Annotated in this window: 44 protein-coding genes and 1 pseudogene (2 of these 45 cut by a window edge); 14 read left to right on the top strand and 31 right to left on the bottom strand. The window is 68.7% G+C overall.

Annotated elements, in window-relative coordinates; translation table 11 throughout:
• Positions 1–1,146: the end of a S8 family serine peptidase gene (locus tag ACFWZ1_RS16200; protein WP_439667192.1), read on the top strand. The gene continues 1,350 nt to the left of window position 1, outside the view; only the last 1,146 of its 2,496 coding nucleotides appear in the window; the start codon falls outside the window, past its left edge; its stop codon occupies positions 1,144–1,146.
• Between the two features lie 91 nt (positions 1,147–1,237).
• Here ACFWZ1_RS16200 and ACFWZ1_RS16205 read toward each other — a convergent pair whose 3' ends face one another.
• From ACFWZ1_RS16205 to ACFWZ1_RS16215, 3 genes are read right to left on the bottom strand one after another with little or no spacing between them, the layout of a single operon-like run.
• Positions 1,238–2,002 carry a hypothetical protein gene (locus ACFWZ1_RS16205; RefSeq protein WP_439667193.1) on the bottom strand — a complete coding sequence of 255 codons (765 nt, stop codon included), beginning with the start codon at positions 2,000–2,002 and terminating at the stop codon, positions 1,238–1,240.
• Between the two features lie 37 nt (positions 2,003–2,039).
• Positions 2,040–2,672: a thymidine kinase gene (locus ACFWZ1_RS16210; protein WP_439667194.1), complete on the bottom strand. Its 633-nt coding sequence runs from the start codon at positions 2,670–2,672 to the stop codon at positions 2,040–2,042.
• A 49-nt stretch (positions 2,673–2,721) separates the two neighbouring features.
• A complete protein-coding gene (locus ACFWZ1_RS16215) occupies positions 2,722–4,020 on the bottom strand; it encodes an NAD(P)/FAD-dependent oxidoreductase (RefSeq protein ID WP_439667195.1) in 1,299 nt (432 codons plus the stop codon).
• A 111-nt stretch (positions 4,021–4,131) separates the two neighbouring features.
• Here ACFWZ1_RS16215 and ACFWZ1_RS16220 point away from each other — a divergent pair, with 111 nt between their 5' ends.
• Entirely contained in the window at positions 4,132–6,111 is a 1,980-nt protein-coding gene (locus ACFWZ1_RS16220; protein ID WP_439667196.1) for a UvrD-helicase domain-containing protein, read from the top strand.
• Between the two features lie 23 nt (positions 6,112–6,134).
• A complete protein-coding gene (locus tag ACFWZ1_RS16225) occupies positions 6,135–7,709 on the top strand; it encodes a sulfotransferase (protein ID WP_439667197.1) in 1,575 nt (524 codons plus the stop codon).
• 31 nt (positions 7,710–7,740) lie between these two features.
• Here the strand turns inward: ACFWZ1_RS16225 and ACFWZ1_RS16230 are convergent, their stop codons facing one another.
• The gene (locus tag ACFWZ1_RS16230; RefSeq protein ID WP_439667198.1) at positions 7,741–10,596 is read right to left on the bottom strand and encodes a TonB-dependent receptor domain-containing protein; all 2,856 of its coding nucleotides are present in this window, start codon (positions 10,594–10,596) and stop codon (positions 7,741–7,743) included.
• A gap of 142 nt (positions 10,597–10,738) precedes the next feature.
• On the bottom strand, positions 10,739–11,773 hold the full coding sequence (locus ACFWZ1_RS16235) for an AI-2E family transporter (protein ID WP_439667199.1): 1,035 nt from the start codon (positions 11,771–11,773) through the stop codon (positions 10,739–10,741).
• A 103-nt stretch (positions 11,774–11,876) separates the two neighbouring features.
• Here ACFWZ1_RS16235 and ACFWZ1_RS16240 point away from each other — a divergent pair, with 103 nt between their 5' ends.
• From ACFWZ1_RS16240 to ACFWZ1_RS16265, 6 genes are all read left to right on the top strand, one after another.
• On the top strand, positions 11,877–12,740 hold the full coding sequence (locus ACFWZ1_RS16240) for a 5'-nucleotidase, lipoprotein e(P4) family (RefSeq protein WP_439667200.1): 864 nt from the start codon (positions 11,877–11,879) through the stop codon (positions 12,738–12,740).
• A 270-nt stretch (positions 12,741–13,010) separates the two neighbouring features.
• The gene (locus ACFWZ1_RS16245) at positions 13,011–13,919 is read left to right on the top strand and encodes a hypothetical protein (protein ID WP_439667201.1); all 909 of its coding nucleotides are present in this window, start codon (positions 13,011–13,013) and stop codon (positions 13,917–13,919) included.
• A 34-nt stretch (positions 13,920–13,953) separates the two neighbouring features.
• Positions 13,954–16,566: a glycerol-3-phosphate 1-O-acyltransferase PlsB gene (plsB, locus tag ACFWZ1_RS16250; RefSeq protein ID WP_231322045.1), complete on the top strand. Its 2,613-nt coding sequence runs from the start codon at positions 13,954–13,956 to the stop codon at positions 16,564–16,566.
• 108 nt (positions 16,567–16,674) lie between these two features.
• Positions 16,675–17,991, top strand: coding sequence for an amidohydrolase family protein (locus ACFWZ1_RS16255; protein ID WP_439667202.1), 1,317 nt, complete (start codon positions 16,675–16,677; stop codon positions 17,989–17,991).
• A 493-nt stretch (positions 17,992–18,484) separates the two neighbouring features.
• Entirely contained in the window at positions 18,485–20,341 is a 1,857-nt protein-coding gene (locus tag ACFWZ1_RS16260) for a M1 family metallopeptidase (RefSeq protein ID WP_439667203.1), read from the top strand.
• A gap of 135 nt (positions 20,342–20,476) precedes the next feature.
• Positions 20,477–21,421 (top strand): alpha/beta fold hydrolase, encoded by a 945-nt coding sequence (locus ACFWZ1_RS16265; protein WP_439667295.1) that lies wholly within the window; start codon positions 20,477–20,479, stop codon positions 21,419–21,421.
• Positions 21,422–21,477: 56 nt separating this feature from the next.
• Here the strand turns inward: ACFWZ1_RS16265 and ACFWZ1_RS16270 are convergent, their stop codons facing one another.
• The 17 genes and pseudogenes from ACFWZ1_RS16270 to ACFWZ1_RS16350 all read right to left on the bottom strand — a co-directional run bounded on the left by ACFWZ1_RS16270 (position 21,478) and on the right by ACFWZ1_RS16350 (position 43,135).
• Positions 21,478–22,164: an ArsR/SmtB family transcription factor gene (locus ACFWZ1_RS16270; protein WP_439667204.1), complete on the bottom strand. Its 687-nt coding sequence runs from the start codon at positions 22,162–22,164 to the stop codon at positions 21,478–21,480.
• Positions 22,165–22,364: 200 nt separating this feature from the next.
• Entirely contained in the window at positions 22,365–24,920 is a 2,556-nt protein-coding gene (gene hrpB, locus ACFWZ1_RS16275) for an ATP-dependent helicase HrpB (protein WP_439667205.1), read from the bottom strand.
• Between the two features lie 149 nt (positions 24,921–25,069).
• Positions 25,070–27,679 carry a type II secretion system secretin GspD gene (gene gspD / locus ACFWZ1_RS16280; RefSeq protein ID WP_439667206.1) on the bottom strand — a complete coding sequence of 870 codons (2,610 nt, stop codon included), beginning with the start codon at positions 27,677–27,679 and terminating at the stop codon, positions 25,070–25,072.
• A gap of 3 nt (positions 27,680–27,682) precedes the next feature.
• Complete coding sequence (locus tag ACFWZ1_RS16285) at positions 27,683–28,525, bottom strand: hypothetical protein (protein ID WP_439667207.1); 843 nt, start codon at positions 28,523–28,525, stop codon at positions 27,683–27,685.
• The gene (gene gspM / locus ACFWZ1_RS16290; RefSeq protein ID WP_231322060.1) at positions 28,522–29,184 is read right to left on the bottom strand and encodes a type II secretion system protein GspM; all 663 of its coding nucleotides are present in this window, start codon (positions 29,182–29,184) and stop codon (positions 28,522–28,524) included. The genes ACFWZ1_RS16285 and gspM overlap by 4 nt, the downstream gene beginning before the upstream one ends.
• The gene (locus ACFWZ1_RS16295) at positions 29,181–30,341 is read right to left on the bottom strand and encodes a PilN domain-containing protein (RefSeq protein WP_231322062.1); all 1,161 of its coding nucleotides are present in this window, start codon (positions 30,339–30,341) and stop codon (positions 29,181–29,183) included. The genes gspM and ACFWZ1_RS16295 overlap by 4 nt, the downstream gene beginning before the upstream one ends.
• On the bottom strand, positions 30,338–31,186 hold the full coding sequence (locus ACFWZ1_RS16300; protein WP_439667208.1) for a general secretion pathway protein GspK: 849 nt from the start codon (positions 31,184–31,186) through the stop codon (positions 30,338–30,340). Before ACFWZ1_RS16300 ends, ACFWZ1_RS16295 begins: the two co-directional genes overlap by 4 nt.
• Positions 31,183–31,908, bottom strand: a complete 726-nt coding sequence (locus ACFWZ1_RS16305; RefSeq protein WP_439667209.1) for a type II secretion system protein GspJ — start codon at positions 31,906–31,908, stop codon at positions 31,183–31,185. Before ACFWZ1_RS16305 ends, ACFWZ1_RS16300 begins: the two co-directional genes overlap by 4 nt.
• Before the next feature lie 47 nt (positions 31,909–31,955).
• Positions 31,956–32,432 carry a type IV pilus modification PilV family protein gene (locus ACFWZ1_RS16310; RefSeq protein ID WP_439667210.1) on the bottom strand — a complete coding sequence of 159 codons (477 nt, stop codon included), beginning with the start codon at positions 32,430–32,432 and terminating at the stop codon, positions 31,956–31,958.
• Positions 32,429–32,905 (bottom strand): pilus assembly FimT family protein, encoded by a 477-nt coding sequence (locus ACFWZ1_RS16315; protein WP_439667211.1) that lies wholly within the window; start codon positions 32,903–32,905, stop codon positions 32,429–32,431. Before ACFWZ1_RS16315 ends, ACFWZ1_RS16310 begins: the two co-directional genes overlap by 4 nt.
• Before the next feature lie 65 nt (positions 32,906–32,970).
• The gene (gene gspG, locus ACFWZ1_RS16320; protein ID WP_439667296.1) at positions 32,971–33,378 is read right to left on the bottom strand and encodes a type II secretion system major pseudopilin GspG; all 408 of its coding nucleotides are present in this window, start codon (positions 33,376–33,378) and stop codon (positions 32,971–32,973) included.
• A gap of 37 nt (positions 33,379–33,415) precedes the next feature.
• Positions 33,416–34,633: a type II secretion system inner membrane protein GspF gene (gene gspF / locus ACFWZ1_RS16325; RefSeq protein WP_439667212.1), complete on the bottom strand. Its 1,218-nt coding sequence runs from the start codon at positions 34,631–34,633 to the stop codon at positions 33,416–33,418.
• 221 nt (positions 34,634–34,854) lie between these two features.
• Positions 34,855–36,585 carry a type II secretion system ATPase GspE gene (gene gspE / locus ACFWZ1_RS16330; RefSeq protein WP_231322072.1) on the bottom strand — a complete coding sequence of 577 codons (1,731 nt, stop codon included), beginning with the start codon at positions 36,583–36,585 and terminating at the stop codon, positions 34,855–34,857.
• 208 nt (positions 36,586–36,793) lie between these two features.
• Complete coding sequence (locus ACFWZ1_RS16335; RefSeq protein ID WP_439667297.1) at positions 36,794–38,839, bottom strand: YadA family autotransporter adhesin; 2,046 nt, start codon at positions 38,837–38,839, stop codon at positions 36,794–36,796.
• A 36-nt stretch (positions 38,840–38,875) separates the two neighbouring features.
• Positions 38,876–39,247 (bottom strand): annotated as a pseudogene (locus ACFWZ1_RS16340) (ESPR domain-containing protein); the annotation flags it as partial.
• Between the two features lie 80 nt (positions 39,248–39,327).
• Positions 39,328–40,905, bottom strand: coding sequence for a M4 family metallopeptidase (locus tag ACFWZ1_RS16345; protein ID WP_439667213.1), 1,578 nt, complete (start codon positions 40,903–40,905; stop codon positions 39,328–39,330).
• Positions 40,906–41,179: 274 nt separating this feature from the next.
• Positions 41,180–43,135: a S8 family peptidase gene (locus ACFWZ1_RS16350; RefSeq protein ID WP_439667214.1), complete on the bottom strand. Its 1,956-nt coding sequence runs from the start codon at positions 43,133–43,135 to the stop codon at positions 41,180–41,182.
• A 275-nt stretch (positions 43,136–43,410) separates the two neighbouring features.
• Here ACFWZ1_RS16350 and ACFWZ1_RS16355 point away from each other — a divergent pair, with 275 nt between their 5' ends.
• Positions 43,411–44,196 carry a TatD family hydrolase gene (locus tag ACFWZ1_RS16355; RefSeq protein ID WP_439667215.1) on the top strand — a complete coding sequence of 262 codons (786 nt, stop codon included), beginning with the start codon at positions 43,411–43,413 and terminating at the stop codon, positions 44,194–44,196.
• 35 nt (positions 44,197–44,231) lie between these two features.
• Here ACFWZ1_RS16355 and ACFWZ1_RS16360 read toward each other — a convergent pair whose 3' ends face one another.
• The 6 genes from ACFWZ1_RS16360 to ACFWZ1_RS16385 form a co-directional block, all read right to left on the bottom strand.
• Positions 44,232–44,978, bottom strand: a complete 747-nt coding sequence (locus ACFWZ1_RS16360) for a class I SAM-dependent methyltransferase (protein WP_439667216.1) — start codon at positions 44,976–44,978, stop codon at positions 44,232–44,234.
• A 70-nt stretch (positions 44,979–45,048) separates the two neighbouring features.
• Positions 45,049–45,582 carry a pseudouridine synthase gene (locus tag ACFWZ1_RS16365; protein ID WP_439667217.1) on the bottom strand — a complete coding sequence of 178 codons (534 nt, stop codon included), beginning with the start codon at positions 45,580–45,582 and terminating at the stop codon, positions 45,049–45,051.
• A 3-nt stretch (positions 45,583–45,585) separates the two neighbouring features.
• Positions 45,586–46,464, bottom strand: coding sequence for a class I SAM-dependent methyltransferase (locus ACFWZ1_RS16370; RefSeq protein WP_425600807.1), 879 nt, complete (start codon positions 46,462–46,464; stop codon positions 45,586–45,588).
• 35 nt (positions 46,465–46,499) lie between these two features.
• The gene (locus ACFWZ1_RS16375) at positions 46,500–47,162 is read right to left on the bottom strand and encodes an NYN domain-containing protein (protein ID WP_231322086.1); all 663 of its coding nucleotides are present in this window, start codon (positions 47,160–47,162) and stop codon (positions 46,500–46,502) included.
• Between the two features lie 192 nt (positions 47,163–47,354).
• Positions 47,355–48,467: an S-(hydroxymethyl)glutathione dehydrogenase/class III alcohol dehydrogenase gene (locus ACFWZ1_RS16380; RefSeq protein WP_439667218.1), complete on the bottom strand. Its 1,113-nt coding sequence runs from the start codon at positions 48,465–48,467 to the stop codon at positions 47,355–47,357.
• A gap of 103 nt (positions 48,468–48,570) precedes the next feature.
• On the bottom strand, positions 48,571–49,485 hold the full coding sequence (locus tag ACFWZ1_RS16385; RefSeq protein WP_231322090.1) for a LysR substrate-binding domain-containing protein: 915 nt from the start codon (positions 49,483–49,485) through the stop codon (positions 48,571–48,573).
• Between the two features lie 136 nt (positions 49,486–49,621).
• Here ACFWZ1_RS16385 and ACFWZ1_RS16390 point away from each other — a divergent pair, with 136 nt between their 5' ends.
• Together ACFWZ1_RS16390 and ACFWZ1_RS16395 are read left to right on the top strand one after the other, a co-directional pair.
• A complete protein-coding gene (locus ACFWZ1_RS16390; RefSeq protein WP_231322092.1) occupies positions 49,622–49,795 on the top strand; it encodes a hypothetical protein in 174 nt (57 codons plus the stop codon).
• A 151-nt stretch (positions 49,796–49,946) separates the two neighbouring features.
• Positions 49,947–50,897, top strand: coding sequence for an aldo/keto reductase (locus ACFWZ1_RS16395; protein WP_439667219.1), 951 nt, complete (start codon positions 49,947–49,949; stop codon positions 50,895–50,897).
• Positions 50,898–50,989: 92 nt separating this feature from the next.
• On the opposite strand, the gene ACFWZ1_RS16400 is transcribed toward ACFWZ1_RS16395, so the two are convergent.
• The 3 genes from ACFWZ1_RS16400 to ACFWZ1_RS16410 form a co-directional block, all read right to left on the bottom strand.
• Entirely contained in the window at positions 50,990–53,224 is a 2,235-nt protein-coding gene (locus ACFWZ1_RS16400) for an NADP-dependent isocitrate dehydrogenase (RefSeq protein ID WP_439667220.1), read from the bottom strand.
• A 228-nt stretch (positions 53,225–53,452) separates the two neighbouring features.
• On the bottom strand, positions 53,453–53,857 hold the full coding sequence (locus ACFWZ1_RS16405) for a DUF4156 domain-containing protein (RefSeq protein ID WP_231322099.1): 405 nt from the start codon (positions 53,855–53,857) through the stop codon (positions 53,453–53,455).
• Positions 53,858–54,006: 149 nt separating this feature from the next.
• Positions 54,007–56,865 (bottom strand): M16 family metallopeptidase, encoded by a 2,859-nt coding sequence (locus tag ACFWZ1_RS16410; RefSeq protein WP_439667221.1) that lies wholly within the window; start codon positions 56,863–56,865, stop codon positions 54,007–54,009.
• 248 nt (positions 56,866–57,113) lie between these two features.
• On the opposite strand from ACFWZ1_RS16410, the gene ACFWZ1_RS16415 reads away from it, so the two are divergent.
• Both ACFWZ1_RS16415 and ACFWZ1_RS16420 read left to right on the top strand, forming a co-directional pair.
• The gene (locus ACFWZ1_RS16415) at positions 57,114–57,320 is read left to right on the top strand and encodes a hypothetical protein (protein WP_231322101.1); all 207 of its coding nucleotides are present in this window, start codon (positions 57,114–57,116) and stop codon (positions 57,318–57,320) included.
• A 58-nt stretch (positions 57,321–57,378) separates the two neighbouring features.
• A protein-coding gene (locus ACFWZ1_RS16420) for a tRNA (cytidine(34)-2'-O)-methyltransferase (protein ID WP_439667222.1) crosses the window boundary here: on the top strand, positions 57,379–57,671 show its 5' portion. 172 nt of this gene lie beyond the right edge of the window; only the first 293 of its 465 coding nucleotides appear in the window; it begins with the start codon at positions 57,379–57,381; its stop codon lies off the right edge, out of view.

Below are 57,671 nucleotides of genomic sequence, written 5' to 3' on the forward strand. Positions count from 1 at the left end.
TGGGAGGCCGGCGCGGGCCACGTCAATGCCTACACGGCGGTGGCCGAGGCGGCCGGCATACGCGCTGGCTTCGGCGGCACCGTGAACGCGCTGCACAGCTTCAACAGCAACGCTCTGGTCGTGCCGGGCGCCCCGCCGATTCCGTTCTCGGTCGATTTCGCGCCGGTGGGCCCGGTCGGCGAGCAAAGTTTCACGGTGGGGCCGGAAGTCGCCTTCGTCAGCGCCCGCGCCACCATCGGCACCAATACCCTGGCGCTGGTGCTGATCGACCCCGACGGCGAGGAGTACGGCTCGGCGATCGCCTTGCCGGTGCTCGGCGACACCGTCACCACCGGCGCGCCGGGCAAGCCGGGCGTGTGGAGGGTGACCGTGCGCGGCATCGGCTCGGTGTCCGGAACCGGCCTCGATCCGCTGAAGGTGACGAACGGATACGGTGCGCCCGGCACGGTCACTGGCGAGGTGAGCTTCCTCAACAGCGGCGGTTACACCGGCCTGGGCGACATTGCCGCCCATCCGGCGCGCGAGGCGATCGAGTTTGCCGTCGCCCACCGCCTGGTCGATGGCCTGGCCGATGGCCTCTACCATCCCGACGATCCGCTCAAGCGCCGTGACCTGGCCCGGTATCTGGTGATGGGCGCGAGCGTGCGCCAGTACCTGCCGTTCGACGGCCAGCCGAGCTTCACCGACCTGGACACCGGCGCCAGCGCCTATCCGTTCGCCGAATCGGCGATCGCCCCCGGCGGCGCATTGCGCGACACCGGGCAGCGCCAGGACGGCGTGATGAACCTGTGGGGCGGGCAGTTCCATCCGACCGACAGCGTGACGCGGCTGAGCCTCGCCTATTCGCTCGTGCAGAGCCTGGCACTGCAGGACGAGGCGCGCGCGTTCACCGGGCCGCTGACCGCGTTCTACGAAGGCCAGCGCATTCCTGTCGACGACGCCGGCACGATACCGGCCAACCTGCGCGGCTACGTGCAGCTGGCACTGGACCGGGGCGTCATCAACGCGCGCTTCAAGGTGACCCAGGGTCCGTACGACCTCCAGCCGACGATGCACGCGTACTTCGACCCGAACAAGGTCGTCACGCGCGCGGCCTACGCGGTGGCGGCCGGGCGCTACATGACGCTGTACCAGAGCGGGCAGTAACTGGCTCAGGTGACCGGCGGCCAGCGCGTCGCCGGTCACTCACCCAGCGCGTCGGACCATCGGCGACTGGCGGTCACGAGCACAAACCCGCTCACACGGGCCAGTCGAACGCGACGTGGGTGTTGTTGAAACGCGGGTCGTCCAGGCTGCCGCCCGGATGGGCCACCAGCTCGCCGGGCAGGCCTTCGACCTCCATCGGCTGGCCTTCGTCGAAGCGCGCGCCGAGTGCCTGCAATTCAACCAGCCGCTCGCACAGCACGCCTGCCTGGCCGGCGTGCGCATCGGGCACGCCGCGCAGGCACAGGTCAGGACGGCCGAACTTGCGCAGCCCTCGGGTGTGGATGACCGAGCGGCCGTGCTCCTCGTCGGCCTTGCGCAGGATCAGCACGTGGTTGCGCGGCGGTGCGCCGCCCGTGACCAGGTAGTGCCGGCGCCATGCCCCGGCGTCGAACAGGGTCAGGATCTGTGGATCGAGGATCGCGCTGCCGCCCACGTCCAGCAGGCCGGCGAGCACGCCCAGCGTGTCGCGCAGGTAGTCCAGGCTGTCGCGGTCGGAAAGCTCGCCTCGCACTACCAGCACGTCCGGCGCGGCGCGAGCCTGCTCGAAGGCGGCCGGCGCGTCGTCCTTCAATAGCTCCCCCAGCGCGCCCTTCAGCGGATAGCCCTCCCAGCCGCGCAGCGCGTTGTGGCCGAAGCGCTGCAGTGCCACGCCATCGGGCAGGCCCTGGCTCGCGTACCGCGCGGCCGGGATCGCCAGGTCCGCGGCGAAACGGCCGAAGACGTAGAAGTGCAGCACGATGGTCTCGTCGCTGGGCTGCCAGTACGGGCGTGGCCAGGCTTCCGGGGGTGCGGTCATGGGTGTCCTTGGGGAAGAGAACGCTGGCCCGGCGAAGTCAGGGCCTTTCGTCCAGCGGCAGCACGCTCTGCTGCAGTTCGATGCGGCCGCGACCCTCGGTGATGTGCTTGAACTCGGCGCGACTGACCGAGACATAGCGATCGTTGCCACCGATCTCAACCTGCGGGCCTTCGGTCACCGCGTGGCCCTGTTCGTCCACGCGCACCACCATGGTGGCTTTGCGGCCGGTGTGGCAGATCGTCTTGATCTCGTCCAGGTTGTCGGCCCAGGCCAGCAGGTAGCGGCTGCCCTCGAACAGCTCGCCGCGGAAATCGGTGCGCAGGCCGTAGGCCAGCACCGGGATGTTCAGCCGGTCGACCACGTCCGACAGCTGCCACACCTGCGCCTTGGAGAGGAACTGCGCTTCGTCGACGAACACGCAGTGCAGCGCGCCCCGTTCGTCGATGTCCTTTTCGACCAGCGCGAACAGGTCCTCGCCGGCGCTGAAGCGTCGCGCGTTGGCCTTCAGCCCGATACGCGAAGCGACCACGCCTTCGCCGTAGCGGTTGTCCAGCGCGGGCGTGAGGATCAGCGTGCGCATGCCGCGCTCGTGATAGTTGTACGCGCTCTGCAAGAGCGTGGTGGTCTTGCCGGCATTCATTGCCGAGTAATAGAAATAGAACTTGGCCATGATGTCGGCGACGCCGGACCGGTCAGCGGAAACGCGCCATTGTAGGCGACTATTCGGCGCGCGCCTGGGCCAGGCGGTGGCGATGTCCAGCCCACCACTGGCGCAGGTTGGCCAGCACGGATACGCCGTAGACGAGCTTGAATACGCGCAGCCTGAGCAGCACCGGCAGCGGATCGAACAGGTCGCCGGCCAGCATCGAGATCACGCCCTGCTCCAGCTGCCAGGTGTTGCGCGGCGAGGCGAACATGCGCCGCATCACCGGTTCGTTGAAGCGGTAGATGAAGAAGGCGAAGCGCGCCATGCCCTTGCGCAGGCGCTTTTCCAGCGCGCGCTGCAGTGCCGCTTCGCGCTTCGGCTCACGCAGCGCCCCGTCGACCACCTCGACGGCACGTTCGGCCGCGTCCATCGCCAGGAACACACCGGAGGAAAACACCGGATCGAGGAAGGCGAAGGCATCACCGACCAGCATCCAGCCCGGGCCGCTCATCGCCTTCGAATCGTAGGAATAGTTCCCGGCGGCGCGCACCTCGTCGATCGGCTCGGCGCCCTCCAGCCGCTGCCAGAGCTGGGCGTTCTGCCTGAGCGTGTCGAGCAGGAACTCGCGCGCGTCGCCGCGGCGGCGCTTCAGGTACTCCGGCCAGCACACGGCGCCCACGCTCATGCTGCCGTCGGGTAGCGGGATCATCCACATCCAGCCGTGCTCGAAGCGATAGATGCTGACGTTCCCGGCGTCCTCGCCGGGGCGCCGCGCCGCGTTGCTGAAGCGGGTGAACAGCGCGGCACTCTGGTGCTGGCGGTTCTTGCGCTTGAGCTTCTTCTTCGTCGACAGGAAGGCGTCGCGACCGCTGGCATCGAGCAGGTAGCGCGCCTCGATGGTGTAGCGCCCGCCCTCGTCGGTCTTCACTTCCAGGCGCGCCTGCCGCGGCCCGATCTGCTCGACCGCGACCACCTGCTGACCTTCGCGCGCATCGGCGCCGCACTCGCGCGCGTGGTCGTAGAGCATCTTGTCGAAGTCCTGCCGCCACACTTGGTAGCTGTGCGGCGGGCTCTTGCACAACGCGCGGCCGAAGGAGAAGACGTTGTAGCCGCGTTCGTTGTCCGTTTCGAAGTCCGCGCCGGCCTTGAACACGCCCATGGCGTGCACCTTGTCCAGCACACCCAGGCGCTCGAGGATCGGCAGGTTCATCGGCAGCAGCGACTCGCCGATGTGGAAGCGCGGGTGGCGCTCCTTCTCCAGCGCGATGACCTTGTACCCGCGCCGCGCCAGCAGCGCCGCGGCGGTGCTGCCCGCCGGCCCGCCGCCGATGATTGCCACGTCGCACGACTCGATTGGCTTGTGCTGCTCCATCCGCGCTCCCCCGGGCGACTTTGCGATAGCCGCCTGATTATGGCCGATGCGCCCCGGCGCGCCAGAGGGGCTCTGCTACCATCGGCCTCCGCCCGCACCGCCGCCCGCTCCATGCTCAATCCACAACAACTGGCCGCCGTCGAACACTGCGACAGCCCGCTGCTCGTGCTCGCCGGCGCCGGCTCCGGCAAGACCTCCGTGATTACCCAGAAGATCGCCCACCTGGTCCAGCGGCGGAAGCTCTCGGCCAACCGGATCGCGGCGATCACGTTCACCAACAAGGCCGCGCGCGAGATGCGCGAGCGCGTGGGCAAGCTGGTCAGCAGCGAGGATGCCGCGGCGCTGACCGTGTGCACCTTCCACGCGCTGGGCCTGAAGTTCCTGCAGATCGAACACGCGCGCGCGGGCCTGCGTCGCGGCTTTTCGGTGCTCGATGCCGACGACAGCGAAGGCATCGTCAAGGAGCTGGCGCCCAAGGGCGTCAAACCGGATGTGCTGTTCGGCATTCGCAATCTGCTGAGCCGCGCCAAGAACGCGGGCCTCTCGCCGGAAGAAGCGTTGGCCGCCGCGCGCGCGCCTCGCGAACTGGAAGCGGCGACGATCTACCAGATGTACCAGCAGCGCCTGGCCGCCTTCAACGCGGTCGACTTCGACGACCTGATCCGCCTGCCACTGCGCATTCTCGAATCCGATACCGAATGCCGCGACGCCTGGCGCGAGCGCCTGCGCTACCTGCTGGTGGACGAATACCAGGACACCAACGACGCGCAGTACCGGTTGCTCAAAAGCCTCACCGGCGAGCGCGGCGGCATCACCTGCGTGGGCGACGACGACCAGTCGATCTACGCCTGGCGCGGCGCCAACCCGGAGAACATCGACCAGCTCGGCCGCGACTGGCCGAACCTGCGCGTGATCAAGCTGGAGCAGAACTACCGCTGCGGCAAGCGCATCCTGCGCGCGGCCAACCAGCTGATCGCCAACAACCCGCACCTGCACGAGAAGAAGCTCTGGAGCGAGCACCCGGAAGGCGCGCCGATCCGCGTGCTCGAGTGCAAGGAGGCCGAGCACGAGGCGGAGAAAGTGGCCGCCATCGCCACCACGCTCGCCGAGAAGCACAAGGCGCGCTGGCACGACATCGCCATCCTGTATCGGGGCAACTTCCAGGCGCGCCCGCTGGAGAAGGCGCTGCGCCTGGCGCGGATTCCCTATCACCTGACCGGCGCGCTGTCCTTCCTCGACCGTGCCGAGGTGAAGGACCTGCTCTGCTACCTGCGCCTGCTGACCAACCCCAGCGACGACGCGGCGTTCCTGCGGGTGGTCAACGTGCCCAAACGCGAAGTCGGCGCGACCACGCTGGAGAAGCTCGGCCAGCTGGCGCAGTCGAAGCACTGTTCGCTGCTCGAGGCCACTCGCAGCGACGCGGTGCTGCGCCAGCTCACCCCGCGTCCGGCAGCGGCACTGGCCGGTTTTTCCGAGCTGCTCGACGAACTGCGCAGCGCCTCGCTGCACGAAAGCGCTGCCGACCTGGTCGAGCGCATCCTCAAGCGCACCGGCTACGCCGCGCACATCGCCGCCAGCACGCCCGATGCGAGCTTGCGCGATCGCCGCATGGCCAACCTGCAGGAATTGGCCGACTGGTTCCGCGCCATGGCCAAGGGCAACACCGCCGGTGACCTGGCCGCGCAGCTGGCCATGCTCAGCCACGCCGACCGCGACGAACCCGGCAACGCGGTGCGCATGATGACGCTGCACGCGGCCAAGGGCCTTGAGTTCCGCTTCGTCTTCATCGTCGGTTGCGAGGACGGCACGCTGCCGCACGAGGGTGCCATCGACGAGGGGCGCATCGACGAGGAGCGGCGCCTGATGTACGTGGGCATCACCCGCGCCAAGGAACTACTCACCCTGTCCTGGTCGGCCCGCACCAAACGCTACGGCGAGATCCACAACAACCAGCCCAGCCGCTTCCTGCACGAACTGCCGCAGGCGGACCTGCACTGGCAGGGCAAGGATCCGGAAGCGGACAAGGAAATCGTGCGCGAGACCGCCGAGTCGCACATGGCGAAGATCGCCGCGATGCTGGCGGGCGGCTAGCCGGCCGCCGCGCCCGCTTCGCCATGGACTCGAACAGTCCCGCCGGGCAGGCCAGCGCCGCGTTCAACCGGCGCGACTGGGTGCGGGCCCGCGAGTTCGCATGGCAGGCCCTGGCGCAGCAACCGCAGGCGGGCATGCATTACGTCGCGGGGATCGCCTGCCTGGAGCTTGGCCAGCGGCCGCAGGCCGTCGCACATTTGCGCCAGGCGGTCGCCATGGCACCGGAACGGGCGGACTTCGGCGCGCAGCTGGCCAGGGCGTTGTCGCTGGCACGGCTGGGACGCGAAGCCCTCGAGGCCGCCGACCGCACGCTCGCGCTCGCCCCGGGCGATCCGCTGACCCTGGACACGCTGGGCGTGGTCTACACCCAGGCCGGCGCCTACGCGAAAGCGGCCGCCGTCTTCCGCCGGGCTGCCGAACGGCAGCCAGGGCGGGCGCATTTCCAGTTCAACCTGTCGACCGCGCTGGTCTACCTCGGCGACATCGACGGAGCCGAACAGGCGCTGGAAGCGTGCCTTGCACGGGAACCCGGACACTGGCGGGCGCATCTGACGCTGGCGCAGCTGCGCAAGCAGACACCCGCGGCCAACCACCTGTCCCGGCTGGAGGCATTGCGCCCGCGCGCAGACGCCGACCCGATCGGCCGCATGTCGATCAACCTGGCGCTCGCCAAGGAGCACGAAGACCTGGGCCAGTTCGCCGAGGCGTTCGCCTGCCTGGTCCGCGGCAAGGCGGCGGGCCGGGCGCTCAAGCCCTACACGATCGAACGCGACGCCGCCCTGTTCGATGCCCTGATGCAGGCCTTCCCGGCCCCCGACGCCGTGGCATCCACCGGTTGCTCCAGCGGGGAGCCGCTCTTCGTCATCGGCATGCCGCGCTCGGGCACGACGCTGGTCGAGCGCATCCTCTCGTGCCATCCGGACGTCCATTCGGCGGGCGAGCTGCCCAACTTCGGCATGGTGCTCAAGCAGCTTTCGGGAAGCCGCACCCCGGTGCTGCTGGATCCGGAAACCGTCGCACGGGGCCGGCACGTCGACCCGTGCCAGCTCGGCGAAGCCTATCTGGCCAGTACGCGGCCGGGCACCTCGGGCAAGCCGCGCTTCGTCGACAAGCTGCCGCACAACTTCCTCTACGCCGGCTTCATCGCCCGCGCGCTGCCGAACGCCCGCATCGTCTGCCTGCGCCGCCATCCGCTGGACACCTGCCTGAGCAATTTCCGGCAATTGTTTTCCATGGCCTCGCCAAACTTCGACTACTCCTTCGACCTGCTCGACATCGGCCGCTACTACGTGCTGTTCGACCGGCTGATCGCGCACTGGGACCGGGTATTGCCCGGCCGGATCCTGCAGGTGGACTACGAGCGGCTGGTCGACCGGCAGGAGCCGACCTCGCGCCGGCTGCTCGAGTTCTGCGGGCTGCCCTGGCACGAGGACTGCCTGCGCTTCGAACGCAACGCACAGCCGGTCGCCACGGCAAGCGCCGTCCAGGTCCGCTCGCCGATCTACCGCGGTGCGCTGGGTCGCTGGCGGCACTACGAGGCCGAACTGGGCCCCTTGCGGGACCTGCTCGGGCGCGCCGGGATCGCCCTTGCGGACTGACCGGCGCGCACGCTCCCCCGGAACCCGCGCCTCAGAATTTGTAGTTCGCCTCCACGTACATGGCGCGCCCGTACACGTTGTAGTTGCTCTCGTTGTATGGCGAGCTGGTGGTACCCGGATAGCTGCGGTCCAGCGGCGGCATCTTGTTGAACACGTTGTTGACCAGCACCGAAAGAGCCAGGTTCTCCACCGGGTTGTAGGTCACGCTGGCGTTGTACAGGATCCAGGGCCGCAACCGGCCGGTGCCCTCGGCGCTGTAGTTGTCGTTCTGCGTGGCCAGGTAATTGGGAGTGCTGCCGTAGCGGTTGAAGTACACCGTCGCGCTCCACTGCTCGTTCGGGGTCCAGGTGAGCGAGCCGTTGACCTTGGTCTTGAAGTCGGTGCTGTAGAACGGATGCCGCAAGAGCTCGCGCGACGGATCGGTCGGATAGGCCTGGTATTCGTGCTTGAGCACGTCGCTGTAGGAGACCTGCGCCGACAGGTCGCCGAAGCGGCCGATGCCGAACACGTAGCTGAAGTTCGCGGTGATCGCGTTGACCTGCTCGTTGGAGACATTGACCTTCGGCGTCGAGATCTCCTGGATCTGGCCGAGCAGGGCCGGATCGTTGGATGGACCGCGCACGATCTTGCTGAAGGCGTTCTGGCAGCTGGCCGAGTTCATGTCCAGCGTGCCGATGTCGCACAGGTATTCGATCTGCGACAGGTTGTCCGCGCTTTCGGTGTTGACCTCGTTGTTGATGTCCCAGTGCAGGTAGTCCACGCTCAGGGACATCCGGCTCATCGGTGCCCACACGAAGCCGTAGCTCCACACCTTGGCGGTGATCGGCTTGAGCGTTGTGCTGCCTGATTGCTGGCCGAAGAACTGCGTTCCGTCGTACGGCGCGGGGCAGTTGGCGATGTTCCCCGGGCCGTAGCCGAGCCGGTTGCAGTTGAGATAGTCGGGCACGAAGTCGTAGTAGCCGCTCAAGCCCTGGTACTGGTCCGCCAGCGTCGGCACCTTGAACGCGGTGCCGTAGCGCCCACGCAGCAGCAACGACTGGAACGGCCGGTACTCGAGGCCGAGGTTGTACGTCCCGTGATTGACGTTCTGGCCCTCGACCTTGTAGTTGTCGTAACGGCCTGACACGTCCAGCGTGAGCTGGCTCAACAGCGGCAGCCGGAACTCCGTGGTCGCCGCGTAGCGCGAACGGTGGCCCGCGCCCTGGACGTCCGTGGTACCCCAGACCTCGCCGTTGAGCAGCCGCGGGTCCGGCGTGTAGTTCCAGCCCTGGTTGCCGCCTTCGAGCACGATCGCGATGCCGGCGTCGCCGCCCGGCATCGAGAACAGCGAGGCGTTGGTCAACTGGCCGCGCAGCATGTTGTCCCAGGTCTTGGCGCGCGTGTCGGTATAGCCGGTGAGCGACGCGAACTCCGCCGGCGTCAGCGGGTTGTAGAACGCCGCGTAGTCGGGCTCGAAGATCGGGTAGAAGCCGAAGTACGGATCGACGCCCGGCAGCTGCGGACCCAGCACGCGGTCCTCGAAGAAAGCGTCCATCGGGCCGGCGAAGCGCTGGAAGTTGTGCGAGGTGAGCTTGTCGTCCGAATGGGTGAAGCCCAGGTCGTAATCCCAATAGGAGTCGCCGAAGGTGCCCTTGGCGCCCAGGGTCAGCATGTAGGAATGCTCGTACTGGTGATCGAGGATCGACTTGTAGCCGCCGGTCTCTTCCGGCGCGAACGCCCGCTGCAGGTCGACCAGGCCGGAAATGCCGTCGCCGTTGTCCAGCCGCGGGTCGTAGTACGCGCCGTAGTCCACGCCCGTGCCCCACCAGATGTAGTTGGAGCCGGCGGTGTAGCGCTGTTCCTCGTAGGTGTAGAGCAGGTCGCCGTACAGCTGCAGATTGTCGTTTACGTCGAACGTGGCGTGGGTATACAGGTTGGCCGTCTTGTCGTCGTTGGTGACGGTCTTGTACCCGGGGGTGTAGAAGCTGCCGCAGTAGGTGCGGCCGTCGGTGCGGGTGCGCAGCCCCTCGGTGCCGCCGAACAGCGCCGTGGTCCCGGCGCAGTTGTTCGGATCGAGGAAGTGGTAGTCGCCGGTGAACTGGTTGTAGACCAGGAAGTCACGCGAGGCGGTGGCCGGGTCGGTGCCCTGTGTGAAGTACTGGCGGGTCAGTCCGCGATCGAAACCCCAGATCGGCTGGGTGCTTTCGAACTGCCCGCCGATGATCATGTTGAACTTGCCCGCGGTGAAGCCGTCGGCAAAGCTCACCCGGCGGTCCGCGCCGCCGCCGCCGGTGTGCCAGCCGTAGCGGACGTCGATGGTCGGCCGGTCGATATTCTTCTTCAGGACGATGTTGACCACGCCGGCAATGGCGTCCGAGCCGTACAGCGACGACTGGCCACCCGGCAGCACGTCGATGTGGTCGACCATGTCCATCGGGATGCCGCTCAAATTGTTGAACGCGTCGCTGCCGTTGTAGAGGGCGGGGAAGTTGCCCATCGGGCGGCCGTCGATCAGGTACTTCACGAAGCCCACGGGCAGTCCGAACAGGCTGAGCGTCTGCGCGCCCTGGGTGAACGAGGCGGAGGTCTGCGATCCCTGCACGCTGCCGGTGGAGAACGAGGCCTGCTGCAGCGCCTCGGCCACCGTGGTGAAACCGCGCACCTTGAGGTCCTGGGCCGTGATGGTGGTGGTCGGCGTGGCCGTCTCGATCTCGGTCTGCGGGATCAGCGAGCCGGTGACCGTAATGGTCTGCAGCCGCTTCGCCTTGGTCTGGTCGCCCTGGTCCTGCGTCGCGGCGGTACCGGACGTGGTTTGGTCGTCCGGCGTAGTGGTGTCCTGCGCCCGGGCCTGGACCGCCACGACGCTCAATGCCGCCGCGAGGGCGACCACGATGGGTTTCTGGTACATGGGCTGGATCTCCCGCGCTGGTTCTCACGCGCCTCTGGCGCGCTCCCGGCGGGACCATGCGATTGCTTACGTCAATTTAACGTCGACTGGACGGGCGACAAATCGCCAAGCACTCAAGCGCCTGCGCGATCAAGCTCAGACGTTACAGCAGCCCTTCGCCTTCCAGCTCGCTCTTGAGGTAGGCGTAGTAGATCGGCGCGGCGACCAGGCCGGCCAGGCCGAAGGCCGCCTCCATCGCGAGCATGGCGATCAGCAGTTCCCACGCGCGCGAGCGGATCTGGGTACCGACGATGCGCGCGTTGAGGAAGTACTCCAGCTTGTGGATCAGGATCAGGAACACCAGCGCGGCGATGCCCACGCCGAGGGACACCGACAGCCCGGCGATGGTCACGGCGGTGTTGGAGATCAGGTTGCCGATCACCGGCAGCAGGCCGACCACGAAGGTCACCGCCACCAGCGTCTTGGCCAGCGGCACGTGGATGTCCATCAGCGGCAGCACGCCGATCAGGAAGATCGCGGTGAACATCGTGTTGATCAGCGAGACCTTGATCTGCGCGAACACGATGTTGTGGAACGCGTCGGCAAGGCGGTTGCAGCGCTGGCCCAGCGCCGCCGCCAGCGGGCCGGGCTGGTGGGTGGAACCGGCGCTGTGGCTGAGCGCCACGATGGCGCCCAGCACCAGGCCGATGATGATGTGCGCGAAGCCGCGCGCGGTGTCCTTGCCGGCCAGTTGCAGGCTGGCCGCGTGCTTGCGGGTCAGGTCGCCCGCCATCACGCGCAGCTCGTCCACGCTGTCCGGCAGCGACCCGACCAGTGCGGACGGGAGCTGTTCGCGCGCCTTCTCCACCAGCGGCATCAACTGTTTGTCCCACAGGTCCTGCGGGTTGCCGATCTCGCTGTGGAAGAAGCTGATCGCGCCCAGCGCCAGCAGGATCAGCAGCCCCACCACTACCGCACCGATCAGTGCCACCACCACCACCCGGGCACGGCGACCGGACAGGCGCCGCTCCAGCAGCGGGCTGATCGTCTGCACCAGCTCGTACACCAGCAGGCCCGCCAGCAGCGCCGAGAGCAGGTGCAGTCCGATCACCAGCAGCAATGCGATGCCGGCCAGCACGTAGCTCGCGATCCGGGTGGCGCGCGAGGGCTCGCGCTGCAGGGATGGGTTCGGGGCCATGCGCCGGGCACTCGGGGAGGGAAGCCCAGTCTCGCAGCAGGCCGGCCCGCCTTCCAGCCTGGCGTACACTGGCGGGCCGTTCGCGCACAAAAGGACCCACGCGATGACCTCGCGCCTCCCGGCCCTGGCCTCCCTGCTCCTGCTCGCCGGCTGCACGGCTGCGCCGCCGCCCCGGCCGCCGATGGCCGCGGCCATGCCGGCGGACGACAACCTCAATGCCACGGCCTGGGTGCAGAACGCGGTCGAACACGACCTGATCTACCTGCAGACCTACCGCGACGCCCAGCAGCGCCTGGGCGCCGCACTGGCGGACGCACAATGGGACGCGCTCACGCCGGCCGACCGCCTCCAGTCCCCGAGCGGCCTGCCGCCGGCGGTGGTACTGGACGTGGACGAGACGGTACTGGACAACTCGCCCTACCAGGCGCGCCTGATCCGTGCGCACGCCCCGTTCGACCAGGCCAGCTGGGATGCGTGGTGCCGCGAGGCGCGCGCCCGCGCGCTGCCGGGCGTGGTGGCGTTCACGCGCCATGCCGCGGCGCAGGGAATCAAGGTGATCCTCATCTCCAACCGCGACCAGGCGCTGGGCGAGGCCACGCTGGCCAACCTGCGCCGGGTCGGCGTGCCGGTGTCAGGGCCGGACGCTCTGCTCGGCCTGGGCACCAACGTGCCCGGCTGCACCCAGCACGGCTCGGACAAGGGCTGCCGGCGCCAGTGGGTCAGCCGCCACTACCGCGTACTGATGCAGTTCGGCGACCAGCTGGGCGATTTCCTGGACATCCCCCAAAACACGCCCGCCGGCCGCGTGGCAGCGGTCAAGCCATACCTGGACTGGATCGGCCGGCGCTGGTTCGTGCTGCCCAATCCCAGCTATGGAAGCTGGGAACCGGCGCTGTTCGGCAATGACTGGCAGCTGGCCATGCCGGAGCGGCGCCTGCGCAAGATCGAAAGCCTTCGTGTCAAGTAAAATCATAAACTTACGTCACAAAACAAAACCATTGCCTCAAGAGTCGGGTGCGCGTAAGCTCTGTTCCGCCAACACCTGCTGACCTCCTAATCGCAGGCGAGGCCATTTCCCTTCCGGCCTGGCCGGATTTGCCCCGTGAGGCTCCAGGCCCGCGGGGTTTTTCTTTTCCGGCCCGAACAGACATCCGCTTGCCGCCAGCTCGACGGGTCGCGTACGCCGGTGGGGCCATGCTTGCGCCACCCCACCCCCATGCTTCCCATGCCGAGGTCCATGCGCCCTTCCCTGTTCCGTCGCCTCCTGCCCTGCCTTGCCCTGTGCGCACTTGCCGCCTGCCAGTCGAGTGAGCACACGGCCACCTACGTTGCCAGCCAGTCGCCCGAGGCGGCCGTGCAGCAATCGATTGCACTGGTGCGCGCCGGCGATTTCGCCGGCTTCTGGCAACACGCTCTCCCGCCACATGACTACGCCATGCTGCGCGAGGACTGGGGCCAGGCCCGGGCCGGCGAGGCGCCGCTGACCGATGCCGAACGCGCGCGCATCGACACCGCCCTTGAGCAACTGGCCGCGCCGGATGCCGCGGCCACGCTCGACGGCCGTCTGCAGCCCTGGCTGGCCGACGCGCAGGCGCGGTACGGCGACCAGCTGCCGCTGCTGGTCGGCATCGGCCGCGCGCTGGCCGGCAAGGCGATCGAGGAAGACGCGCGCCTGTCCGACACCCAGAAGCGCCAGGCCGTGGCACTGGTCAATGCCCTCGGACCGTGGGCGCAGCAGGCACCCTGGTTCGACCCGGCCAGGGCACGCCAGGCGGTCGGCGTGGTGGTCGCCACCGCGCGCGAGCTGGACCTGCGCGATGCGCAGAGCCTGCGCGCGATGGATTTCGACCAGGCGATGCGCAGCTACGCCATCGGCTTCCACGGCCTCGAACGCATGCTGGCACTGTACGGATTGCCGCTGGACGAGGCACTGGCCTCCGCGCGCGTAGTGCCGCTGGAATACCACCCGCCCTACGCGCGCGTGCGCATCGAGTACCAGTTGGCGGGCACGCCGCTGTCGATGGAATCGACGCTGGTGCAGCAGAACGGCCGCTGGTACGACCAGGACCTGCTCGAAAGCGTGCGCCAGGCGCATCGGACGCTGGCCGCGCCGGCAGCCTCCGGCACGGTCGCGATGTCGCACTGAGCGGCGTTTACGACCCACCGGCTACAATCCGCCGATGCAGAACATGACCGCGGATTCTCCCGCCCGCAGCCGCGCGCCCTGGTGGTTCAGCCTCGCCGGCCAGTTGCTCGAACCCTGGGTGCGCATCCGGCGCGACCCGGCCGAACCGGCCAGCCTGCTCAAGGCCGGCGCGCCGGTGTGCTACGTGATCGAGCGCGACGGCTTTTCCGACGCATTGATCCTGGAACGCGCCTGCCGCGAGGCCGGCCTGCCCGCACCGATGCAGCCGCTGGCCGGCACCCGCCGTCGCCGCTCGGTGTTCGCACTGACGCGGCGCGACGGCTGGCTGTTCGGCCGCAGCCGCCAGCGCGCGCCCTACGAGACGCTCGACCAGCTGGTCCGCTCGCTGGAAGAACACCCCGGCCGCGACATCCAGATCGTGCCGGTGTCGATCTACGTCGGCCGCGCGCCGAGCCGCGATACCGGCTGGTTCCGCGTGCTTTTCTCCGAGAACTGGGTGATGGTCGGCCGCTTCCGCCGCCTGCTCGCGCTGCTGCTCAACGGCCGCGACACGGTGGTGCACTTCTCCGCGCCGGTATCGCTGCGCCAGGTGCTGGACGACGCCGGCGAGGCCAGGCCGGAGCACTTCGCACGCAAGATCGCGCGCGTGCTGCGCACGCACTTCCATCGCATCCGCGCGGCGGTCATCGGACCGGACCTCTCGCACAAGCGCACCGTCGCCGACGCCGTGCTCAACGCCGAACCGGTGCGCGCCGCCATCACCGCCACCGCGGCCAAGGAACGCATCTCCTACGCCAAGGCGTGGCGCCGCGCGCACAAGCTGGTGATGGAGATCGCCGCCGACTATTCGCACCCGGTGGTGCGCTCGGTGTCGTTCCTGCTGTCGAATTTCTGGAACAAGCTGTACGACGGCATCGCGATGCACCACTTCGACAAGGCACGCGCCGCCGCGCCGGGCTACGAGGTGGTCTACGTGCCCAGCCACCGCAGCCACGCCGACTACCTGCTGCTGTCCTACCAGCTGCACGTCTCCGGCGTGGTGGTGCCGCACATCGCCGCCGGCGTGAATCTCAACCTGCCCGTGATCGGCCCGATCCTGCGTCGTGGCGGCGCGTTCTTCCTGCGCCGCAGCTTCAAGGGCAACGCGCTGTACTCGGTGATCTTCAACGAGTACATGGCGCAGCTGATCGACCGCGGCGTGCCGATGGAGTACTTCATCGAAGGCGGCCGCTCGCGCACCGGACGCCTGCTGGCGCCGCGCGCGGGCCTGCTGGCGATGACCGTGCGCGCGTTCCTGCGCGCGCCGCGACGGCCGGTGCTGTTCCAGCCGGTGTACATCGGCTACGAGAAGCTGATGGAAGGCAAGAGCTACATCGGCGAGCTGTCCGGCAAGCCGAAGGAGAAGGAATCCCTGCTCGGCCTGCTCAAGGGGCTGAAGGTGCTGCGCCAGCGCTACGGCCACGTGGCGCTCAACTTCGGCGAACCGATCGAATTGAATCCGCTGCTCGATGCGGCAAGCGGTGACTGGCGCACCGCCAGCGGCGATCCGGACGCCAAGCCCGAGTGGCTCGGTCGCGTGGTGGATGGCCTGGCCGAACGCATCCAGGTCAACATCAACCGCGCCGCCGACGTCAATCCGATCAACCTGCTGGCGCTGGCCCTGCTGGCCACGCCCAAGCACGCGATGGCCGAGAACGACCTGCTCGCGCAGCTGGAGCTGACCCGCGCGCTGCTGGTGGAGTTGCCGTACTCCGACCGCGTCACGGTCACCCCGATGGATCCGCCCTCGATCATCGCCTACGGCGAGCAGATGGGCTGGATCCGCCGCGTGCGCCATCCCCTGGGCGACGTGCTGAAGGCCGACGACGAGCCGGCGGTGCTGCTGTCCTACTTCCGCAACAACGTGCTGCACCTGACCGCGACCGCGGCGTGGGTCTCCTGCTGTTTCTTGAACAACCGCCGCATGACGCGCGCCTCGATCCTGCGCCTGGGTCGCATCATCTACCCGTTCATCCAGGGCGAGCTGTTCCTGCCCTGGGACTCGGACGGCTTCGTGGCGCAGATGCAGGGCACGATCGATTTCTTCGTGCGTCGCGGCCTGCTGGAGTCCTCCGCCGACGGCCGCGTGCTCGAGCGCGGACCGGGCCAGGACGACGCGGCGTTCCAGTTGAAGACCATCGCGCGCAGCCTGATCCAGGCTTTCGAGCGCTACTACATCACGATCGCCGCGCTGGCCAAGAACGGGCCGCACACCACCAGCGCCGCGGAACTGGAAAACGCCTGCGCGCTTACCGCGCAGCGGCTGTCGCTGCTCAACGAACAGTCGGCGCCGGAGTTCTTCGACAAGGCGTTGTTCCGCGGCTTCATCCAGAAGCTGCGCGAGCAGAAGGTGCTGTGGACCGACCAGGGCGGCAAGCTCGACTACGACCGCGCGCTGGAGGACATGGTGCGCGACGCGCGGGTGATCCTGGCGCGCGAGGTGCGCCACTCGATCCTCAAGATCACCGGCGTGGATGGCGACATGGACGCCGCGCCGCCCAAGCCGGTCAGCCACGTGCCCGAGGACAGCGGCAGCGAGGACCTGCACCGGCGCCACGTCGAGGCAGAACATCACCAGCACGAGCACGACTCGAACCGGGACGTCTGACTTCGCAGGGTGGCTTCAGCCCACATCGGGCGTGCGGCAAGCGCGCGGTGGCCGAAGCCCACCCTGAGGGCTCTGGCATGATGGGCCTCCCGTTGGAGGAGGCCGCCGATGATCTGCCGTCCCGCGCTTGTCCTGGCCGTTGCACTGATTGCCACGCCCCTCTTCGCCGCCGAGCCGCCCGCGAAGGGCGGCTCGATCGCGCTGCATTGCACGCACCTGCTCGATCCGGCCGCCGGGAAGTTGCTGGGCGAGAGCACCGTGGTGGTACGCAGCGGGCGCATCGATGCCGTGCACGCCGGCGCGCCCGCGGCCGACGAAGGTAAGCCCGTCGAGCTGATCGGCCAGACCTGCCTGCCAGGCCTGATCGATGCGCACACGCACCTGACCTCCGAGACCAGCCCCACCGGCTACACCGACCAGTTCCGCTGGAACACGGCCGATTACGCGATCCGCTCCACCGTGTACGCCCGGCGCACGCTGCTGGCCGGCTTCACCACCGTGCGCAACCTGGGCGACAACGCCAACGAATCGATCGCCCTGCGCAACGCGATCGACGCCGGCATCGTGCCGGGCCCGCGCATCTTTACCGCAGGCATGGCGATCGGTTCCACCGGTGGCCATGCCGATCCCACCGACGGCTACCGGCAGGACCTGGCCGGCAATCCCGGTCCGAAGGACGGCATCATCAACAGCGCCGCGGATGCCTGGAAGGCCGTGCGCCAGCACTACAAGGACGGCGTCGATCTCATCAAGATCATGCCCTCCGGCGGCGTGCTGGACGAAAGCGCCAGCGCCGACAACCCGCAGATGACGCTGGACGAGATCAAGGCGGTGGTCGCCGCCGCGCACGATTACGGCTTCACCGTGGCCGCGCACGCGCACGGCGCCGAGGCGATCCGCCGTGCGGTGCTAGGCGGTGTGGATTCGATCGAGCACGGCACCTTCATGGACGACGCCGACATGAAGCTGATGAAGGAACACGGCACCTGGTACGTGCCCACCATCATCGCCGGCAAGTACGTCGAGCAGATGGCATCGAAGCCCGGTTACTACCCGCCACAGGTGGCGCGCAAGGCAAAGGAAGTCGGCCCGATCATCCAGGCCACCGCAGGCCGTGCCTACAAGGCGGGCGTGAAGATTGCCTTCGGCACCGACGCTTCGGTGTATCCGCACGGGCAAAACGCGAGGGAGTTCGAATACATGGTGCAGGCCGGCATGCCGCCGATGTATGTGATCCAGGCCGCTACCACGCATGCGGCCGAACTGCTGCACAAAGCCGATGCGCTGGGCCAGATCCAGCCCGGCCGCGCGGCCGACGTGGTCGCGGTGCCCGGCAACCCGCTCGAGGACATCACCGCCTTGCAGCGGGTGAGCTTCGTGATGAAGGACGGCACGATCTACAAGCAGGACGGCAAGCCGCTTTGAGCGTCGGCTCCCTCTCCGCTCCGGGGGGGAGGATTGAGCTGGGGGCCGGGGCTCGCGAGGAGGTCTCGCATACTTTTTTTTTCGCTCCAGTTGTGGCCTTCCAGCGTTGGCTCGCCTGCGGCGGGCTTCCGATCGCCTGACGGCGCTCGGGTCACTTTTCTTTGCGGGCCCAAAGAAAAGTAACCAAAAGAAACGGCCTGCTCAGCCCGGGGTGAGATAAGAGCCAGGCGCCACCTCGCCTTGCCGGGTGGGTCTCTTGCTCATAGAGGAGCTGCCGCCGCTTTACCGACGGGCGCTCGGGAGCCGAGGCAAGAGAGGGTTTGCGCCGGTTGTGTGCGAGCGGCGCGGTCGGGCCTGGCAGCCTTTTTTTTATTCTCTTCCCAAGGAGATGCGAGACGAGCTCGCCTCACTTAGCTCCAGGCCCTTTCGTCACGGGCGCCCCCGCGCAACCGGATGGCATACTCGCCACTTCGGTCCCCGGAGAAAGTCCCGTATGCGTGTGATTCCCGCCCTCGCCCTCGGCGCGTTCGTGCTGCCGCTGTCCGCCCTCGCCGCCGATCCGCATTCCTATGCGCAGCCGGCCGAAGTCCGCGTGACTCATCTGGACCTTGACCTCGCGATCGACTTCCCGCACAAGGCGCTCGACGGCACCGCCACGCTGAGCCTGGACTGGAAGAATCCGAAGGCGCCCGTGCTGGTGCTCGACACGCGTGATCTGAAGATCGCCAAGGTCGAGGGCCTGGATGCCGCCGGCCGCGCCACCGCGCTGAAGTTCGCGCTGGCGCCGCGCGACAAGGAACTCGGCAGCAAGCTCACCATCCAGGCGCCGAAGCACCCGGCGAAAGTGCGCATCGTCTACGCGACCTCGCCGCAGGCGTCGGGCCTCCAGTGGCTCACCCCCGCACAGACGGCGGACAGGAAGCTGCCCTTCATGTTCTCCCAGTCCGAATCGATCCACGCCCGTTCGTGGGTGCCGCTGCAGGATTCGCCGGCGATCCGCTTCACCTACAAGGCGCACGTGAGCGCGCCGAAGGATGTGCGCGTGGTGATGAGCGCGCTCAATGATGCCAAGCATCCGCTCGATGGCGATTTCCGCTTCGACCAGCCGCACCCGATCCCCTCTTACTTGCTGGCGATTGCCGCCGGCGACATCGCGGTGAAGGAAACCGGTCCGCGCTCGGCCGTCTACGCCGAACCCTCGGTGGTCGGCAAGGCGGCGCACGAGTTCGAAGACACCGAGAAGCTGATCGAGGCGACCGAGAAGCTCTACGGCCCCTACGCCTGGGGCCGCTACGACATCCTGGTGCTGCCGCCCTCCTTTCCTTACGGCGGCATGGAAAATCCCGACATGACCTTCGCCACGCCGACCGTACTGGTCGGCGACAAGAGCCTGGTCTCGCTGGTCTCGCATGAGCTGGCGCACTCCTGGTCGGGCAACCTGGTGACCGCCGCGAGCTGGCGCGACATCTGGCTCAACGAAGGCTTCACCACCTACGTCCAGGGCCGCATCACCGAGGCCGTCTATGGCAAGGCGCTGGCCGACGAGGAAGCGCTGCTTTCGGCGCGCGCGCTGCAGAAATCGATCGGCGAGATGCCCGAGAACTCGCAGAAGCTCGCACCCGACCCGCGCGGCGTGGGCGCGGATGACTCGCTCTCGGACGTCGCCTACGACAAGGGCTCCTGGTTCCTGCGCACGCTGGAGCAGCGCTTCGGCCGCGCGACCTTCGACGAATGGCTCAAGGCCTACTTCCACCGCCACGCCTTCACCTCCATCACCACCGAACAGATGCTGGCCGACATGAAGGCCAATCTGTTCGACAAGCATCCGGGCAAGATGAGCTGGGACGAGGCCAAGGCCTGGATCTACCAAGGCGGCATCCCCAAGGACGCGCCGCTGCCGACCTCCGCCCGTTTCCAGGCGATCGACAAGGAGCGCACGGATTTCCTGGCCGGCACGCTGGACGCGGGCCAGCTCGATGCCAAGGGCTGGAACACACAGGAGTGGATGTACTTCCTCGACCGCCTGCCCGACGCGCCGCCGCTGACCAAGATGAAGCAGCTCGATGCCGCTTGGCACCTCACCGGCACGCCCAACGCCGAGATCGGCATGCGCTGGTACAGCCATGCCATTGCCGCGGGTGACAGGAACGTCTGGGAAGACGCACGCGAGCACATGACCCGCATCGGCCGCATGTACCTCACGCTGCCGGTGTACAAGGCCTTCGCCGCCACGCCGGAAGGCCTGGCCTACGCCGAGGCGGCCTACGCCAGGGCGAAGGACGGCTATCACCCGATGACCCAGGGCGCGATCGAGTCGATCCTGCGCAAGGCCAGGCAGGCGAAGAAGTAGGCCGCTCCTGCAGGGCCCGCTTGTGGGCGATGCTTCCAGGGCATCGCCACAAGCGAGTTCCTGCAACCCGGGCCCATACCGCACGAATCAGGATCTTCGATGACCCCACCCGCCGCCCGTCCGCTCTGGAAGCGCATGCTGTTCCGCCGCCTGAAGTTCTTCGGCGTGCTGGTGGCCCTGGTGGTGGCGCTGCTTGGCGGCAGCTACCTGTTCGCGCCGCAATGGCTGCTGGGCGCGCACGTGATACGCCAGGCGATGGCCGCGCACGTGGAGAAAAACACGCTGCGCGCGGGCGACACCACCTGGAGCTACTACGAAGGCGGCCAGGGCCCGACGCTGGTACTGCTGCACGGCTTCGCCGCGGACAAGACCATCTGGCTGCCGCTGGCCGAACAGCTCACGCCGCATTTCCACGTGGTGATCCCGGACCTGCCCGGCTGGGGCGAATCCTCGCGCAACCCGGATGCCAGTTACGGCGTCGACGCCCAGGCGCGGCGCCTGCAGTCGTTTCTCGCGGCGCTGCACCTGCAGCGTTTCGTACTGGTCGGGCACTCGATGGGCGGCGCGATCGCAGGCGTCTATGCGGCCGAATACCCGCAGGGCGTGGCCGCGCTGGCGCTGGTCGATGCCTATGGCCTGAAAGCCACTCCGAACGATTTCGATCGCACCATCGCGGCCGGCAAGGACCCGTTCGCCTACGACGACCGCGCCGGTTTCGAACACGCGCTCAAGCTCGCCTTCCTGCAGCCGCCCGAGGTGCCGGGCCGCATCGAGGACGTCTTCGTCGCACGCAACCGGCGGGATCGCGCCTTCATCGAACGCACGCTCGCCGAGCTACGCAAACCCGAAGACTACCTTTCGCTGCAACAGCGGCTGGGCCAGCTCACCATGCCGGTGCTGGGGCTGTGGTGCAGCAAGGACCGCATGGTCGATCCGTCCGCGCTGGACAGCCTTCGCAACGGCCTGGTGCAAGCACCGGCGATCAGCTCCAGCGTTCTCAACGGCTGCAACCACATGCCGATGATGGAAAAGCCCGAGGCCACCGCGCAGGTGCTGACCGGCTTCGTGCTGGGGCACTAGCCGCGGCGCGTCCCGCCCTTCCCCCGAGAGGGAGAGACATGTGGCGCCGGACCCGGTCAGCCAGGCAACCGCACGCCGAGAAGAGCGAACCGCCGCAGCCCTTCGACGCTGGGCAGCAGCGCCCGCCCGTGCGACGCGTGGCGTAGCCAACCCGCCTCCAGCATGGCGCCGGTGAGCGCCACGCCCAACGGCCCGCCCACGTGCAGGCGCCGTTCGGTCCAGTCCAGGCAAGCACGGCCGCGCAGTCCCGGCAAGCGCGCCACGGCCTCAGGGTCGAGTCCCGCCTCGGCCAGCGCCGCGGCCCCGGCAGGGACCAGAGAGAGGCCTTCGCTGGTGGTCGTCAGATGGCCGCGCCCGAGCAACTCGGCGCAGAGCGCCACCCCGAGCTGGCCGGCGAGATGGCGATAGCAGCTGCGCGCGCGCCGCAGCGCGGTATCCCCGCCCGGCGACGCCATCGACTGGCGCGGCAGGGCCAGCGCTTCGAGCCAGCCGGCCACTTCGTCACCGGCGAGACGGTAATAGCGATGGCGTCCCTGTACCTGCACGGCAAGCAGGCCGCCTTCGAGCAGGCGCTTGAGGTGCGCGCTGGCCGTCGGTGCGCCGACGCCCGCCGCTCTCGCCAGCTCGCCGGCCGGGCGGGCGGTGCCGTCGGCCAGGGCAAGAAGCATCGAGGCGCGCGCCGGTTCGGCGAGCAGGGCGCCGATTTCGGAAAGCTGGCGTGGGGTGGGCGGGATGGCGGGCATGCGGCGAGTCTAGTACCGCTGTTGCCCGGGACCTTTCGATGCACGGCGAAGCGTGTAGCCCTCCGCAAGAGTGCCTATCCGTCCTGACGCAGCTTCCCTGGACAGGCCATGGGATAGAGCGCCACTTGCGGGTCCCTCCCTGGCGGACTCGAGGAATGCTGCCAACGGGGGATGGGGCGAGCTTGCCGGGATCTTTCCGTTCACGTCCCGCGCGGCTTCGCCCGATGCGTCGGGGTGGCGGACCAGGGATCGTCCGGCCAGGGGTGGCGCGGGTAGCGGCCTTTGAGTTCCTTCTTTACTTCCGGGTACGTGCGCTCCCAGAAGCCCTTGAGGTCCTGCGTGACCTGGATCGGCCGGCCGGCGGGCGAGAGCAGGTGCAGGGTTACCGGCACGCGCCCACCGGCCACGCGCGGGGTATCGGCCAGGCCGAACAATTCCTGCAATTTCACCGCCAGCACCGGGGGCTCGCCGGGTGCGTATTCGAGCTTGCGCACCTGGCCGCTGGGGACCGTGAGGCTCTCCGGGGCGTGCTGGTCGAGCTGGCGGCGCTGCTCGTAGTCGAACAGTGCGGCCAGCGCCTGGGAGAGCTCGTCGGTGCCGAGCGCGTCGAGCTTGCGCTTGCCTTGCAGGTACGGCCCGAGCCAGTCCTCCAGCGAAGCCAGCAGCGTCGCGTCGGACACGTCGGGCAGGCCCAGCTCGGGCATCCAGCCGGCCAGCGCCTGCATGCGCGCGCGCAGGCGTCGGGCGGTCTCGCTCCAGGGCAGCGCATCGATGCCGCGACTGCGTACCGCCGCGAGCAGCGCAGGCAATGCGTCCTCCGGCCGTACCGGCACGCTGCGCCGTTCCAGCACGATGGCGCCGAAGCGCTGTTCCTCGAACGCCTCCACCGCACCCCGGCTGTCGTTCCAGCGCAACGTGCGCTCGCGCCGGAAGTGCTGCGGGAAATCCTCATCGAGGCGGCGCGGGTCGAACGGCGCCGCGGCGAGCACCAGGCTGTCACGCGCCTCCAGACGCAGGTCGAGCACGACCAGCCAGGGTTCGCCGAGCAGCGCGCTGCCGTCGTACAGGCTGGCGCCGCGGCCATTGGCCAGCGTGTAGCGGCGCGGATTGGCTTCGTCCTGGCGGGCGATGCGGTCGGGCCAGGCATGCAGCAGGAGGTCGCCGACGGCATGGCTGTCGGGTACGCCGCTGGCCGCCGTGCGGACGTCCAGACGTCTGCGCCAGCCCTTGGACGCCTGCTCGATGGCGGCCATGGCGCCGCTGTCGAAACCCCCGCGCGCACCGATCCCCTTCGACGCGCCGGGGGTGGCTCCCCGGCGGTCGCGCCAGGCATGCAGCGCGTCGATGCGCAGACGGAAGTCGTCGCTGCGCGCCTGGTCGCCGCGCAGCGGCGAACGTGCCTCGACCAGTGCCAGCAGGTCGGCGGCCAGCGGGTGCAGTTCCGCCGGCGCACGCAGGGCCATGGCAGCCAGTCGCGGGGTGGCGCCGAGTTCGAGCATGCGCCGGCCCAGCGGCGTGATGCGGCCATCCGCGCCGAGCGCGCCCAACGCGGCCAGCAGTTCGCGCGCCTGCGCGAGCGCGCCCGATGGCGGCGGATCCAGCCAGCGCAACGTGTCGTCGCTGCCGGCGCTGACACCCCAGGCGGCCAGCTCGAGCGCCAGGCCCGACAACTCGGCCTGGTCGATCTCCGGCGTGCGCGCCGCTTCCAGCCGCCGGCTCTGTGGCCACAGGCGATAGGCCGTGCCCTCGGCGACGCGACCGGCGCGACCGGCGCGCTGGTCGGCCGAGGCCTGCGAGATCGCGACCGTTTCCAGCCGGGAAAAACCGGAGTTGGGGTCGAAGCGCGGCTCGCGCGCCAGGCCGGCATCGATCACCGCGCGGATGCCGGGCAGCGTCACGCTCGATTCGGCCACGTTGGTGGCGAGGATCATCCGCCGCGTGCCCGGCTCGGCCGGCGCCAGCGCGGCCTGCTGTTCGGCCAGCGAGAGTTCCCCGTGCAGGGCGAGGATCTCGAGTTGCTCTCCTTTTGCGAGTGGAGAGGGCAGCGTGTTTTCGAGCAGCGCATGGGCGCGAGCGATCTCGCGGCGTCCGGGCAGGAACACCAGCACGTCGCCGGGATTGTCTTCCAGCGCCTGGCGCGCGACGCGGGCCAAGTGGTGCTCGGGCGTCTCCTGCGCGCGCGCGGGCGGATGCTCGACGCGCACGGGAAAGCTGCGCCCCGGGCTGGACAGACGCGGTGCGTCCAGCCAGCGCGCAATGCGCTCGCCGTCGAGCGTGGCGGACATCACCAGCAGCCGCAGGTCGGGGCGCAGGGTCGCCTGTACGTCCAGCGCCAGGGCGAGGCCGAGGTCACCGGCCAGGTGGCGTTCGTGGAACTCGTCGAACAGGATCGCGCCGATGCCGGACAACTCCGGATCGTCCTGGATCAGCCGCGTGAGGATGCCTTCGGTGACCACCTCGACGCGGGTGGCGGCACTGACCCGGGATTCGAAGCGGATGCGGTAGCCGACGGTCCGGCCGACCTCCTCATCCCGCTGCGCCGCCATGAACTGCGCGGCGGCGCGCGCGGCGATCCGCCGTGGTTCGAGCATCACGATGCGCCGGCCTTGCAGCCACGGCGCCTCGAGCAGCGCCGGCGGTACCTGGGTGGTCTTGCCGGCGCCGGGCGGCGCTTCGAGGACCAGGCGCGGGTGGGCGTGGAGCGAGGCGCGCAGTTCCGGGATGAGCGGGGTGATGGGGAAGTCGGCTTGCGTCATTCCCGCGAATGATAAGGCCTCGGCCTGGCAACCCCCGGGCACCTCCCCCGTGACACGGGGGAAGGAACAGGTACGAAACCGCCTATCGAGCCCTCCCCCGTCTACGCAAGAGGGTGCCGGCGGGCGGATGGGAGTCGCCCCGGCAGGATTTACTTCCCACCCGCCATGCACTGCGCCACCCATTTGCGCGCCGTGTCCACGCCCTCGGTATCGCCCAGGTGCGTGCGCACGCTGGCGATGAGCTGCCAGTTGCGCGCGCACAGTTCACCGTGCTGCGAGCCATTGCGCCACGACTCCAGGGCCAGCCGTTGCGCGGCGTCGTAGTCGCTCTGCTTGAGCGCCGCTTCGGCCTGCTGGTGGAGCTGCTCGGGCGAGGCCGGCGGCGTCGGCAGCGGCACGTCGGTCGGCGAGGCGGCCGGCGGCGGCGGTTCCTTCGCGCGCTCGGCGCGCAGCGGAGCGAGCGACTCGAACTTGGCCTGGTACTCGTCGGTGATGCGCTTGGCGTCGTCGCTGGACCCGATTACCCGCGGCGTGATCAGCACGATCAGCTCGGAGCGGTTGCGGTGGCGGTCGGTGCTGCCGAACAGGCGGCCGATCAGCGGGACCCGGTTCAGGCCCGGGATGCCGGTGTCGGTGTCGCCCTCGTCCTGGCGGATCAGGCCGCCCAGCAGCACGGTCTGCCCGCTCTGCACGCCGACCTGGGTGGCGATCTCGCGCTGCTGGATGGTGTAGTTGCCGTTGGAGTCCTTGGTGCCCGGCACGCTCACCTGCTGCTTGATATTGAGGTAGACCAGGCCGCCGGGATTGATGCGCGGCTGCACGTCCATGATCACGCCCGTGCTGATGTACTGCACCTGGCCGATGGTGGTCGGACTGTCGTTGGTCGTGGTGCCCAGGCCGGTGGTGAAGAAGGTCTGGTTGACCGGGATCTGGTCACCCGCCTGGATGTGCGCGACCTGGTTGTTCATCACCACCAGCGACGGCGCCGAGAGCGTCTTGACGTTGCCGTTGGTCTCCTGCGCGTGCAGCGCGACCTGCAGGTTGTTGTTGAGGAAGGAGTAGAAGAACGAGTCGCCGGTCGGGTTGTAGGTCATGCCGCCCTTACCCAGCGCCCACTGCTGCTGGTTGCCCGGCTGGCCGGGGGTGACTCCGCCACTGCTGTTGGCCGTGCCGCCGACCAGGCCTTCCAGGTACCACTGCACGCCGAACTGGAAGGCGCCGGTGAGCTGCACCTCGAGGATGCGCGTTTCGATCTGCACCTGCAGCGGCACCGTGTCCAGGCGCTGGATCGCGCCCTCGATCTCCGCCCACTGGGACGGACGCGCACGCACCAGCAACTGGTTGTTGGCATCGACCGAGGAAATCCTGATCGAACCGTCGGAGGAGCTGTACTGCTGGTCGTTGGCCGAGCTGCTGGCGTTGGCCAGGCCGCCGCTGCCGCCGAAGCCGTTGCCCTGGCCGGACATGCCGCCGTTGTCGTTGCCGTTGATGCCCGACAAGCCGCCACTGTTGCCCATGCCGGTGTCGTTGCCGCCCTTGAAGCTGCCCGAGCCACCGGCGATCCCGCCGCTGTTGCCGAAGCTGCCGGCGGTGCTGCCCATGCCGGTGCCATTGGCGTTGTCGGCGTTGCCCAGGGTTCCGGAGTTGAGCCCGGGGCCGACCTCGCCTCCGCTGCCGCCGCTGGCCGAGGCGTTGGTGTAGATCTGCGCCAGGTACTTGGCCAGGTCCGAGGCCTTGATGTTGCGCACGTCGTAGACGTACAGCTGCGGCTCGTTGCCGCCGCCACGATCGATGCGCGCGATCCAGTCGCCCACTTCCTGCAGATAGTCCGGCTGCGTGCTGATCACCACCAGCGCGTTGGTGCGCTCGATCGGGATGAAACGCAGCATGCCGGCCAGCGGGCTGTCGCCCTGCTTGCCGAAGATCGCGTCGAGCTTGGGCATCAACTCGGACACGTTCGCCCGTTGCAGGCTGAACACGCCCACCGACATGCCCTTGAGCCAGTCGACGTCGAAGGTACGGATGGTGCGCGCGTAGTTGTCCAGTTCCTGCGGCGAGCCGGCGAGCACCAGCACGTTGCGCGACGGATCGGCGAGCAGGATCGAATCGGGCCGGGCGAATGGCTTGATCAGCTTCTGCATCTGCGCCGCGGAGATGTAGTGCAGCGGGAACAGGCGCGCCTGCATCCCGCCCTGCGGCGCCACCGCGCCGAGGCTGGGCGAGACACTGCCGGCGATCGCGTTCTTCGAAGGCATCACGACGTAGCTGTTGCCCTGGCGCACCAGCGCGTTGCCGGTCCAGGACAGGAGCGTCTCCAGCACGGGCAGCGCCTGGCTGGCGTCGATCGGTTCGGAGGTGGAGAAGGAGATGTTGCCCTGCACGCCCGGCACGATGGTGTAGTTCTTCTTCAGGAAGTCGCCGAGGATGGCCTTGACCACCGCCTGCACCGGCTGGTTCTCGAAGTTGAAGGTCACCGCGCCCTCGCCATGCGCGGGCGGCCGGGGCGTGGACAGCGCCTGCGGGCGGATGAACTCGCCGGTGCCGCTGTTGATCTGCGGCTGCGGACTGGTTTCGCTGGCCGGGCCGACGTTGTTGTTCAGCGGCAGCGGCGCGGGCGCGGGCTTGTCGGTACCGGCGATGGCTTCGCGCTGCAGCGCGTAGTCGTCGCGCGGCTGCGGCATGCTGGAGCAGCCGACCAGCCAGACCGTCAGCGCAACGGCGCCGATCCGGGACATTCGGTGCAGGGCGTGGGGGAACATGGTTCAGCGATCTCCTTCGTGAGCCTTCGCGGCAGCCTGTTCGGCGCGGCGTTTCTGGATGGCGGCCTTGAGCTGGCGCAGGCGCTCGGCCTGGCGATCCTCGTTTGTCATGTCCATGCGGGCCGGCGCGCCGCCGCGCATGCCCGAGATGGCCGCGCCGCCACCGGGCGGGGCGTTGGCGTCATTGTCGCTCCCGCGATTCTGCGGGATGCCAGGGCCAGGACCGGGCCCCGGCTCGTCCGACGGGTTGCCGTTCTGGTCGTCCTCGTCGGGTGGCTGCAGGCGGTGCGAGCGGTCGATCACCTCATCCGGCAGCTCGGGCACCGACGAGGCCCCGGCCGGGTTGCCCCGCACCTGGTCGATCGGCACGCCGGCCGGCAGTTGCAGCTCGACCCGGCCACTGGACGAATCGAACAACGCCGAGCGCGGCTTCACCTCGACCAGGGTCCAGCTGCCGTCGGGCAGGCTGGCGCCCTCCTTCACCCGCAATTCCTGGTTCTTGTCGGCCTGGCGCTTGTTGTGCAGCAGGGCCATGCGCAGGGTCGGCGTGAGGATGATGCCCGTCAGTTGCATGTCGCCGAGTTGGCTGCCGCCGCTGGCGGCGTGCGCCACCGGCTTGCGGTCGGGATTGAACAACGGCTGCTGCCAGACCGGCGCGTAGTGATCCAGCGGCACCGGCGGCGGCAGCGTGGCGGCATGCTGGGCCGGCAGCGGAGTCGGGGCGCGCGGCGGCGCCCAGTGCACGCCCCGGCCGATGCCGGCCAGCAGCGCCAGGAACACCACGCCCAGCACCAGCGTGGCGGCGGCCAGCGGCACGGTCAGGCGGCGTTGCGCGGCGGCGTTCATGGCTCCTCCCCGTCGCCGGTGTCCACCGTGCTTTCGGCGGGCACGGGCGCGGCGGCGACCGCTCCGTGCGAGGGACGCACGTAGCCGGACAGGGTGAACTGCACTTCCAGCACCGGTTGGTTGCCCTGCTGCGCGGCGACCGGGTTGCGGTAGATGCTCAGGTCATCGACGAACAGGTAGGGCGTGCCCTGCTCCAGCGCGTTGAGCACCGCCACCAGCGGCTCCATGTCGCAGCGCAGGCTGATGCTCACGGCCGCCTTGCGGTAGGGGCTGTTGTCGTCGTCCGGCGGATTGGGCAGCGGCATTTTCTGGGTGACTTCGCAGGCGCCGCCGGCGGTGTGCGCGCCGACCGCGTCGACCACGCGCTGCATCAGCCCGGCCGAGGCGGCGTTGGGATCGCTCTCGGGCAGGAACGCGGCGCTGGCGGCTTGGCCGGCACCCAGTTCGGCGATGCGCTTCTGAAGCGCCGGCTTCTCGGCGATCGCGGCGGCATAGCGGCTCTGGGTGTCGCGCAGGTCCGCCATCTGCGCGTCGACCGCGCGCAGCGGCGCCACGAACCACCAGTGGATCAGCAGGAAGTAGATCAGCACCAGCGCCAGCACCAGCAGCAGCACCGCGGCGATGCGGCTGTCGCGCGGCTTCAGTTCCAGCTGCCTCATGGCTGCGCCTCCGAGCCGGCGCTGGCCGGCGCCGCCGGCGCGCCGGCCTGGCGCAGCTGCGCGACCATGTAGAAGCGTTCCTTGCCGCTGGCCGGATCGGGCTGGATGCTGCCCTGGAAGTTGGGGTCACGGACGATCTTCGAATCCTTCAGCGCGTCGATCAGCGCCGCCGCCTGCGGGGCCTGGCCCTGGAAGCCCACTTGCCCGCTCGGATCGACGCTCAGGCGTTCCAGCCATGCGTTCTGCGGCATCCGGCGGGTGAGGTCGAGCAGCAGGTCGAGCATGGTCACGCGGTTCTGCTTGCGGCGCACCAGGAAGCTGGCCGCGCCGGCGTTGTCCTGCAGCTCCTGGCGCAGCGCGGCGACCTGCTGCGCCTCGGCCTGCATGTCCTGCACCTGCATCTGCATGGTGGCGAGCGCCTGCTCCCGATTGTCGAGCCACTGCGCCAGCGCCAGCACCAGCAGCAGCACGACGGCCCCGGCGAGCGCGAGGTTGAGGCGCTGGCGCGGGTTGGTGCGGTAGGGCACGCGCGTCGGCGGCAGCAGGTTCACGCCGAGCCGGCCGGTGCCCTCGGCCACGTCGACGGCATCGACGCGGATGCCGGCGCCTTCGAGCTCGGCCAGCAGCGGGTCGAGCGTGTCGCGCGGCACCGCCACCAATTCGGCGAAGAAACGCCCGGCCGGCGCCGGCGTGTCCAGCTCGAGCACGGCGTAGTAGACCTGCTCGACGCGGAAAGGCGTCTGACGGTCCATCTCGAAGGCACCGACCTGCTGCAGGTTGTCCCCCGCCGCGCGAGGGAGCAGCAGCCGCCTGCGCAGCGCCGCCTCCGCCGGCAGCAGCAGCGCCAGGCGCAAATCCTCGCGGTCGACCTCGCGCACCGCCGCCGACAGCGCGGCCTGTTCGATCGCCGCCTCGGTCCCGCGCGGCCATTGCGCACGCACTTCCGACTCGCCTGTCCGACGCAGCTCCCAGCGTCCGTCGGTGCGTTGCAGCAGGTACCACTGGGCGCCGCCGCCGAACAGCCTGCCCCACGCGGCCGGCAGCAGCGCGCCGAGCTCGCCGAACCACCAGGCGAAGAAGCGCGGCAGCGGCGAGGCGCGCCAGGCACGGCGCGCGCGGTCCAGCTGCGGCCGCAGCGATTGTGTTGCGTTGGTCATTCGCGGTCACCCTCCCGCCAGTGCAGCACCGCGTAGGGCTGCGCCCCCGGACGAACGCCCTGCAGGCGTACGGTGGCATGCAGCACGGCGCGCGTGCCGTCGGCCATCGTGGCCTCCGAGCGGATACTATGCGTTACTCCATTGCCCGCGAACAGGCCGGCCACGCCCGGCCGCGTGTTCTTGCGCGCCGCCAGCACCTGCGCGACCCGTTCGGGCGTCATACCCGGGATCGCCCCCAGCGCCAGCGGCTGGGCAGTGTTCGGATCGGGACTTTCGCGGCCGGACCAGATGGTGATCGCGCCGGCGATCGTGCGGTAAAGCGCGGGCGTCATGCCGGCCACCTGTTGCAGTTCCTCGATGCTCAGGAAGGGCGCGTGGCGCGGCTGGTAACCGTTGGCTGCGTACACCTCCAGCCCCACCTTGCGACCGGCGTTGAACTCGCGCCAGTCGACCACCGCCGCGGCCATCTTCTGCGCCTCGTCCGGACGCAGGCCGGCAGCGCGGAACAGACCCTGGAGCACGATCGGCGAGGCGCTGTTCAAGTCCACCTTGCCGCCTTCGTCGACCGCGCTGACGCTGACCGTCGCGCCATCGAAACGGAACGTGTATGGCCGGCCGTCGGCCAGCCAGCGCTCGGCCAGGCGCGGGTCCTGCAGACCGTAGACCGCGCGGGAGAGGCCTGCCTCCGCCGCGTAGTGCGCCTGCGCCTGGGCGAACTGGAAACGCGCCTGCAGGCCTTCGGTGCGCGCGGTCATCGCGTAGCCGCCGAGCATGATCGCCAGCAGCGTGCAGGCCCACAGCACCAGAAGCAAGGCGACGCCGCGTTGGCCCCGACGCGTGTTCACGGCTGCCTCCAGGCGACGCTTGGGCCGGTTGCGTCGAGCATCGCGAACTGGCGCTGGTTGGCCGAGGCATCCACGCGCAGCGGCACGGTCAGCTGCGGCCAGTAGCCGGCGCCGGGCAGCTTGAGGTCGATGCGCACCAGCTGCGGCAGCTGGTCGCCCTGGCGCCAGTCGTCGCGCCACGCCCCGACGCGGCCCCGCGCGTCCAGCCCACGGTAGTGAAAACTCGCTTCGCGCACGTCCTCCAGCAGCACCTGCGGCGGACCGGGCTTGAGCGGCTCGCCGCTGGGCGGCAGCAACGCGAAGCGGACCTGCAGCCGCTGCCCGCCCTTGCCGTTGGCCACCAGCTCGAGAGTCTGCACCTGCGGTCCGAGCTTGCCGAGATAGCCGGGCAAGGGTGCGACGAAGCTCATCGAGCCCGGCTCGCCGCGGAAGAAGATCGCCTCGTCGTTGTCCGGGTTCTTGCCCAGCTGCTGGGTCATCGCCTGCGCCAGTTCGTTGCGCAGGAACTGCTGCGCCGAACGCACCGCATCGAGCCGCTCCACGGCGGCCGTGCCCGAGCGCACGCTGTGCGACGCGGTGCGGATGCCCGAGTACACGCCGACCAGCAGCAGCGCGAGCAAAGCCAGTGCGGCGAGCGTTTCGAGCAGGGTGAAGCCGCGGACGCACCCGGGGACCCCAGCGGACCGGACACGGACGGCTCCGGCGCGCGCCCGGGTGCCCATGGGCAGCGCCAGGGCGGCGCATCCCGCCCGCTTCCTGATTGCCGACGTCACGAATCTGCTCCCTGCGGCTGCGGGCCACCGACGCGCAGGGTGCTGAAGCGCGCCGTGTAATCGTGCCCGGCGCTGGTCCACATCACGTCCAGGTCGAGCCGGTAGAGCTTGAGCGGCGAGGCTGGCGCGCGCGGCTGCGGACCGCTCGCCTGCGCGGTCGCCGGCGGCTGGACCGGCCGCACGTCGAGCTGCCAGCGGTAACGCTCGTCGAAGCGTCCACTGCTGCGACCGACGCGGATGGGCTCCAGTACGAACGCGCTGTCGAGCAGGCTGCGGCCCCACATCGCCGCCTCGCTGCGTTCGGCCGAACGCGCGGTGAGCGCAAGCGAACTGCCGGCCACGCGCATCAAGGAGGCGAAGGTGATCGCCAGCAGCAGCACCGCGGCGATCACTTCCAGGAGGGTGAAGCCGCCGGCGCGGGTGCGCCTGCCCGTCCTGGCGGGTCCCGGCCATGCGGTTACCGGCCCGATCATGAGTTCACCACGCTCACCGCACCCGTGAGCCAGGTGACGTTGACCTGCCAGCGGCGCTCGCCCCGTTGCAGGACGATGTGGCCGCCGGTGGAACTGCCGTCGGGAAAGAAGCGGATGCGGCCGGTGTGGTTGTCCGGCTGGTCTTCGCGGGCGCTGGTGATGGACAGGCGCATGCCCTTGGGCAGCGCCACCTCCTTCCCGCCGGCGGCCTGGTAGCTGGCCGATTTCGTATCCAGCTCGAAGGTCTGTTCCTTGCCCTTGACGATGGCCTGCGCGCGGGTAGCACGCAACGCGGCGGCCAGCTCCACGCTGGCCGCGCGCGTGCGTGCGCTGGCCAGGCCCTGGGTCACCGACACGGCGGCCGCCGCCGCGGCGATGCCGATCAACAGGATCACCGCGAGCATTTCGAGCAGGGTGAAGCCACGGGAACACGCACCACGCTTACCCGTGGCGAGCCGGGCACCATGGGGCACAAGGACACGCGTCCGACGCGCGAGCGCCGAGCAGGCTCCTGTGTCCCGATGGTCGACCCATTGGCTCATTGCCAGCTACCGATGTCCTTGCTGTAGCCGTCGCCACCGGGCTGTCCATCCTGGCCATAGAACACCAGGTCGTAGCTGCCGTGTTCGCCCGGCGCCTTGTAGCCGAACGCATGGCCGAACGGATCGACCAGGTCCGATGGCTTGGCGTACGGCCCCTGCCAGTTCGGCGCGTTCGGCGGCTTCTTGACCAGCGCATCGAGGCCGGCGGGCGGCGAGCCGTTGTCCAGCGAGTAGTTCTCGATCTTCTGGCCGAGCGTCATCAACTGCGCCTTGCCCGCGCCGTACTTGCCCTTGTCGACGCTGCCGCCGACCTGGCGCACGACGATCGCGCCGATGATGCCGATCAGCACGATCACGGCGAGCATTTCGAGCAGGGTGAAGCCGCGGGCGCGCTGCACGCGCATCGAGCCGGTCCGTTGGTGTTTCATTGCACTCTCCACATCATTGAATATTCGCCGTGAGGCTCAGCAGTGGCAGCAGGATCGCCGCCATGATGATCGCCACCAGCACGGTCATCACGATCGTCAGCGCCGGCACCAATGCGGCCAGCAGGCGGTCGATCGCGCGCCTGGATTCGAGGTCGAAGGTATCGGCGACTTTCAGCAGCATGGTGTCCAGTTGCCCGGCTTCTTCGCCGACCTGCACCATCTGCAGCGAGAGCCGCGGGAAGCGCTGCGAGCGCGCCAGCGCGGCGCTCAGGCCGCCGCCGCCCTTGACCTGTTCGGACGCCTGCGCGAGTGCGTCATCCAGCGCGGTATTGCTGGTGACCTGCCGCGCGATGCCCAGCGCCGCGAGCAGCGGCACGCCGTTCTTCAGCAGCGTGCCCAGCGTGCGCGCAATGCGCGCGGTCTCGACCTTGAGCAGCAGCGGCCCGATCACGCGCATGGTCAGCAGCCTCGCATGCCAGGCCATGCGCAGCGCCGGGTCGCGCAGGCGCGCGCGCCACGTGGCGACACCCACGATCAACACGATCAGGAGCAGCCACCACCACGATTGCAGCACCTGGCCGATGAACAGCACCACGCGCGTGATCAGCGGGATCGGCACCTGCATGTCCTGGAAGATCGGCACGAATTGCGGCACGACGTAGGCCAGCAGCAGCACCAGCGAGCCGAGCACGCCGATCATCAGGAAGGCCGGATAGATCAGTGCGTTGACGATGCTGCCGCGCAGCTGCTGGGCGCGCTCGAGGTATTCGGCCAGGCGGCGCAGGGTCTCTTCCAGCGAACCGCCGGCCTCGCCTGCGCGCACCAGCGAGATGTACAGCTTGGGGAAAACGCCGTGCTCTTCCTCCAGCGCCTGCGAAAGCGTGGTGCCGCCGCGCACGCGGTCGCGCACGCGCTCGACCAGGCGCTTGGCGCGTTCGGCCTCGGGCAGTTCCATCAGGATGCCCAGCGCCCGGTCCAGCGGCTGTCCGGCGCCGAGCAGGGTCGCCAGCTGGTGGGTGAACTGCGCCAGCTGGTCGCCGGTAAAGGGACCGCGCTTGAACAGCGCGGCGAACGCCGAACCTTCGCCCATGGCATCGGCAGGCTTGGCCTCCAGCGGCGTGTGGCCCTGGTCCTGCAAGCGGCCGATCGCCTCCTGCAGGCTGGGGGCCTCGATCTGGCCCTGCAGCATCTCGCCGGCGGCGCTGATGGCGCGGTAGCGGAACTGGACCATGTCAGAGGCCCTTTACTTTTTGCTCCCTCTCCCCTCCGGGGAGAGGGCCGGGGTGAGGGGCCAAGGCTTGCGGGCAAGGATGGACAGAGCGCGGGCGGTTGGCGCCCTTCAAAACAAAAGGAATAACCACTCCGCGATGGCTCCGGGCGAGCGCCGCCCTCTCACCCCAACCGTCTCCCCGGCGGGGAGAGGGAGCAAAGGCGTCGCCGGTTCGGATCGCATCAGCCTTCCTGCGTGACACGCAGCACCTCCTCGAGGGTGGTGACGCCGGCGACCGCCTTGGCGATACCGTCCTCGTACATCGTGCGCATGCCCTCGGCGCGGGCCACGCGCTCGATCTCGCTGGCGTCGGCCCGCTTCATCACCAGCCGCCGAAGCGGCTCGCTCATCACCAGGAATTCGACGATCGCGCGCCGGCCGCGGTAGCCGGTGGGGTTGGCCGCGCTGGAGCCGGGCTTCCACAGGCGGATCGGGCGCTCGTCGGTGTACTTCTCCAGCTCGAACTCGGCGATCACCTCGGGCGAGGCCTCGTAGGGAACCGCCGTTTCCGGATCCAGCCGGCGCACCAGCCGCTGGGCCAGGATCGCGTTGACGGTAGAGCCAAGCAGGTAGTCCTCCACGCCCATGTCCAGCAGGCGCGTGACGCCGCCGGCGGCCGAGTTGGTGTGCAGCGTGGACAACACCAGATGGCCGGTAAGCGCGGACTGGATCGCGATGCGACAGGTCTCCAGGTCGCGCATCTCGCCGATCATGATGACGTCCGGATCCTGGCGCATGATCGAGCGCAACGCGTTGGCGAAATCCAGCCCGATCTGCGGCTTGACCTGGATCTGGTTGATGCCCTCGAGCTGGTACTCGACCGGGTCCTCGACCGTGATGATCTTGACGTCCGGCGTGTTGATGCGCGAGAGCGCCGTGTAGAGCGTGGTGGTCTTGCCCGAGCCGGTCGGACCGGTGACCAGCAGGATGCCGTTGGGGCGCTCCAGCACCTCGACGAAGCGCTTTTCGAACGCGGGCGTGAAGCCCAGCGATTCGAAGTCGAACACCACCGATTCGCGGTCCAGGATACGCATCACCACCGACTCGCCATAGGCGGTCGGCACGGTGGATACGCGAAGGTCCAGTTCCTTGCCCTGCACGCGCAGCTGGATGCGCCCGTCCTGCGGCAGCCGGCGTTCGGCGATGTTGAGCTTGGCCATGATCTTGACGCGGCTGATCACTGCCGCGGTCGAGGACGATGGCGGCGCCTCGACTTCGTGCAACACGCCGTCGATGCGGTAGCGCACTTTCAGGCGGTTCTCGAACGGCTCGATGTGCACGTCGGAGGCCCGCTGCTCGACCGCGCGCTGCAGGATCAGGTTGACCAGGCGGATCACCGGCGCCTCGGAGGCAAGGTCGCGCAGGTGTTCGACGTCGTCTTCCTCGCTGGCCTCGCCGCCGAGGTTTTCGACGATCGTGCCCATCGCGGAGCGGCCGGTGCCGTAGTAGCGCTCGATCAGGTCGTCGATTTCCGAGCGCAGGCCGACGCGCAGGGCAACCGGTCGGCCGGCGGCCAGTTCCACTGCCTGCAATGGATAGGGATCGGCCGGATCGGCCACCACCAGCGCCAGGTCGTCCTCGCCCTCGCGCACCGGCACCACGTGCTGTTGCTTGAGGAAGCGAAGGGAGAGTTCGGGTTCGGCCGGCGGCATTTCCGGCGCGTCGCGCGCGGCCAGCAGCGGTACGCCGAGCAGTTCGGACCAGGCTTCGGCCAGGTCGCGCTCGGACACCAGCCCGAGCCGCGCCAGCAGCGCGGTCAGGGTGCCCTCGGGCGCCTCCTCGTGCAGCCTGCGCGCGCGATGGAGGTCGCTGTCCTTGAGATTGCCGCGCGACACCAGGAGTGCGCAGACCGCCGCTTCACGGTCGTCCACGGAGAGCGCCCAGGTGGCCGCGGGCGTTGGAACTGCCGACATGCAGTGTCTCCCGCCAGTCACGTCAACCCGTCAACACCCCCCGCGTCGACGAGAAAAACCATTGGTAGCACATCCCCCGGCCCGGGCGCGAGCGCGCGGCGGGAGATGCCGTGGAACTTCCGACTAACATCACGCGCACAAGTTCAGCACAACGTGAAACGGCCGGCGCCTGCATGTGCGCCGGCCGTCCGCGGGCTTGCCCCGTGGCTTACCAGCCCACGCCCAGGCCCACGCCACCGGAGGTTTCGCTGCCGCTGACCGCCGCGCCGAAGGTCAGGCTGGCCTTGGAAGACAGCTGGCGCGAATAGCCCACCGCCAGCGCGCCCTGGTTGTGATAACCGCCCACGCCCACGCCCAGGCGGTTGGGGCTGTCGATGCCCTGGGTGCTGAAGGCCATCTGCGACATCGCCGTGCCCATGGCGCCGACCGCGTCCAGGCGATTGTTGACGGTGCGGAAGCGGTCGTCGACTTCGCGGCGGAAGCTGGACAGGTCCAGCGACACGTTGGCCAACCGCTGGTCGGCGTAGGACTGCGCCCGAGCCAGGGTCTGGCGGTCACCGGCATCGGCGTAGATCTTGGCAGTGCCCAGCGCCTGGTCGACCTGCCCGGTGTTGGCCGCGTCGGTGGGCGCACTGCCGGCCGCCACGTTGGTGATCTGCCGCTGCTGGCTGGCCGTACCGACCGAGACGGTATTGGCGCGGTCCGCGATCGCGCCCTGGCCCAGTGCGACTGCCCCGCTCGCACTGACACTCGCGCTTTCACCTACCGCCACGGCATTGGTGGCGTCGGCGGTTATGGTGGTGTTGGCGCCTACCGCCGTGCTGCCATCGGCTCCCACGTGCGCTTTGCCGCCGATGGCAGTGTCGTTAGGGCCGGCGGCGTAGCTGTCGCCGCCAATCGCCGTGCCATGGTCGCCTTGCGCCTGCGCGGCTGAACCGAGGGCGACGGCCTTGGTACCGGTCAGGGCATTTGCCACAGAGTCGCCGTCGACACTGAGATAACCCAGGTCAGCTGTGTTGGACTGGAGGCTACCTAGCTGGCCCTCGATGTTGGTTACGCGACCATCAATGTTCGTCACTTCAGAACCAAGGTCGTTGATGGCCTGGCCGTTCGTCCCGGCGAGGTCCGCCAGGGCATCGAGCTGGCCTTTGTTCACCGCGTCCATCGCGTCGACTCCGTCGGCCACGTTGACGACGCGCCGCTCGCCGCCAACGGTGCCGACCGACACCGTGTCGTCCTGGTCGGCGACCGAACCGGCACCCAGCGCCACGCTGTTGTCCGCCGGTGCAAAGGCGCCCGCGCCGACCGCCACGGCGGCCGAGCCATCGGATTCGCTGCCATCGCCAACCGCGACGCTGTCTACATTGGAGGCCACCGAACCGACGCCCATCGCGACCGAATAGTCGCCCAAGGCGGTGCTTTGCACGCCCGAGGCCACGCTGGCGTAACCGGTGGCGTTGGCGGCGTAGCCGAAGGCACTGGCAAAGTCCGAGGCTACGCTGAAACCGCCCAGCGCGTTTGAATAGTCGCCGGCGGCAAAGCTGTCCAGTCCGATCGCTACCGACTGGCTGCCGAACGCGCCTGTATTGGGATCGGCTTGGGAGCCGATGGCAATGCTGTAGGCGCCCTGCGCGTAGGCATCGGAACCAAGCGCCGTGGCTGAGCTGTCGAGCGCCTGGGCGTTATTACCGTTGGCAGTAGCCTTGTCCGCGGCCGCAAGCGAGCCGCTGCCCATCGCCGAGGCGCCCGTGCCCTGGGCCCAGGCGCCATTGCCGCTGGCCAGGGCGAAGTCGCCCAGTGCGGTGGCCTGATAGCCGTTGGCCATGGCGCCGGTACCTTGTGCGTAGGCCAGCGAGCCGAGCGCGATGGCCCCCTCGCCCGAAGCGGTCGTGGCCTCGCCGGACGCCAGGTCCGGATCGCCGCCGCCGATCGCGATGGAGCCGCGATCGGAAGCTTGGGCGTTGGCGCCCAGCGCCACGCTCTCGTAGCCATCGGCGCCGGCGTTGGTGCCGCCGGCGAACGAGCCCTGGCCAGTGGCATAGGAGAGCGAGCCAACCGCAGTACTGTCCACGCCATCGGCGCCGGCCCCGGCGCCAAGCGCGGTGGCGCCGAACGCACTGGCTTCGGTGCCATACACCGTGCCATCGAAATCCGTGTAGTTGCCGCCAATTGCTGTGGCGCTTTCGTCCGTGGCCGTGCTGTCGGTGCCAACGGCCAGGCCATACAACGAGGACGTGTAAGAGCGCGCACCCATCGCTAACGACCATGACCCGTCGGAGCCAGCATTCTCGCCGACGGCGACCGAGCCGTGCCCCGCTGCGTTCGCATAAAGGCCCAGCGCCGTGGCATACATACCCGCGGAAGCACTATGGCCGCCAGCTGTACCGCCTTCCAGTACAAACGGATCGACCAATACCGGATCGGTACCTGGATCTGCAGCAAATACCGCCGCCTGTGCGGGGCTTGCTGCCACCGCGACCGTCATTGCCGCCCCCAGCACCAGCGCGCGAGCGCGCCCACCAGAGGCACGCTTGCCCTGGCTGCGTGCCAACTCGGAGGCGACCACAATCATGCCCAACGCCCGGTTCCAAACCTTGCTGTGGATCTTGTTCACAAGCATCTCCCAGTCCGCCAGCGTCTTGTTCGCCCGGCGGATGTTCATTCATTCGAAAAAGGGATGGCCGAACGCACGCGCCGGCCACCCGGTCGACCGCGAGCTGTGTGGCTCGCGCGCCAGAGCACTCAGCGGCAGGTGACTCCGACGGTGCTGAAGGCGGCCGCGACATCGGCCTGTGGGTAACCGCGGTCGGTGGCCGCCTGTTCGACGCCGCATGCGCCACTGTCGAAAGACTCGTCTGGCCCCCAATACAGGGCGTTTGCGTCGTGGAAGACCTCGAATGCCGTGCGCGTGTTCCACCCGGCGGTTTTGGCCAGGTTGCAAAACGCACGGTTGTAGACGCCGCTGGAGTAATGGACGTCGAGGCCGTCGTAGTACTGCGTGGCGTTATCGATCGAGGTGCCGTCGTTGCTCGGCGTACACATGTCGCGCAGCGCCGTCATGCCAAGTAGCGGTACGGTGGTCGGCTTGATGATCTCAGCACCGGTCATGAAGTCGTTGCTGCCACGGTCGAAATACTTCACGGCCTCGCCGGCCATGTCGGAAAACGCCTCGTTCATGCCGCCGGACTGGCCCGCGTACTCCAGGCCCGAATGCTGTTCGGTGAAGCCGTGGCTGATTTCATGGCCAGTGATGTCCAGCACCACGAACGGGTAGAAATACTGGTCGCCGTCGCCAAAGACCATTTCGGAGCCGTCCCAGAATGCGTTCTCGTAGTTCGCGCCGTAGTGCACCCACATGTGCAGCTGCATCGGGCTGCCATCGCCGTTCTTCAGCGGCGGCGCGCCGAACCAACTGTTGTACATGTCGTACACCACACCACCGAAGTGGTGTGCATCGTTGATGGCCGAATACGCGCCGTTGATATCATCGCCCATGCTGGTCCAGCCGGCGGGGTTGGTGCCGGCGCAACCGAACGACCACAGCGTTACACGCTGGCCGCCAGCCACGTTGTAGGTCGCGACCTCATTGTTCTGCAGGTAACAGGTGCTGCCGATGCGGGTGGCGCTGAGCAGCTCGCGGCCGGCGCCCGAACCGTCGTAGTGGTACAGGCCGGTCAGGTCGTTGCCGCCCGGGCCGTTCGCACTGACTGCGGTTGGTGTGCCGGTGCCAGGGGGGCGGCGACCGGTGGTCAGGCCGTCCCAATGACGCAGCACTTCGCCGGTGTTGGCGTCAACGATCGCGGTCGGACGCGAAATCCCGCCGTTCACGGTGACCAGGTAGGAGGTGCGGTAGGCCAACCGGGCGTTGCCCTTGGCCTGCGGATAGACGAACAACTCGCTCCGGACGTTGCTTGCGGCCATGCCGCGCTGGCCCAGCTTTGCCTGCAGGGCTGCCTGAGCCTGGGCGCCGTTGAGGCGCGGGCGGACCGAGTGCAGCTGGCCGGCCAGGCTGGCTTCGGCCTCGCCATGGGCGCTCAGTACATTGCCGCGGGCGTCGCGTTCGACCACCAGGCTGCGCCCGTAGACCGGCACGCCCTGAAACGTCTGCCGCTCGCGCGTCTTGACGGTGCCACGCACTGTTTTCGCATGCGCACCGGCGGTGAAGGTGCTGCCCTGGCCCAGGCCCAGGCGATTGGCCAGCGTGGCCGGCGCGAGGTTGCCCAGGCGACCGGCATGGATGTGGACGGGCGTGGCGCATAGCGAAACCGAGGCGCAACCCATCGCGGCGAGCATGGCGCCGACGAGCTTCTTCTGGAACATGTTCTCCCCCTACGGACGGTAGCCCGGCTTGTGCTTCGGGCTTTCGAATAACGCCGTCAAATCGCGAAAATGACGACTACGTCACGGTATGGAGGGTTGACGGGAGCGTCAACCGCGAAATATTCCAAGGGCCTTCGCACTTGGCTTCTGCTATCAGTAAGCGGTTTTGGCCGCTCCACGTGGGCAAAGGAAACGGCCGCCACATTTGGCGACCGGATGCGTCTGCTTAGCGCCGTGCGGTGATGCGCAACGGCGCAAAGCTGCCTAATTACGATCAGCGTGCGGCGATGTATTTCCCCACCAGGTTCACGCCGCTGTAGTCCGTCCGCCCGGCCAGGGTGACGAACCACGTGCCGGCTGCCGGGTGGTCGAGCACCACCGACTCGTCGGTGCCGGCGTGCGCGGAGCGGCAGTGGTAGTCGTCCGCCGTGGCGGGCGTGCCCTGGTTGACATAGAGGGTGACGTCGCCGCTGCCCCCCGTCGTGCGCAGGCTCAGCTTGCCGGTGCCCGCGGGCACGTCGATGCGGTACACCGTGCGGCTGCCCTTGGCTCCGGATTGGTCCGACAGCGCCACGCCGTTGGCCAGCACGGCTGGCTGGCTGGTGGTCACGCCGTTGGCGATGGCCATGTTCACCGCGGCGTAGGCATCCAGGATGCCGGCACCGATGCGGTGGTCGGGCGCCACCTTCGGCGTGGCGGCGGTACGCTGCAGGATGTCCAGCACCGCGGCGGGCGACAGCGGCTCGAGACCGCGGGCCAGTCGCGCGCCCTGCATCAACGCCACGGTGCCGCTGACGTGCGGGGTCGCCTGGGACGTGCCCGCGTAGCCGGCATAGCTGGAGTCATCGGCTACCGGCTTGGTGGTGCCACTGTTGATCGCCTGCCAGACGAAGCCGTCCGAGACCTGCTCGCCGCTGTTGCGGTCGCCTGCGTAGATGCCGCCGCCGGGCGCGGCCAGGTCGACCGTGCGTCCGTAGTTCGAGTAGTACGCACGCCGGCTGGTGATGCCGGTGGCCGCGACCGTGATGGTGCCCGGACAGCTGGCGGGCGAGAAGTACTTCGCGTTGTCGTTGTCGTTGCCCGCCGCGACCACCACCACCGCGCCGCGCCGGTTGGCCAGCGCGATCGCCTGTCCCATCGGATCGTCCGCCGTGCACTGGCCGTAACCGCCGAGGCTGAGGTTGATCACCTGCGCCGGATGGGTGTTGTCCGGCACGCCGTCGACGTGGCCGCCGGCAGCCCAGATGATCGCGTCGCTGATGTCGCTGTCGTAGCCGCCGCAGTGGCCGAGCACGCGGATCGGCAGCACCCGTGCGCGGTAGGCGATGCCGGCCAGGCCGACGCCGTTGTTGGTGCGTTCGGCACCGACCGTGCTGGCGACATGCGTGCCGTGCCAGGAACTGGGCTGCGGCGGGTTGAACTCGTCCGTGCACATGGATTGCCAGGGCTTGCCGGTGGTCCAGTCACCGGGGTCCCAGCCGCCGGGGATGCGGCCGTCGGTCTTTCGACCGGAGAGGAACGCGTCGGTGATGAAGTCGTAGCCCGCGCCGGCGAGCTTGGTGTTGACGTCCACGTGCGTGGTGATGCCGGTGTCCAGCACCGCGATCACGATGCCCTTGCCGTCGGCCAGGTCCCACGCCGCATTGACGTGGGAACCGCCGTAGTTGCGGTCGCCCGATACGGTGGCGCGGCCACTGGGCGCCTTGAGATCCCACTGGTAGCTGGCGTAGTCGGTGTCGGTCGGACGGAAGGCCGACGGACGCAGCGAGGCCGGCGCGGCGATGTCGCTCACCGGACGGCGCAGCACGTCCGGCGCCACGTGCAGCACGGCCGGGTCGCTGGCCAGCTGCGCCATCAGTGCGGCGGCTTCGTTGCGGTCGAGCTTGCGCGAGGTGCGCAGCACGTCGGCGCCGATCGCCAACCGTCGCCCGTAGCTGGCCTGCACGGGCGCCTGCATCATGCCCTGCGGACCGAGCGTGGCGCGCACCAGGCCGGCGCGGGACAGCGCCGCGCCCATGCTCTGGCGCATGAAGGACGGATTGGCGCGCTCGGCGCTGCCTGGCCGCCAGGTCACGATGAAGCGGTCGTAATGGCCGTCGCTCTTGAGCGAGCTGATGTTGTAGTGAGTGCCGCCGAGCCCGCCGGTGGTGCTGGCGGCGTGCGCCGCCATCGAGAAGGCGAAGGCCATGGAAGCGCCGAGCAGCGCCCCGATCCGCATACGATTTGCCATGAAGTGATTCCCCGGTTTTGAGCACCCGCCGCCTTGCACGGCGGGCAGTACTGCACGGAGTCCTGAAACCCCGCTTCCGTCGACGACGGTCGCCATGGACGCGTCCTGCCGGCTGTCGCGTGACTGCATCACCAACGCCCCCCACTGCTTCCTTGCCGTCGTCGACTTGCAAGCTAGGGGGTCATTTGTCGCCCCGATGTGACAGCGGGCTGGACGGCGGTGCGCCTTGCCAATCGGGGCCGCTCTGCAACAATGCGCGCTTTTGCGGACCTGCCATGCAGCTGATCGATATCGGCGCCAACCTCACGCACGAATCCTTCCGCCACGACGTTGCCGACGTGCTCGCGCGGGCGGCGGCGCAAGGTGTCACGCGGATGATGGTGACCGGCGCTTCGCGCGAGGGCAGCGAGCAGGCGCTGGCACTGGCGCACGAGCATCCCGGCGTGCTGTGGGCAACCTCGGGCGTGCATCCGCACCACGCGGTCGACTACGACGAGTCCACCGATGCGCGCCTGCGCGAACTGGCGCGGTTGCCCGAAGTACGGGCCGTCGGCGAGACGGGACTGGATTACCACCGCAACTACTCGCCGCGCGACGTGCAGTTGCGCGTGTTCGAGCAGCAACTGGCCATCGCCGCGGAACTGGGCAAGCCGCTGTTCCTGCACCAGCGTGACGCGCACGCGGATTTCCTGGCTCTGCTCAAGCGCTACCGCGATCGCGTGCCGGCGGCGGTGGTGCACTGCTTTACCGACACCCGCGAGGCGCTGCGCGACTACCTCGCGCTGGGCTGCCACATCGGCATCACCGGCTGGATCTGCGACGAGCGGCGCGGCACGCACCTGCGCGAGTTCGTGCGCGAGATCCCCGCGGGCCGGTTGATGCTCGAAACCGACGCGCCCTACCTGCTGCCACGCACGGTGCGCCCGCAGCCGAGCCATCGACGCAACGAGCCGATGTACCTGAAACACATCTGCGAGGAAGTGGCGCGCGATCGCGGCGAGCCGGTCGAGGTGACCGCGGCGAACAGCACGGCCGCGGCCGCGGCGTTCTTCGGGCTCTAACGCCCGCGGCCCTCCCTTCCGGGGTGAGGCCGGGGTCAGAGGCGGCCGACGCGGGTGAAGAAAGGCCAGCGCACGGTACGCACCCTTCCCGGCTCGCCCCACGCATCGGCAAGCGCGGGCGTCGCCGCTTCGACCGGGTCGATGCCCGTGCGCTTCAGGTGCCGCTGCGTGGCCGACCACGACCGCAGGTAGGCGAGGAACTGCGCCAGGTTCCACTCCGCATGCATGGCGAAGCTCGGCGCAGATACCGGTTCGAACGGAAACGCCAACCCTTGATAGCCGCTGTCCACCAACGCGCGTTCCGGCGGCCAGTCGCCACCGAGCGTATCGGCGTAGAGCTTCCATTCGACGGCATCTACCGTCCGGTCCACGCTGCAGTTGCCGTAGGCCGATACCGCCAGCAGCGCGCCCCGTTTTGCGACGCGGCGCACCTGCGCGTGGAAGGCGTCCAGGTCGAACCAGTGCAGCGCCTGCGACACGCTCACCAGGCTCACGCTGCCAGCCGCCAGGCTGCTTTGCTCGGCCGGTTCCACGCGGTAATCGATGGCCGGGTGCGCACTCGCCTGCGCGATCTGCGTGGTGCTCGGATCGGTCGCCACCACGCGTTCGAAATGCGCCGCCAACCCCAGGCTGGCCTGGCCGTTGCCGCAACCGGCATCCCAGGCGAGCGTGGTGTCCGGCGCCTGGCCGGCGAGCCAGGCGAACCAGTCGGCCGGCGGCAGCGGTCGGGCGTCGCGATAGAGCGTGGCGTGGCCGGAGAAATGGTCTTTGAAGGGAGGCATGGGCAGACGGCCGCAGGGTGGGCTTCAGCCTACCGCTACATGGTGGCGGCAGGACGGGCTGAAGCCCACCCTACAAGAGCCGGCGGGTTTCGCCCGGGAGCAGGCCGTCCAGCGCCCAATCACCGATGCGCACCCGGACCAGCCGCAGCGTCGGAAAACCGACCGCCGCCGTCATCCGCCTTACCTGACGGTTGCGCCCCTCGCGCAGCGTGATGCTCAGCCAGCTGGTGGGGATGGCCTTGCGGAAACGCACCGGGGGGTCGCGCGGCCACAGCCAGTCCGGCTCGGCCGCACGTTCGACGCCGGCCGGCAGGGTGAGGCCATCGTTGAGCGTGACGCCACGGCGCAGCGCGGCGATCGCCTCGTCGGTGACTGCGCCGTCCACCTGCACCAGGTAGGTCTTGGCTTGCTTGTGGCGCGGATCGGTCAACCGGTGCGCCAGGCGCCCGTCGTCGGTCAGCAGCAGCAGGCCTTCGCTGTCGTGATCCAGCCGTCCGGCCGGATAGACGTCTTTTTCGCGCACGAAGCCGGCCAGCGTCGGCCGGCTGCCGTCACCGGAAAACTGGCACAGCACGCCGTAGGGCTTGTTGAGCGCGATCAGCATCCGTCACGGCGCGGAGGCCGCGTGCGCGGGCGCCTCCGGCTTCACAAAGCGCAGCGTCATGCGGTCGGATTCGCCGATCGCCAGATACTTGTCCTTGTCCTGGTCGCCCAGCGCCAGCGTGGGCGGCAGCGTCCACACGCCCTTGGGGTGGTCGTGGTCGTCCTTCGGGTTGGCGTTGATCTCGCTGCGACCGTCCAGCACGAAGCCGGCATCGGTGGCGAGCTTCACGACGTAGTCCACCGGCAGGTAGCCACTGCCCTTGACCTCGTCCAGCGAGGCGCCGGCATCGGCGCGATGGTCGGCAACGCCGAGCACGCCGCCGGGCTTGAGCACCCTGTAGAAGGCCTTGAACATCGCCTGCGCGCTGCCGTCCATCGCCCAGTTGTGCACGTTGCGGAAGGTCAGCACGCGGTCGGCCGATGCCGGAGGGCCGAGCACCGGCGCCTTGGGATCGAAGGTCACGATCGAGGCCTGGCCGAACTGCGCCGGGTGCGCAGCGAAGAGCTTGCGCAATGCACTGTCGTCGCTGCGCGCCTCGTCATCGGCGGACGGCTGCTTTTCCGCGGCAATGTAATGGCCGTTGTCGCGCAGCAGCGGCGCGAGGATCTGCGCGTACCAGCCGCCGCCGGGGGTGATCTCGATCACCGTCTGGTCCGGGCGCAACTCGAAGAATGTCAGCGTTTCCTTCGGGTGGCGATACATGTCGCGCGCGCGCTGATCGGCCGGGCGCCAGTCGCCGCCGATCACCTGGTCCAGCTGGGTCGCGGTGTAGTCGCTGGCGCTGGTCGGCGGCACCAGCGCGTCGGCGGGCTGGTCCTGCGCGATGGCCGGCAGGGCCATCAGCGCGGCGGTGCAGAAGGTACAAATCAGCAGGCTCTTCATCGTGTCTCCTTACGGCCATGCGTGGAACGAATGCTTCAGAAAGGGCGCGGGCAGACCGACTGCAATCCGTCGATGTGCTCGTGCAGGTCCGGGGCTATACCCTGCCACATCGGGTCGAGGATGAAGTCGATGCCCTCGTAGCGGGCGAGCTTGGCCGCCGGGATGAAATCCGCATCGCCGGCGACCAGGATGATCTGGTCGACCAGTTTCTTGTAGGTCAGCGCGGCGATGTCGATGCCGATCTTCATGTCCACCTGGGTCTGGCGCATGTCCGGCTCGAAGTGCTCGTCGCCCAGATCCTCCCACGCCAGGGTGCCCTCGCGCAGCTGCTGGTAGGCATTGAACCGGAGTTTCCATTCGCCGCGCTCGGCCAGCCGCCCCAGCCTGAGCGCCATCTTGCGCTGGCGCCGCAGCTGGTCGTGCAGCTCGCGGCGGAACGCTGCCGCGCCGGTGCGCGAGAAGTCCACCGCCTCGCCGCTGAGCGGGCGGACCAGCACCTTTTCCAGCGGCGGGCAGTCGTAGAAGAAGATCCGGTACATCGACTCGCGTGGACGATCCAGCGCCTTCAGGTGTTCCAGCGCCATGCCGAACACCGTCTTGGCCACGGTGCGCGCGTCATTGGCGTCGCGCTCGCCCCAGACCTTGCGGTAACGGGCAAGGAAGAAGGCGCCGTCGACGAGGATGGCGGTGCGTTGCATGGGAATCCTTTGGGGGAGTGCCGGGGAGGCGCGCGCATTCTAGCCGAGCGCCCGGTCGCGAGCCTTACCCCGCGAAGGCAGGCGCGGGGCGCGCCAACGGGCGCTCCTGCCGGACAGCCGGTACAGGCCTCCGCAAGGCCGCGCCCCATCCGCCCCTACGGGCACTTCCCCGCGAGCGGAGGAAGGAGGAGGTCAGTAGCGGATCACCGAGCGGATCACGCGACCCTCGTGCATGGCATCGAACGCCTCGTTGATGCGTTCCAGCGGCAATTCCTGGCTGACCATCTCGTCGATCCTGATCTCGCCCGCCAGGTAGCGCTCGACGTAGCCCGGCAGCTGCGAGCGGCCCTTGACCCCGCCAAACGCCGAGCCGCGCCACACGCGCCCGGTCACCAGCTGGAACGGCCGCGTGCGGATCTCCTGCCCCGCGCCGGCCACGCCGATGATCACCGACTCGCCCCAGCCCTTGTGGCAGCACTCCAGCGCTGCGCGCATCACGTCCACGTTGCCGATGCACTCGAACGAATAGTCCACGCCGCCGCCGGTGAGCTCGACGATCACCTGCTGGATCGGCGTGTCGGGATGGTCCTTCGGATTGACGTAATCGGTGGCGCCCAGCAGTTTCGCCATCTCGAACTTGGACGGATTGGTGTCGACCACCACGATGCGCCCGGCTTTCGCCATCACCGCGCCCTGCACCACCGACAGCCCGATGCCGCCGAGCCCGAACACCGCCACGCTCGCGCCCGGTTCCACCTTCGCGGTGTTGAGCACCGCACCGATGCCGGTGGTGATGCCGCAGCCGAGCAGGCAGACCTTCTCCAGCGGCGCGGCCTTGTTGATCTTCGCCACGGCGATCTCGGGCAGCACGGTGTATTCGCTGAAGGTGCTGGTGCCCATGTAGTGATGGATCAGCCGGCCGTCCTTGGAGAACCGGGACGTGCCGTCGGGCATCAACCCCTGGCCCTGGGTGGCGCGGATGCGCTGGCAGAGGTTGGTCTTGCCCGAGCGGCAGTATTCGCAGGTACCGCACTCGGGCGTGTACAGCGGGATGACGTGGTCACCGACAGCCAGCGTGGTCACGCCCTCGCCCACCTCTTCCACGATGCCGCCACCCTCGTGGCCCAGGATCGCCGGGAACAGGCCTTCCGGATCGGCGCCGGAGAGGGTGAACGCATCGGTGTGGCAGACGCCGGTGGCGACGATGCGCACCAGCACTTCGCCGGCCTTCGGGCCGGCCACTTCCACGTCCTCGATCGACAGCGGCTTGCCTGCTTGCCAGGCGACGGCGGCGCGGGATTTCATGGGCGGCTCCAGGCGGACGGAAACCCCGATGATGCCGCGCGCCGGCCACCGAAGGAACCGGTAGGCGCAGCGGTGCGCGCGCGTGAACTTGGCTCCAGCAGGGTCAGGCGTTGGCGGCCTTGTCCTCGCGCAGCCGCGGCATCTGCGTGCAGTACGCCTCGGCCTCGCCCAGGAGCCATTCGCGGAACACCTGCAGGCCGCGGTGCTCTTCCGAGCGCGGCGGGTAGACCAGCCAGTAAGCCTCGTGGATCGGCAGGTAGCGGTCGCCCAGCACCACCAGCCGGCCGGCGTCGATCAGCGAGCGCGAGCTGACCATCCGTCCCAGTCCCACGCCCAGGCCCTCCAGCGCCGCGTGGCGCAGCGCGTCGGTACTGTCGAAATGCGCCACGTAGCGTTTGGGTGGCGTGCCGCCCACCTCCGCGAACCATTCGCGCCAGCGGTCGCCCGGGTCGCCCAGCAATGGCCAGTCGCCAAGCTGGCGGGGATCGGCCCCGCCCATGCGCGCGATCAGTTCGGGGGTGGCCACCGGCGCCAGCCACTCGCCGAACAGCCGTTCGCTGGTGAGCCCGGGCCATTGGCCGCGGCCGTAGCGCAACGCGGCGTCGACCGGCTCGCGCTCGAAATCCACCAGCGTGGTGCCCGACTGCAGGTTGAGCTCCAGTTCCGGGTGCGCGGCGACCAGCCCGGGCAGCCTCGGCACCAGCCAGCTGGACATGATTCCCGAGCTCGCGCTCAGCGTGAGCGAGTCGTGCCGCCGCTCGCGATAGCGCGCCAGCGCGTGGTCGATGCCATCGAAGTGCTCGCCCACCGCCTCGAGCAAGCCGCAACCTTCAGTGGTGAGCGTGACGCCACGCGGGCCGCGCTCGAACAGGCGGCGGCCGAGGCGATCTTCCAGCTGGCGGATCTGGTGGCTCAGCGCACTGACGGTGAGATTGGCCTGCACCGCCGCGCGCGACAGGTTGCCCACGCGGGCCACCCGCACGAACTGCTGCAACAGACCCAGCGGAACATGGCTCACGAGGTCGGCCTCCCAGGTGCATGTAGAGCCTTGAAATGCGCTCAAGGCTGGCTTGCGAATATATCGCTTTTTGGCCGTCCGAAGGCGACGTACCTTGAGCACACCCCAAGGCAACACATCCCACCCGGAGGTTCCCGTGAAACCGTTCTGGAAGCAGTTGCTGTACCTGCATGGCCACGCCCTGCCCACCGACCTGCGCTGGCGCGAGGACGCGCCGGAGGTACGCGGTCGCCGCGCGGCCCCGATCGTCAAACCGGTGGCACCGATGCTGCGCTGGCGCGATGCGCTGCGCGCTGCGTTGATCAGTTGATCGCAGCGCCTCCACAACAGCCACCTGTAGAACTGCAGGAGCGCACCAGTGCGCGACCGTGAGGCACCCGGTCGCGCATCGATGCGCTCCTGAGGTTGATTCCGTCGCAGCTGCTCTCCATTTCCTGGGATTCCCGCCCCGGAGAAACTCCATGCAACTGCGCCCGCTCGGCCGCTCGCCGCTTTCCATCGCCCCGCTCGCCTTTGGCGGCAATGTGTTTGGCTGGAGCGCGGACGAGAAGCGCTCCTTCGAGTTGCTCGATGCCTTCGTCGGCGCCGGCTTCAACCTGATCGACACCGCCGATGTCTATCCGGCCTGGGTGCCGGGCAACCGCGGCGGCGAATCGGAAACCATCATCGGCCGTTGGCTCAAGGCCAGCGGCAAGCGCGACCAGGTAGTGATCGCCACCAAGGTGGCCAAATGGGCCGAGCAGCCGGGCCTGTCACCGGTCAACATCCAGCAGGCGGTGGAAGGCTCGCTGCGACGCCTGCAGGTCGACTGCATCGACCTCTACCAGGCGCACGAGGATGACGCCTCGATACCCCTGAGCGAGACGCTGGGTGCGTTCGGACGGCTGATCGAACAGGGCAAGGTGCGCGTCATCGGCGCCTCCAACTACACCGCCGACCGCTTCGCCGAGGCGCTGAAGGTTTCGGCCGAACACGGCCTGCCCCGCTACGAATCGCTGCAACCGGAATACAACCTGCTGCGTCGTGCCGGCTACGAACGCGAGCTGGAGCCGCTGATCCGGCGCGAGCAGGTCGGCGTGATCAGCTACTACGCGCTGGCCAGCGGCTTCCTCTCCGGCAAGTACCGCAGCGAGGCGGACCTGGCCAAGAGCCGCGCGCGTGGCAACGGCGTGCGCAAGTATCTGGACCCGCGCGGGCTGGGTATCCTCGATGCCCTGGACCGCGTCGCCGCCAGCCACCAGTCCACGCCCGCGCAGGTGGCGCTGGCCTGGCTTATCGCCCGTCCCGGACTCACCGCGCCGATCGCCAGCGCCACCAGCGTGGAACAATTGCATGAGTTGCTGGGCGCGGTGAAGCTCGCGCTGGCGCCGGAGGAGATCGCGGTGCTGGATCGGGCGAGCGCCGAAACCTGACCGCTGTGGAAGCGCACCCTGTGCGCGACCGCGGCGCACCGGTCGCGCACAGGCGTCCGTAAAGAAAAGGGCGCCCTGGGGCGCCCTTTCTTTTAGCCTTCCAGCGTCGCCAGCGCGTCGGTGAAGGTTTTGCTCGGTCGCATCGCCGCACTCGTGCGCGCCAGGTCCGGGTGGTAGTAGCCGCCGATGTCCACGGATTTACCCTGCGCGCCATTCAACTCGGCCACGATGGAGGCCTCGTTGTCCGCCAGCGCCTTGGCCAGCGGGGCGAAGGTGGCCTTCAGTCCGGCATCCTCGTACTGCGCGGCCAGCGCCTGCGCCCAGTACAGCGCCAGATAGAAGTGGCTGCCGCGGTTGTCCAGCTCGCCGACCTTGCGCGCGGGCGACTTGTTGTTGTCCAGGATCCTGCCGTTGGCCTGGTCGAGCGCCTTGGCCAGCACCGCGGCACGCCGGTTGCCGTAGCGCTCGGCCAGATGCTCGAAGGAGGCGGCCAGCGCCAGGAACTCGCCCAGCGAATCCCAGCGCAGGTAGTCCTCGTCGACGAACTGCTGCACGTGCTTGGGCGCCGAGCCGCCGGCGCCGGTCTCGAACAGGCCGCCGCCGGCCATCAGCGGCACGATCGAGAGCATCTTGGCGCTGGTGCCCAGTTCCATGATCGGGAACAGGTCGGTGAGGTAATCGCGCAGCACGTTGCCGGTCACCGAGATGGTGTCCTGGCCCTTGCGGATGCGCTCCAGCGAGACGCGCATGGCCTCGACCGGCGACAGGATGCGGATATCCAGTCCGGCGGTGTCGTGGTCCTTGAGGTAGCGCTCGACCTTGGCGATCAGCTGCGCGTCGTGCGCACGCGCCGGGTCCAGCCAGAACACCGCCGGCGTGCCGGAGAGGCGCGCGCGGGTGACGGCGAGCTTGACCCAGTCCTGGATCGGTGCGTCGCGGGTTTCGCACATGCGCCAGATGTCGCCGGCTTCGACCGCGTGCTCGAACACCGCGTGGCCATCCTGGTTGGTGACGCGCACGGTACCGTCGACGGCGATCTGGAACGTCTTGTCGTGCGACCCGTATTCCTCGGCCTTCTGCGCCATCAGGCCGACGTTGGGCACCGAGCCCATGGTGGCGGGATCGAACGCGCCGTGCGCCTTGCAGTCCTCGACCACCGCCTGGTAGATGCCGGCGTAGCTGCGGTCGGGAATCAGCGCGAGAGTGTCCTCGAGCTCGCCTTTGGCATTCCACATCTTGCCCGAGTCGCGGATCATCGCCGGCATCGAGGCGTCGACGATCACGTCGCTGGGCACATGCAGGTTGGTGATGCCCTTGTCGGAATTGACCATCGCCAGCGCCGGACGCTTCGCGTACTCGGCCTGGATGTCGGCCTTGATCGCCGCCTGCTTCTCCTCGGGCAGCTGCGACAGGCGCGCGTAGAGATCGCCGATGCCGTTGTTGGCGTCGAAACCGACCTGCTTGAGCTCGGCCGCGTATTTCGCAAGCACGTCCTTGTAGAACTCGCGCACCACCACGCCGAACATGATCGGGTCGGAGACCTTCATCATGGTGGCCTTCAGGTGCAGCGAGAACAGCACGCCGTCCGCCTTGGCGTCGGCGATCGCGCTGTCGACGAAGCGCGCCAGCGCGGCGCGGCTCATCACGGCCGTGTCGACGACTTCACCGGCCTGCACGGCGACCTTTTCCTTGAGCACCGTGGTCATGCCGTCCTTGCCGACCAGCTCGATCTTCAGGCTGCCGCCCTTGTCCATCGTGGCCGACTGCTCGGAGCCGTAGAAGTCGCCGCCGTCCATGTGCGCCACGCGGGTCTTGGAGTCGGCGCTCCACTTGCCCATCTTGTGCGGATGCTTGCGCGCGTAGCTCTTCACCGAGGCCGGGGCGCGGCGGTCGGAATTGCCCTCGCGCAGCACCGGGTTGACCGCGCTGCCTTTGATCTTGTCGTAGCGCGCCTTGATGTTGTACTGCTCGACGTCGCCGTGGACCTCGTCGGGATAGTCCGGCAGTGCGTAACCCTGGGCCTGCAACTCCTTGATCGCGCTTTTAAGCTGCGGCACCGAGGCGCTGATGTTGGGCAGCTTGATGATGTTGGCGTCCGGCGTGGTGGCCAGCTGGCCGAGCTCGGCCAGGTCGTCGGCAATGCGCTGGCCTTCCTTCAGGTATTCGGGGAACTGCGAGAGGATGCGCCCGGCCAGGGAGATGTCGCGCGTCTCCACCTCGATGCCCGCGGTGTGCGCGAAGGCCTTGACGATCGGCAGCAGCGACTGGGTGGCCAGGAACGGCGCTTCGTCGGTCAGGGTGTAGAGAATCTTCGGGGCCTGGGACATCGTCTGCGTGACCTCTCGTGCAAAGGCGTACGGGGAAGCGCGGCAAGGACCAGCCCGGGCCGCGAAGAAAAGGCAAGACGGCCATTTTCGCCCGAATGACCGGCGCTGGCTATCGCACGGGCATACGCGGGCGCACGGATAGCCGGCGCACGCGCGTCAGGCGCGCGTGCGTGATCGGCAGGGCGGGGAACGCTCCGGTGACGGAGCGGGCGGACGCGACGGGCGTACTCAGCTGCCCTGGATCGGGTAGGTCTGCACGCCACCGCTCGCGGCGGGTGCCGGCTGGGTAGCCGGACGCGTGGCCGAGGCCGGGCGGGCGCTGCCGCACTGGTAGGCGCCCCAGGCCTGCTCGCCATCGACCGGCTCGCCCAGCGGCTTGACCGTATCGGCGTTCATCTTGGCCGCCTCGTTGCGCGCCATCACTTCCAGTTCGTCGCGCACCTTGATGTCGTTGCGGTCGACCGGGCCGACGCGTTCCATCACCGACACGGTGACCTTGCCCAGGTCGCGGCACTGCGAGACGTCGCCGCTCCAGGCCGTACGCACCTGCTTGCCCGCGTCGTTGAGGGTGATGCCCCAGGTGCAGGCGCCGAGGAGCAGGACGGGGACGAGCAGCAGCGGGGTCTTGCGCATGGAGGGGCTCCGGAGGGAATGCTGGGACAGCGCATCGTAGCGTGGAGCATGCACGGCCGGCACGGCGTCGCGCAGCGCCGTTTGCCTGCATGCAGGAAAGCCGCCCGCCCATCCGTCCCGTGGGGAACCGGAGGGCGGGCCATGCCGCCTCACTTCACCGGTTTGCCATCCGCATCGAGCACCTGCACCTTGCCCAGGTTCAGTGCGCGCACGGGCGCCTCGATCTTCTTGAGGTCGCCCACGATCACCCAGGTCAGGTGATCGGGACGGACGACTTCGTTGGCCGCCGCCTGAACCTGCGGGTCCTTCAACGCCTGGATGCGCGCCTTCTCGGTCTGGATCCAGTTGTCGGGACGGTCGTACAGGGCAATGTCTTCCAGCGCGCCCATCACCGCGGACGTGGTCTGGTACTCGCCGGGCAGGCTGCGCACGTCGCCTTCCTTGATCTTGGCGATTTCCTCGGCGCTCAGCGGATGCTTGCCGGCCACCCCGCGCGCCTCGGCAAGGATCTGCTGCGCCGACGGTGCGGTCTTGTCGGTCTGCACCGGCGCGTACATCAGGAACGGGCGCTGGCCCAGCGCATCGGGCATGAAGCTGTAGGCGCCGTAGGCCCAGTGCTTGTCCTCGCGCAGGTTCATGTTCAGGCGCGAGGTGAAGGTGCCGCCGAAGGCGCCGTTCATGGTCTCGATCGCCAGGTTGTTGTCGACCCGGGTCGAAGGCGCCAGGCCGCCGGCCAGGATCAGGCTTTGCTGCGCGCCGGGGCGATCGATCAGGTAGACACGCGAAGCGTCGGGGGACGCCACCTTGGCGAGGTTCTTCGCCGGCACCTTGCCCGCGCCCGGTTTCCAGTCGCCGAACACCTTGTTCAACTGCGGGATGATCCTGTCCAGCGTGGTGTCGCCGGCAACCAGGATCCGGACGTTGTCCGGCCGGATGAAGTCGCCCATGAAGCGGCGCATGTCATGGGCATCGAGCGCCGTGATCGAGGGCACCGTGCCCGAACCGGTGAACGGAATCGCGTAGGCGTGGCCTTCGCCGTAAAGCAGCGGCGGCAACGTGCGCAGCGCGATGCCGATCGGCTGGCTCTTCTCCTGCGCGATGCGCGCCAGCCACTGGCCGCGCAGGCGCGAGACATCGTCCGTGCGGAACGCCGGGTTGCGCACGATGTCGGCGAACAGCGCGAGCGACGGTTCCAGCTTGTCGTTCAGCGCGTTGAGCGAGACGTTGCACGCGTCCAGCCCGCAACCGCTGCCGATCTGCGCGCCCAGGCGCTGCTCGCGCTTGGCGATCTCGACCGAATCGAGGTCCTTGGTGCCTTCATCGAGCATCGCCATGGTGAAACTTGACGTGCCGAGCTTGCGGCCCTGGTCGGCGGCGTAGCCGGAGTCGAACATCAGCTGCACCTGCGTCGCCGGAACTTCGTGGCGCTCGGCCAGGATGACCTCGATGCCGTTGGCGAGCTTGCCGTGCTGCAGGGTCGGGAAGGTGAGGCTGGGGAATTGGGTCACCTCGGGCACGCCTTTGGTACGGTCCACCGGGCTCTTGACGATGGTGTATTCGCCTTTGGCCGAAAGCTCGTCCATCGGCTTGCCCGGCTGCGCGGGGCGACCGGCGTAGGTGGCGAAGTCGGTGTCCTCGACCTTGCCGGGCGTCACGGTGACGGTGTAGTCGCCCTTGGCGATCCATCGGTTGGCCGAGGTCTTCACGCTGGCCGGGGTGGCGGCCATCAACGTGTCGAAATCCTTCAGGTAGGCGCCGGGGTCACCCTGGTAGAGCTGGCCCTCGGCCAGGATCGAAGCCTGCGTATTGACGCGTTCCAGGCCGCGCACGAACGCGGCACGGATGCCGGTCTTGACCCGCTCCAGCTCGTCGGCGGTGGGGCCGTCCTTGAGGAACTTCGCCCACTCGTCGGCCACCGCGGCCTCGACCCTGGCCGGGTCGGCGCCCTTCTTCACGTCCACCTGCAGTTCAAACAGGCTGGCCAGCACGTGCTGCTCGATGTCGACCGAGACATCGTCGGCGAGTTTGTCCTTGTAGACCAGGCGCTGGTACAGACGCGAGGTCTTGCCGCCGCCGAGCACCGCGGCGGCCAGTTGCAGCTGGTTGAGTTCGACGTCGGTGCGCGAGGGCACGTTCCACTCGCGGTAAATGCGCGTCTGCGCGACGTTGTCGGTCATCGAGCCGCGGGTGGACTTCTGGCGCGGTGTCACCCACACCTGCGGTCGCGGCACGGCCGGGCCGGCGCCTATGTCGCCGAAGTACTTGAGCATCTTCTCCTTCGCCTGCGCCGGCGTGATGTCGCCGGCCAGCACCACCACCGTGTTGGCGGCGCCGTAGTAGTCCTTGAACCACTGCTTGACGTCGCCGAGCGAGGCGGCGTTCAAGTCGGCCATCGAGCCGATGGTGTCGTGGTGGTAGGGGTGGTTGGCCGGGAAGGCCTCGGCCTGGATCAGCTCGCTGACGCGGCCGTAAGGCTCGTTCTCGCCCTGGCGCTTCTCGTTCTGCACCACGCCGCGCTGCTCGTCCAGTTCCTTCTGGCCGATCGCGCCGAGCAGATGGCCCATGCGATCGGATTCCATCCACAGCGCCATGTCCAGCGCGGTGGTGGGCACGGTTTCGAAGTAGTTGGTGCGGTCCAGCCAGGTGGTGCCGTTCTGGTCGGTGGCGCCGGCCAGCTCGAACGGCTTGAAGTACTCGTCCTTGTGGTTCTCCGAGCCCTGGAACATCAGGTGCTCGAACAGGTGCGCGAAGCCGGTCTTGCCCTTCGGCTCGTACGAGGAGCCCACGTGGTACCACACGCTCACCGCCACGACCGGCGCCTTGTGATCCTCGTGAACCACCACCGTCAGCCCATTGGGCAGGGTAAAGCGCTCGTATTTCAGCTCGGGGATCTTCTGTGCCTGCGCGGCCGGTGCATCGGCGGCCTGCGCCGGCAGCAGGGCCGGTCCAGCCAGCAGGCTGGCGGCGATCAGTGCCAGCACGGTCTTGGGTGGGAAACGCTTTGCCACGGTGAACCTCCTGCGTCACGAAAGAGGCCCGAGGCTATCGGTCCGGGGCAAACCAGCACAAGCGACAAAGGCCATGGCTGTCCGGATGGTGTCCGCCCGCGGACCGCGCACTGTCCGCGGACAACCCGGGCGCATCGCTCCTTCGCGGGGAGGTATCCATGAATCAATGGGTTAGCGTTCCATCACGACTGGCACGAGCCTTGCCACTCCGTTGGCAGGATTCCACTCCCTCTCCAAGGAACGTCGCCATGAAACTCGAAACCCTGTTGCTGCGCAGCCTGTTCGCCGCCTGCCTGCTGGTATGCGGCTGGATCATGGCCTCGATGCTGTTCATGCCCGGACCGGTGCAGCTGGCCGGCGCCGGCGACGGTGCCGCGCTAGGCGTGACGCTGGCCGTGCCCGGCGCCTGCATGCTGCCGCCCGACGGCGTCGTTTGCCCGCGCGTGGAAAGCTGAGCATTCGAAGCGGTCTACCGCCGGCCCATCGACGGGCCGCGCAGCGGATAATGGGCGGATGCTGCATGTCATCCTCTTCCGCCCCGAAATCCCGCCGAACACCGGCAACGTCATCCGCCTTTGCGCCAACACTGGCGCGTCGTTGCACCTGATCCGCCCGCTCGGCTTCGAACTGGACGACGCCCGCCTGCGCCGCGCGGGGCTGGACTACCACGAGTACGCGCGCGTCACGGTGCACGACGACCTGCCCGCCTGCCTGGCCGCGCTCGGCGAGCCGCGCGTGTTCGCCTATTCCACCCGGGGCCGCCTGGCCCATGTGGATGCCCGCTATAGCGAAGGCGACGCCCTGCT

This window comes from Frateuria sp. GZRe14 (assembly GCF_051900395.1).
Taxonomy (GTDB): domain Bacteria; phylum Pseudomonadota; class Gammaproteobacteria; order Xanthomonadales; family Rhodanobacteraceae; genus Frateuria_A; species Frateuria_A edaphi.

Coding starts and splice junctions, on each gene's coding strand:
- ACFWZ1_RS16265 (WP_439667295.1), top strand. CDS start 20,477: ATGCTGTTCCGCCGCCTGAAGTTCTTCGGCGTGCTGGTGGCCCTGGTG.
- hrpB (WP_439667205.1), bottom strand. CDS start 24,920: ATGACGCAAGCCGACTTCCCCATCACCCCGCTCATCCCGGAACTGCGC.
- ACFWZ1_RS16225 (WP_439667197.1), top strand. CDS start 6,135: ATGGACTCGAACAGTCCCGCCGGGCAGGCCAGCGCCGCGTTCAACCGG.
- gspG (WP_439667296.1), bottom strand. CDS start 33,378: ATGCGCGTGCAGCGCGCCCGCGGCTTCACCCTGCTCGAAATGCTCGCC.
- ACFWZ1_RS16400 (WP_439667220.1), bottom strand. CDS start 53,224: ATGTCCCAGGCCCCGAAGATTCTCTACACCCTGACCGACGAAGCGCCG.
- ACFWZ1_RS16255 (WP_439667202.1), top strand. CDS start 16,675: ATGATCTGCCGTCCCGCGCTTGTCCTGGCCGTTGCACTGATTGCCACG.
- ACFWZ1_RS16355 (WP_439667215.1), top strand. CDS start 43,411: ATGCAGCTGATCGATATCGGCGCCAACCTCACGCACGAATCCTTCCGC.
- ACFWZ1_RS16360 (WP_439667216.1), bottom strand. CDS start 44,978: ATGCCTCCCTTCAAAGACCATTTCTCCGGCCACGCCACGCTCTATCGC.
- ACFWZ1_RS16305 (WP_439667209.1), bottom strand. CDS start 31,908: ATGGGCACCCGGGCGCGCGCCGGAGCCGTCCGTGTCCGGTCCGCTGGG.
- ACFWZ1_RS16365 (WP_439667217.1), bottom strand. CDS start 45,582: ATGCTGATCGCGCTCAACAAGCCCTACGGCGTGCTGTGCCAGTTTTCC.
- ACFWZ1_RS16350 (WP_439667214.1), bottom strand. CDS start 43,135: ATGGCAAATCGTATGCGGATCGGGGCGCTGCTCGGCGCTTCCATGGCC.
- ACFWZ1_RS16285 (WP_439667207.1), bottom strand. CDS start 28,525: ATGAACGCCGCCGCGCAACGCCGCCTGACCGTGCCGCTGGCCGCCGCC.
- ACFWZ1_RS16395 (WP_439667219.1), top strand. CDS start 49,947: ATGCAACTGCGCCCGCTCGGCCGCTCGCCGCTTTCCATCGCCCCGCTC.
- ACFWZ1_RS16415 (WP_231322101.1), top strand. CDS start 57,114: ATGAAACTCGAAACCCTGTTGCTGCGCAGCCTGTTCGCCGCCTGCCTG.
- ACFWZ1_RS16240 (WP_439667200.1), top strand. CDS start 11,877: ATGACCTCGCGCCTCCCGGCCCTGGCCTCCCTGCTCCTGCTCGCCGGC.
- ACFWZ1_RS16345 (WP_439667213.1), bottom strand. CDS start 40,905: ATGTTCCAGAAGAAGCTCGTCGGCGCCATGCTCGCCGCGATGGGTTGC.
- gspF (WP_439667212.1), bottom strand. CDS start 34,633: ATGGTCCAGTTCCGCTACCGCGCCATCAGCGCCGCCGGCGAGATGCTG.
- ACFWZ1_RS16245 (WP_439667201.1), top strand. CDS start 13,011: ATGCGCCCTTCCCTGTTCCGTCGCCTCCTGCCCTGCCTTGCCCTGTGC.
- ACFWZ1_RS16220 (WP_439667196.1), top strand. CDS start 4,132: ATGCTCAATCCACAACAACTGGCCGCCGTCGAACACTGCGACAGCCCG.
- ACFWZ1_RS16380 (WP_439667218.1), bottom strand. CDS start 48,467: ATGAAATCCCGCGCCGCCGTCGCCTGGCAAGCAGGCAAGCCGCTGTCG.
- ACFWZ1_RS16295 (WP_231322062.1), bottom strand. CDS start 30,341: ATGACCAACGCAACACAATCGCTGCGGCCGCAGCTGGACCGCGCGCGC.
- ACFWZ1_RS16230 (WP_439667198.1), bottom strand. CDS start 10,596: ATGTACCAGAAACCCATCGTGGTCGCCCTCGCGGCGGCATTGAGCGTC.
- ACFWZ1_RS16375 (WP_231322086.1), bottom strand. CDS start 47,162: ATGCAACGCACCGCCATCCTCGTCGACGGCGCCTTCTTCCTTGCCCGT.
- ACFWZ1_RS16270 (WP_439667204.1), bottom strand. CDS start 22,164: ATGCCCGCCATCCCGCCCACCCCACGCCAGCTTTCCGAAATCGGCGCC.
- ACFWZ1_RS16405 (WP_231322099.1), bottom strand. CDS start 53,857: ATGCGCAAGACCCCGCTGCTGCTCGTCCCCGTCCTGCTCCTCGGCGCC.
- ACFWZ1_RS16205 (WP_439667193.1), bottom strand. CDS start 2,002: ATGACCGCACCCCCGGAAGCCTGGCCACGCCCGTACTGGCAGCCCAGC.
- ACFWZ1_RS16310 (WP_439667210.1), bottom strand. CDS start 32,432: ATGATCGGGCCGGTAACCGCATGGCCGGGACCCGCCAGGACGGGCAGG.
- ACFWZ1_RS16215 (WP_439667195.1), bottom strand. CDS start 4,020: ATGGAGCAGCACAAGCCAATCGAGTCGTGCGACGTGGCAATCATCGGC.
- gspD (WP_439667206.1), bottom strand. CDS start 27,679: ATGTTCCCCCACGCCCTGCACCGAATGTCCCGGATCGGCGCCGTTGCG.
- gspE (WP_231322072.1), bottom strand. CDS start 36,585: ATGTCGGCAGTTCCAACGCCCGCGGCCACCTGGGCGCTCTCCGTGGAC.
- gspM (WP_231322060.1), bottom strand. CDS start 29,184: ATGAGGCAGCTGGAACTGAAGCCGCGCGACAGCCGCATCGCCGCGGTG.
- ACFWZ1_RS16235 (WP_439667199.1), bottom strand. CDS start 11,773: ATGGCCCCGAACCCATCCCTGCAGCGCGAGCCCTCGCGCGCCACCCGG.
- ACFWZ1_RS16370 (WP_425600807.1), bottom strand. CDS start 46,464: ATGAAGAGCCTGCTGATTTGTACCTTCTGCACCGCCGCGCTGATGGCC.
- ACFWZ1_RS16260 (WP_439667203.1), top strand. CDS start 18,485: ATGCGTGTGATTCCCGCCCTCGCCCTCGGCGCGTTCGTGCTGCCGCTG.
- ACFWZ1_RS16210 (WP_439667194.1), bottom strand. CDS start 2,672: ATGGCCAAGTTCTATTTCTATTACTCGGCAATGAATGCCGGCAAGACC.
- ACFWZ1_RS16335 (WP_439667297.1), bottom strand. CDS start 38,839: ATGGGTGCGCGCTCTTACACGTCCTCGTTGTATGGCCTGGCCGTTGGC.
- plsB (WP_231322045.1), top strand. CDS start 13,954: ATGCAGAACATGACCGCGGATTCTCCCGCCCGCAGCCGCGCGCCCTGG.